Source organism: Rhizobium sp. NXC24 (assembly GCF_002944315.1).
Taxonomy (GTDB): Bacteria; Pseudomonadota; Alphaproteobacteria; order Rhizobiales; family Rhizobiaceae; genus Rhizobium.
Genome location: NZ_CP024314.1, coordinates 2,122,063 through 2,179,073, shown reverse-complemented (window position 1 = coordinate 2,179,073; position 57,011 = coordinate 2,122,063). Strand labels below are relative to the sequence as shown.

50 protein-coding genes (1 of these 50 running past the window's edge) are annotated in these 57,011 nt (G+C 59.6%); 18 read left to right on the top strand and 32 right to left on the bottom strand.

Annotated elements, in window-relative coordinates; translation table 11 throughout:
- Both NXC24_RS34005 and NXC24_RS34000 read right to left on the bottom strand, forming a co-directional pair.
- Nucleotides 1–844: the 5' portion of an ABC transporter permease gene (locus NXC24_RS34005; RefSeq protein ID WP_104827638.1), read on the bottom strand. The gene continues 287 nt to the left of window position 1, outside the view; the window shows 844 of its 1,131 coding nt (coding positions 1–844); the start codon lies at nucleotides 842–844; its stop codon lies beyond the left edge, outside the window.
- A 20-nt stretch (nucleotides 845–864) separates the two neighbouring features.
- Nucleotides 865–1,992, bottom strand: a complete 1,128-nt coding sequence (locus NXC24_RS34000; protein ID WP_104827637.1) for a BMP family ABC transporter substrate-binding protein — start codon at nucleotides 1,990–1,992, stop codon at nucleotides 865–867.
- 310 nt (nucleotides 1,993–2,302) lie between these two features.
- On the opposite strand from NXC24_RS34000, the gene NXC24_RS33995 reads away from it, so the two are divergent.
- Complete coding sequence (locus tag NXC24_RS33995) at nucleotides 2,303–3,010, top strand: GntR family transcriptional regulator (RefSeq protein WP_104827636.1); 708 nt, start codon at nucleotides 2,303–2,305, stop codon at nucleotides 3,008–3,010.
- A 7-nt stretch (nucleotides 3,011–3,017) separates the two neighbouring features.
- Here the strand turns inward: NXC24_RS33995 and NXC24_RS33990 are convergent, their stop codons facing one another.
- Both NXC24_RS33990 and NXC24_RS33985 read right to left on the bottom strand, forming a co-directional pair.
- A complete protein-coding gene (locus NXC24_RS33990) occupies nucleotides 3,018–3,647 on the bottom strand; it encodes a hypothetical protein (RefSeq protein WP_104827635.1) in 630 nt (209 codons plus the stop codon).
- Between the two features lie 436 nt (nucleotides 3,648–4,083).
- The gene (locus NXC24_RS33985) at nucleotides 4,084–6,042 is read right to left on the bottom strand and encodes a mechanosensitive ion channel family protein (RefSeq protein ID WP_245464129.1); all 1,959 of its coding nucleotides are present in this window, start codon (nucleotides 6,040–6,042) and stop codon (nucleotides 4,084–4,086) included.
- A 187-nt stretch (nucleotides 6,043–6,229) separates the two neighbouring features.
- Between NXC24_RS33985 and NXC24_RS33980 the strand changes: the two genes are divergently transcribed.
- Complete coding sequence (locus tag NXC24_RS33980; protein WP_104827634.1) at nucleotides 6,230–6,529, top strand: hypothetical protein; 300 nt, start codon at nucleotides 6,230–6,232, stop codon at nucleotides 6,527–6,529.
- A 127-nt stretch (nucleotides 6,530–6,656) separates the two neighbouring features.
- Complete coding sequence (locus NXC24_RS33975; protein ID WP_104827633.1) at nucleotides 6,657–8,399, top strand: hypothetical protein; 1,743 nt, start codon at nucleotides 6,657–6,659, stop codon at nucleotides 8,397–8,399.
- A gap of 249 nt (nucleotides 8,400–8,648) precedes the next feature.
- Here NXC24_RS33975 and NXC24_RS33965 read toward each other — a convergent pair whose 3' ends face one another.
- The 11 genes from NXC24_RS33965 to NXC24_RS33920 form a co-directional block, all read right to left on the bottom strand.
- Nucleotides 8,649–9,659: an HAD family hydrolase gene (locus NXC24_RS33965; RefSeq protein ID WP_104827631.1), complete on the bottom strand. Its 1,011-nt coding sequence runs from the start codon at nucleotides 9,657–9,659 to the stop codon at nucleotides 8,649–8,651.
- A 13-nt stretch (nucleotides 9,660–9,672) separates the two neighbouring features.
- Nucleotides 9,673–10,638: a formylglycine-generating enzyme family protein gene (locus NXC24_RS33960; RefSeq protein ID WP_104827630.1), complete on the bottom strand. Its 966-nt coding sequence runs from the start codon at nucleotides 10,636–10,638 to the stop codon at nucleotides 9,673–9,675.
- An 84-nt stretch (nucleotides 10,639–10,722) separates the two neighbouring features.
- Entirely contained in the window at nucleotides 10,723–12,060 is a 1,338-nt protein-coding gene (locus tag NXC24_RS33955) for a BatD family protein (RefSeq protein WP_104827629.1), read from the bottom strand.
- On the bottom strand, nucleotides 12,057–13,613 hold the full coding sequence (locus NXC24_RS33950; protein WP_104827628.1) for a VWA domain-containing protein: 1,557 nt from the start codon (nucleotides 13,611–13,613) through the stop codon (nucleotides 12,057–12,059). The genes NXC24_RS33955 and NXC24_RS33950 overlap by 4 nt, the downstream gene beginning before the upstream one ends.
- Entirely contained in the window at nucleotides 13,610–14,599 is a 990-nt protein-coding gene (locus NXC24_RS33945) for a VWA domain-containing protein (protein WP_104827627.1), read from the bottom strand. Before NXC24_RS33945 ends, NXC24_RS33950 begins: the two co-directional genes overlap by 4 nt.
- Complete coding sequence (locus NXC24_RS33940; RefSeq protein ID WP_104827626.1) at nucleotides 14,586–15,101, bottom strand: DUF4381 domain-containing protein; 516 nt, start codon at nucleotides 15,099–15,101, stop codon at nucleotides 14,586–14,588. The genes NXC24_RS33945 and NXC24_RS33940 overlap by 14 nt, the downstream gene beginning before the upstream one ends.
- A 2-nt stretch (nucleotides 15,102–15,103) precedes the next feature.
- Nucleotides 15,104–16,054 (bottom strand): DUF58 domain-containing protein, encoded by a 951-nt coding sequence (locus NXC24_RS33935; RefSeq protein WP_104827625.1) that lies wholly within the window; start codon nucleotides 16,052–16,054, stop codon nucleotides 15,104–15,106.
- A 9-nt stretch (nucleotides 16,055–16,063) separates the two neighbouring features.
- Entirely contained in the window at nucleotides 16,064–17,041 is a 978-nt protein-coding gene (locus NXC24_RS33930) for a MoxR family ATPase (protein WP_104827988.1), read from the bottom strand.
- Between the two features lie 67 nt (nucleotides 17,042–17,108).
- Nucleotides 17,109–18,743, bottom strand: coding sequence for an arylsulfatase (locus NXC24_RS33925; RefSeq protein WP_104827624.1), 1,635 nt, complete (start codon nucleotides 18,741–18,743; stop codon nucleotides 17,109–17,111).
- A 187-nt stretch (nucleotides 18,744–18,930) separates the two neighbouring features.
- A complete protein-coding gene (locus NXC24_RS36230) occupies nucleotides 18,931–19,062 on the bottom strand; it encodes a hypothetical protein (RefSeq protein WP_260304416.1) in 132 nt (43 codons plus the stop codon).
- Nucleotides 19,063–19,088: 26 nt separating this feature from the next.
- Nucleotides 19,089–19,598, bottom strand: a complete 510-nt coding sequence (locus NXC24_RS33920; RefSeq protein ID WP_104827987.1) for a polyketide cyclase — start codon at nucleotides 19,596–19,598, stop codon at nucleotides 19,089–19,091.
- Nucleotides 19,599–19,714: 116 nt separating this feature from the next.
- On the opposite strand from NXC24_RS33920, the gene NXC24_RS33915 reads away from it, so the two are divergent.
- Nucleotides 19,715–20,614: a LysR family transcriptional regulator gene (locus NXC24_RS33915; protein WP_104827986.1), complete on the top strand. Its 900-nt coding sequence runs from the start codon at nucleotides 19,715–19,717 to the stop codon at nucleotides 20,612–20,614.
- 20 nt (nucleotides 20,615–20,634) lie between these two features.
- Here NXC24_RS33915 and NXC24_RS33910 read toward each other — a convergent pair whose 3' ends face one another.
- From NXC24_RS33910 to NXC24_RS33885, 6 genes are all read right to left on the bottom strand, one after another.
- Nucleotides 20,635–22,287: a GMC family oxidoreductase gene (locus tag NXC24_RS33910; RefSeq protein ID WP_104827623.1), complete on the bottom strand. Its 1,653-nt coding sequence runs from the start codon at nucleotides 22,285–22,287 to the stop codon at nucleotides 20,635–20,637.
- A 30-nt stretch (nucleotides 22,288–22,317) separates the two neighbouring features.
- Nucleotides 22,318–23,400, bottom strand: a complete 1,083-nt coding sequence (locus tag NXC24_RS33905) for an ATP-binding cassette domain-containing protein (protein ID WP_104827622.1) — start codon at nucleotides 23,398–23,400, stop codon at nucleotides 22,318–22,320.
- Between the two features lie 4 nt (nucleotides 23,401–23,404).
- A complete protein-coding gene (locus NXC24_RS33900; RefSeq protein ID WP_104827621.1) occupies nucleotides 23,405–24,289 on the bottom strand; it encodes a carbohydrate ABC transporter permease in 885 nt (294 codons plus the stop codon).
- On the bottom strand, nucleotides 24,289–25,176 hold the full coding sequence (locus tag NXC24_RS33895) for a sugar ABC transporter permease (RefSeq protein ID WP_104827620.1): 888 nt from the start codon (nucleotides 25,174–25,176) through the stop codon (nucleotides 24,289–24,291). The genes NXC24_RS33900 and NXC24_RS33895 overlap by 1 nt, the downstream gene beginning before the upstream one ends.
- 82 nt (nucleotides 25,177–25,258) lie before the next feature.
- Nucleotides 25,259–26,494: an ABC transporter substrate-binding protein gene (locus NXC24_RS33890; protein ID WP_104827619.1), complete on the bottom strand. Its 1,236-nt coding sequence runs from the start codon at nucleotides 26,492–26,494 to the stop codon at nucleotides 25,259–25,261.
- Between the two features lie 59 nt (nucleotides 26,495–26,553).
- Nucleotides 26,554–27,507 carry a sugar phosphate isomerase/epimerase gene (locus tag NXC24_RS33885; protein ID WP_104827618.1) on the bottom strand — a complete coding sequence of 318 codons (954 nt, stop codon included), beginning with the start codon at nucleotides 27,505–27,507 and terminating at the stop codon, nucleotides 26,554–26,556.
- 219 nt (nucleotides 27,508–27,726) lie between these two features.
- On the opposite strand from NXC24_RS33885, the gene NXC24_RS33880 reads away from it, so the two are divergent.
- Nucleotides 27,727–28,809 (top strand): LacI family DNA-binding transcriptional regulator, encoded by a 1,083-nt coding sequence (locus NXC24_RS33880; RefSeq protein ID WP_104827617.1) that lies wholly within the window; start codon nucleotides 27,727–27,729, stop codon nucleotides 28,807–28,809.
- 79 nt (nucleotides 28,810–28,888) lie between these two features.
- Here NXC24_RS33880 and NXC24_RS33875 read toward each other — a convergent pair whose 3' ends face one another.
- From NXC24_RS33875 to NXC24_RS33855, 5 genes are all read right to left on the bottom strand, one after another.
- Nucleotides 28,889–29,632 carry an aspartate/glutamate racemase family protein gene (locus tag NXC24_RS33875; protein ID WP_104827616.1) on the bottom strand — a complete coding sequence of 248 codons (744 nt, stop codon included), beginning with the start codon at nucleotides 29,630–29,632 and terminating at the stop codon, nucleotides 28,889–28,891.
- A 4-nt stretch (nucleotides 29,633–29,636) separates the two neighbouring features.
- On the bottom strand, nucleotides 29,637–30,458 hold the full coding sequence (locus NXC24_RS33870) for an ABC transporter permease (RefSeq protein WP_104827615.1): 822 nt from the start codon (nucleotides 30,456–30,458) through the stop codon (nucleotides 29,637–29,639).
- Between the two features lies 1 nt (nucleotide 30,459).
- On the bottom strand, nucleotides 30,460–31,371 hold the full coding sequence (locus NXC24_RS33865) for an ABC transporter permease (RefSeq protein ID WP_104827614.1): 912 nt from the start codon (nucleotides 31,369–31,371) through the stop codon (nucleotides 30,460–30,462).
- Between the two features lie 69 nt (nucleotides 31,372–31,440).
- Entirely contained in the window at nucleotides 31,441–32,739 is a 1,299-nt protein-coding gene (locus NXC24_RS33860) for a PotD/PotF family extracellular solute-binding protein (protein ID WP_104827613.1), read from the bottom strand.
- Nucleotides 32,740–32,768: 29 nt separating this feature from the next.
- Nucleotides 32,769–33,857 (bottom strand): ABC transporter ATP-binding protein, encoded by a 1,089-nt coding sequence (locus NXC24_RS33855; RefSeq protein WP_104827612.1) that lies wholly within the window; start codon nucleotides 33,855–33,857, stop codon nucleotides 32,769–32,771.
- A 263-nt stretch (nucleotides 33,858–34,120) separates the two neighbouring features.
- On the opposite strand from NXC24_RS33855, the gene NXC24_RS33850 reads away from it, so the two are divergent.
- The 9 genes from NXC24_RS33850 (at nucleotide 34,121) to NXC24_RS33810 (ending at nucleotide 43,409) form a co-directional block, all read left to right on the top strand.
- Nucleotides 34,121–34,834, top strand: a complete 714-nt coding sequence (locus NXC24_RS33850) for a GntR family transcriptional regulator (RefSeq protein ID WP_104827611.1) — start codon at nucleotides 34,121–34,123, stop codon at nucleotides 34,832–34,834.
- Between the two features lie 290 nt (nucleotides 34,835–35,124).
- Nucleotides 35,125–35,700, top strand: coding sequence for an FMN reductase (gene msuE / locus NXC24_RS33845; protein WP_104827610.1), 576 nt, complete (start codon nucleotides 35,125–35,127; stop codon nucleotides 35,698–35,700).
- Nucleotides 35,701–35,732: 32 nt separating this feature from the next.
- Complete coding sequence (sfnG, locus tag NXC24_RS33840) at nucleotides 35,733–36,842, top strand: dimethylsulfone monooxygenase SfnG (RefSeq protein WP_104827609.1); 1,110 nt, start codon at nucleotides 35,733–35,735, stop codon at nucleotides 36,840–36,842.
- Nucleotides 36,843–36,962: 120 nt separating this feature from the next.
- Nucleotides 36,963–37,874, top strand: a complete 912-nt coding sequence (locus tag NXC24_RS33835) for an ABC transporter ATP-binding protein (protein WP_104827608.1) — start codon at nucleotides 36,963–36,965, stop codon at nucleotides 37,872–37,874.
- On the top strand, nucleotides 37,874–38,770 hold the full coding sequence (locus tag NXC24_RS33830; protein ID WP_104827607.1) for a branched-chain amino acid ABC transporter permease: 897 nt from the start codon (nucleotides 37,874–37,876) through the stop codon (nucleotides 38,768–38,770). Before NXC24_RS33835 ends, NXC24_RS33830 begins: the two co-directional genes overlap by 1 nt.
- 1 nt (nucleotide 38,771) lies before the next feature.
- Complete coding sequence (locus NXC24_RS33825; RefSeq protein WP_104827606.1) at nucleotides 38,772–39,815, top strand: branched-chain amino acid ABC transporter permease; 1,044 nt, start codon at nucleotides 38,772–38,774, stop codon at nucleotides 39,813–39,815.
- 95 nt (nucleotides 39,816–39,910) lie between these two features.
- On the top strand, nucleotides 39,911–41,245 hold the full coding sequence (locus tag NXC24_RS33820; RefSeq protein WP_104827605.1) for an ABC transporter substrate-binding protein: 1,335 nt from the start codon (nucleotides 39,911–39,913) through the stop codon (nucleotides 41,243–41,245).
- Nucleotides 41,246–41,334: 89 nt separating this feature from the next.
- Entirely contained in the window at nucleotides 41,335–42,129 is a 795-nt protein-coding gene (locus tag NXC24_RS33815) for an ABC transporter ATP-binding protein (protein WP_104827604.1), read from the top strand.
- Nucleotides 42,130–42,161: 32 nt separating this feature from the next.
- Nucleotides 42,162–43,409, top strand: a complete 1,248-nt coding sequence (locus NXC24_RS33810; protein WP_104827603.1) for an SfnB family sulfur acquisition oxidoreductase — start codon at nucleotides 42,162–42,164, stop codon at nucleotides 43,407–43,409.
- Nucleotides 43,410–43,565: 156 nt separating this feature from the next.
- Here NXC24_RS33810 and NXC24_RS33805 read toward each other — a convergent pair whose 3' ends face one another.
- From NXC24_RS33805 to NXC24_RS33790, 4 genes are read right to left on the bottom strand one after another with little or no spacing between them, the layout of a single operon-like run.
- Nucleotides 43,566–45,938, bottom strand: coding sequence for a hypothetical protein (locus NXC24_RS33805; RefSeq protein ID WP_104827602.1), 2,373 nt, complete (start codon nucleotides 45,936–45,938; stop codon nucleotides 43,566–43,568).
- A 12-nt stretch (nucleotides 45,939–45,950) separates the two neighbouring features.
- Nucleotides 45,951–46,721, bottom strand: a complete 771-nt coding sequence (locus NXC24_RS33800) for an ABC transporter permease (RefSeq protein ID WP_104827601.1) — start codon at nucleotides 46,719–46,721, stop codon at nucleotides 45,951–45,953.
- Nucleotides 46,722–46,731: 10 nt separating this feature from the next.
- Complete coding sequence (locus NXC24_RS33795; protein ID WP_104827600.1) at nucleotides 46,732–47,727, bottom strand: ABC transporter substrate-binding protein; 996 nt, start codon at nucleotides 47,725–47,727, stop codon at nucleotides 46,732–46,734.
- A gap of 13 nt (nucleotides 47,728–47,740) precedes the next feature.
- Nucleotides 47,741–48,496 carry an ABC transporter ATP-binding protein gene (locus tag NXC24_RS33790; protein WP_104827985.1) on the bottom strand — a complete coding sequence of 252 codons (756 nt, stop codon included), beginning with the start codon at nucleotides 48,494–48,496 and terminating at the stop codon, nucleotides 47,741–47,743.
- 216 nt (nucleotides 48,497–48,712) lie between these two features.
- Between NXC24_RS33790 and NXC24_RS33785 the strand changes: the two genes are divergently transcribed.
- Nucleotides 48,713–49,432 (top strand): GntR family transcriptional regulator, encoded by a 720-nt coding sequence (locus NXC24_RS33785; RefSeq protein WP_104827599.1) that lies wholly within the window; start codon nucleotides 48,713–48,715, stop codon nucleotides 49,430–49,432.
- Between the two features lie 304 nt (nucleotides 49,433–49,736).
- Here NXC24_RS33785 and NXC24_RS33780 read toward each other — a convergent pair whose 3' ends face one another.
- On the bottom strand, nucleotides 49,737–50,516 hold the full coding sequence (locus NXC24_RS33780; RefSeq protein WP_104827598.1) for an alpha/beta hydrolase: 780 nt from the start codon (nucleotides 50,514–50,516) through the stop codon (nucleotides 49,737–49,739).
- Nucleotides 50,517–50,651: 135 nt separating this feature from the next.
- Here NXC24_RS33780 and NXC24_RS33775 point away from each other — a divergent pair, with 135 nt between their 5' ends.
- The 3 genes from NXC24_RS33775 (at nucleotide 50,652) to NXC24_RS33765 (ending at nucleotide 54,676) form a co-directional block, all read left to right on the top strand.
- On the top strand, nucleotides 50,652–51,539 hold the full coding sequence (locus NXC24_RS33775; RefSeq protein ID WP_104827984.1) for a LysR family transcriptional regulator: 888 nt from the start codon (nucleotides 50,652–50,654) through the stop codon (nucleotides 51,537–51,539).
- Nucleotides 51,540–52,013: 474 nt separating this feature from the next.
- Entirely contained in the window at nucleotides 52,014–52,316 is a 303-nt protein-coding gene (locus tag NXC24_RS33770) for an alkylphosphonate utilization protein (RefSeq protein WP_104827597.1), read from the top strand.
- A 992-nt stretch (nucleotides 52,317–53,308) separates the two neighbouring features.
- A complete protein-coding gene (locus NXC24_RS33765; protein ID WP_104827596.1) occupies nucleotides 53,309–54,676 on the top strand; it encodes an acetyl-CoA hydrolase/transferase C-terminal domain-containing protein in 1,368 nt (455 codons plus the stop codon).
- 162 nt (nucleotides 54,677–54,838) lie between these two features.
- Here the strand turns inward: NXC24_RS33765 and NXC24_RS33760 are convergent, their stop codons facing one another.
- Nucleotides 54,839–56,869, bottom strand: coding sequence for a methyl-accepting chemotaxis protein (locus NXC24_RS33760; RefSeq protein WP_104827595.1), 2,031 nt, complete (start codon nucleotides 56,867–56,869; stop codon nucleotides 54,839–54,841).
- Nucleotides 56,870–57,011: the final 142 nt, after the last annotated feature.

Sequence of the window (57,011 nt, the reverse complement as noted above, 5' to 3'; positions counted from 1 at the left end):
CCTCGATCATGCCGGCAAGCCCGGCGAAACTGCCGGCGATCGCCGTGAAGCCGGCAATCAGCCGGCCGACCGGCAGGCCCTGGATCTGCGCGGCGCGGACATTGCCACCGGCGATGCGGGCCGCAAAGCCGTAGCTCGTCACCTCGATCAATACCCATGAAACGATGCAGGCGACGACGCCAATGACGAGACCCCAATGCACGTCCATGCCCGGGATATGGCCAAGCATGTAGTCTTGCGGCAACGGCTTGGTCGAGGGCTTGTTGAGGCTTGCAGGATCACGCAGCGGCCCTTCGACGAATTGGTTCATCAGGGCGATGGCGATATAGGAAAGCAGCAGCGACGAGATGGTCTCATTGACGCCGCGGTAATGGCGCAGGAAGCCGGCGAGGCCGATCCAGACGCCGCCAACCAGCATGGCAGCGATCGCCATGAGAATGAAGGTCAGGAAGACCGGTGCCGAGCCGACGAGTGGCAGAGCCATCGCCGCGGCGGCTACGCCACCCAGCACGACCGCGCCCTCTCCGCCGATGATGACGAGGCCGAGACGGGCAGGTAGGGCAACGCAGAGTGCCGTCAGGAGAAGGGGTGCGGCACGGCTGAGGCTGTTCTGCACGGAAAACCAACTGCCGAAGCCGCCGGTGTACATGAGTTGGAAGAGCATTGCGGGCGATTTGCCGATCGCCAGGATGAAGAGGGAGAAGAGCGCAAGACCGATCACGATAGCCGCAAGGCCGATGACAATCGGCTCGGCCCGCCGCGCGATCCATTCAAGGGTTGGGCGCAACGAAGCCGGTTTTTCGGAAGCGACTGATATTGCGGGATCGTTGGCCTGGACAGTCATGGCGCTTCTCCCTTTGCGGTTTACGCTGTGGACCCGACGACGCCTTCCACCAGGTAATTCATGCTTTCGAGCTCGATCGCGTCTTCGGCGTAGCTCTTGTCGGCGGTCACGACTATGTTGCCCTTGTTGTCCTTCAGCGGCCCCTTGAAGACCGAGAACCCACCCTTCATCATCTCAGCATGCGTGGCCTCGAAGGCCTTGCGGCCCGCCTCGGAAACGCCTGGGCCGAGTGCGCTCATCTTTACGAAGCCGTCCTTCAGGCCGCCGCGTACGAAGTTGCCGAGCTTTTCGCCTGCCTGCGCCTTCTTGACGAAATTGCTGTAGACGTTGCCCCAGGCCCATTCGGCACCGGTGAGATATTTTTCAGGAGCAAGCGGGCTCTGGTTGGCGTGGTAGCCGCAAATGAAGGCGCCGCGGCCACTGGCCGTCTCGACCACCACTTTGGGGCTGTCGACGTGGCAAGTGATGACGTCGGCGCCCTGATCGATCAGTGCGTTGGTCGCTTCGGCCTCCTTGACCGCGAGCGACCATTCTCCGGTGAAGATCACCTGGCAGGTGATGGTGGGATCCACGGACCGAGCCCCAAGCAGGAAGGCATTGATGTTTTGCAGGACCTGCGGGATCGGCTTGGCGGCAACGAAGCCGATTTTCTTGCTCTTCGTTGCATGGCCAGCTGCGATGCCGTTCAGATACTGACCTTGGAAGATATAGCCGAAATAGGAACCCGTATTGGCCGGATGCTTGCCCTCCTGCCAGAGGCCGCCGCAGTGGCGGAACTGGACATCGGGGTATTTGGCGGCCATGGCCAGCATGTGGGGGTCGAAATAGCCGAAGGAGGTTGGGAAAAGCAGGGTCGCGCCATCGAGATTGATCATCGATTCCATCGTCTTCTGGACGTCGACCGTCTCGGGCACGTTCTCTTCTTCGACAACTGTGATGCCCGGCAGCGCTTTGACGGCGGCTGCGCCCTCGGCATGCGACTGGTTATAGCCATAGTCATCCTTCGGGCCGACATAGATGAAGCCGACGGTGAGGGCTGTCTGCGCAAGGGCCTGGGAGGAGAAAAAGCCGGGTGCTGTGCCGACGAAGAGGGTGGTGGTGGAAGCCTGAAGGAAACGGCGGCGGTTCATGGAAAGGAGTCTGGTCATCGGAATGCTCCCCGTGCGGCGGTTTTGCCGGTTCAACTGATTGCAGAAAAGTGTATGCAATGCCCGTGCCAGATTTTATTGCGTTGATTTTACATAAAAATTTCCGGGGTTGTTTAGGGAAGATGTTAAAGTGTATGCAATTTTAATCTCAATCAGGCCAAAGATTGTGCATAGCCTATAAAATAGCCGTATAATCATATGAGCAATAGCGATTGAGTGCACGCTGGCTTGGATTCGCGCGATATATTATTCAATATAAACAATATAATATTGCCAGTGTTTGACTTTGATCAGCCGGCGCTACATGTGTATGCAACACGCAACAAAACAGAATCGATCCTTGAAACAGGTCAGGCGCAGAGAGATCATCCGGGCAGGAACGACCGTCGAACAGATGGTGCGGGCAATAGCCGACATGATCGTGACCGGGCAGATGCTACCGGGCGAGAAGCTTGACGAAATTTCGCTGGCCGCCCGTTTCGAAGTATCGCGCACGCCGGTGCGCGAGGCGCTGCGCGAACTCGGGGCAATGGGGCTTGTCGAACGCGAGCCGAACCGCAGCGCCCTCGTTACCAATGTGACCGAGACCTATCTGCATTCTATGTTCGAGGCGATGGCGGAGCTTGAGGCAATCTGCGCGCGGCTTGCGGCCGAGCGAATGACAGTCGAAGAACGGCGCATGCTGGAAATCGAGCATCACGCTTCCGCACGCCTTGTGCATCTGGGTGCGGAGGAAGACTATGCCGCCCATAATACCGAGTTTCATACTCGGCTTTATCGCGGCGCGCACAACGAACACATCTACGAACTGGTCACGCAAAGCCGAGCGCGGCTTGCGCCGTTCCGTCGCGCGCAGTTTCGGTTACCCGGCCGGTTGGCGAAATCCTATGACGAGCACGACGTAATCGTAACGGCGATCATGCGAGCGGATGGCGCCGGCGCTGCGCAGGCCGCATATTCCCATGTGGAAATTGTCAGCGACGTTAGCGCGGTCTTTGCCAAAGCAAGTGAAAGCTAGCTATGCGCTAGTGGCATCCTGATTTGTCCTTTTCACATCCAATCCGGTTCATCGTCACGAATACGGGCGGATAGCTGTAGTCATGCTTTTTCTTGTCTGTCGCGGCATCGACTAAGGCGACTGCCACCATTGTTACAAGACCGTTGTTGCTTGCTGCCGCCATGCGGTCATGGGATGTTTCATCGAAAGGCTGAGCGCTTGCATAACCGGTCCTGTAGCCCGGGGCTTGGCAGTGGACGGAAACCGGGCGTGAGGCGTAGCCGTAGTCAGGCACTCTAATTTCTGCGGGAGTCTTCACAGAGGCACGATACCCCTCGCTGTCCAACGCGCAGTCGATGCCTTCCAATTCGGTTCTGGTGGAAAATTGTGCGTCCTTCTTCCGGACATCCTCGTAGGTTCGCACCGTAACAATCTTCTGGCCTTTGAGCGCCGGGATGTCTTGACCGGCAGCGCGCTGTGGTGACAGCACATCGCCGTACTGTACGCCTTTCGCGGTCGGTGTGGCCACAACGCTCATCGCGATAGGCTTTGCAGTTTGGCACCCTGCCAATGCCGCAACAGTGACTACGGAAATGGCGCAAGAACGGATTTTTGTTTTCATCATATAGCCTAAAAATTGGAGGAGGCGGTGGTTCAAGTGACGCGCCTCGCTGGCAAATGGATAAGACTCATATCGTGGCTGACGGCTTCGCTTGTGCCATGCATGGCGGCTATCAACCTCTGATTATCCCGATAAATCAAAAGCACTACCAACCAATAAACAGAATGTGGTGCATTTTGCGCAAAGCAGCGCATTGCGCTCGAGCCGACCTCCGGGCTCGATGTTTGCGGGTTCCGAGAAGGCGGAATGAGGCTATTGATTGGTGCGTAACCACCTAAAAAGCCTGGAAAATTCCAGTTCGCTGTAGTCGCCCGGAGCCCAGGAGCAACAGGATCAGGGTTCCCCAACACAGGACTGCCCAAGACGAGGGCGCCACGTCGTTTTGTGAGTCTCAATCCAGTCATCAGCGTATCGAAAAGACCGCCACGCATGATCCGTAGCCACAGCTCTTCCTAATACGATGACATGGCCGTTACTTCGGGGCCTCGGTGGCCTGCTGCTTGAGCTGGACCGACCGGAGCGCCGCCACCGCTGCGCTGCCCTCGGCTTTTTCTTCGCCGCCGACCTGCACGGTCGGCTGGGCGAACTCGATCCCGTTCGATCGGAACGCATCGCGGATCATCGTATAGGCCCGACGGCGCACGGCGGACTGATGGCCGGGCACGGTACTGAATGCGAAGCTGAGCTCGATCCCGAATTCGCCGATCTGCTCGACGCCTTTCATCTTCACCGGCTCTATGATGAATGGGGCAAGCTCAGGATCTTCTTTCATCTCTGCGCCAATGGCTTTTACCAGCTTTTTCACCATGGCGATGTCGGTGTCGAATGCAACACGCAGCATGAACTTGTCGATCACCCAGTCCCGGCTCATGTTCTGCACCGCACCTAGCGCCCCGAAGGGCACGGTAAAGATCGGCCCGCGGTGATGGCGCAGGCGTACCGAACGAAGGCTGAAGGATTCGACAGTGCCCTTGTAACTGCCGCTCTGGATGTATTCGCCGACGCGGAATGCGTCGTCGAGCATGTAGAAGATGCCGCTGATGACATCCTTCACAAGCGTCTGCGAGCCGAAGCCGAGGGCGACGCCGAAGATACCCGCGCCTGCAATGAGGGGGCCGATCTGAACTCCCAGTTCGGCGAGCACGGTCAGTGCCGTCGCGGCGAGCACGAAGACGGCCAGCGCATTGCGGAAGATCGGAAGCAGCGTGGCGATGCGGTGCTCGCTCGCGGCTTCGCCGCCATGCGCGGAAGGATCGGCGGAGAAAGTCTGCAGCTTGCTGTCGATGAAGGCTTTGGCGATATGCCAAACGAGATCGGCAACGAGAAGAACGACGGCGCTCTTCAGCAGGCCGTACGTAATGGCGCTCAAGGTGGGATCCTGATGCGCCAGCGAATCTGGATTGAGGTGCCACACCATTGCAAGCCATGCGACCGCGATCGCGATGACGACGGCCCGGCTACCCCTGGCAGCGATAACGGCCTTGAGATCTTTCCGGTTGTCTCCCATTGCACGCTCGACGGCGCGCCCGACGAGGCGAAGCAGGGGCGGCAGGATCATGGCAAAGATCCCGAGCCAGGCAAGACCCTTGAAGTTCAGCAGCCAAAGCAGCCAGACGGCAAAGAGGCAGAGCGATAGCGCAAGTTTTCGCGAACGCGACGATGAATTGCGGGTCCAGACGGCTTCCAGGGCGAGCGCGAACAGGAAGATCGAGAAGCAGAAGGAAATCGCCTGGTTGACAGGTGGCGGGACGCCGAGTGGAGGCCCAAGGGTTGCGGTCGCTATTGCAAAGAAAAGCAGGCCTGCGAACGCCTTGATTCGCCGACGCAGGCCTATGTCCGGGGTTGCAAGCGCCACTGCCGCCGAGAGGCAACGATAGGCCACGAAAGCGATGAGATAGGTCAACAGCACGATGCGCACGAGAGGCGGCCAGTCGACCACGAAGAAAACGATCGCCATGGCTGCGGTAAAAACGGCAATCGGCAGGAATTCCGCGGCGACCGGAGACGACGAGGCGCGATGCGACCATTGTCGCCGGAATACGGCTTCGACCGCCGCGCCGAGCAGTACGAGCCCTCCCAGCAGCACGACGATCGGAGCATATCCGTGGTCGATTGCATCGGCCCGCCCTCGGCGCATGGCCGCGGCGATTTCACCGGGAATCGTCGGTATGGCGGCGATAATGCCACCGTACCGCGAGCGCGCTCGCTTGTCCCAGTCGGCAAGCGCAGAAGCATCCTGCTCCGCAGCCGGCCCGGCTGCGGAGCCGGCCTTGCGGCTGTCAAGCCAGGCTTTGACGTCGGGATCTTGCAGCAAGCGGACGAGTTCATCGACCTTGGCATCCGAGGTTTGCTGCTGGGCATGCGCCATGGGTGCGAGGAGAAGCAGGCCGAGAATGAAGACCGTGGCGACGGCAAGATATGCAGGCTTCATGGAATGCTCCTCTGTCGGTCCTCAAATGGAGCATACAAGTTCCCTACAGGGGAGTACGTTACGGTAAACTCGGCGTAACAACTATCGTGCAGGGCATTTACGGTCCTTGTTACGGTAACGTACTTCCTGAAAGTGGGCGCCGGATCATACTCCTGAAAAAGGTGCCGGCGGGAGTCTGAATGGTCTGATGGACAAGGGGAGCGGCAACGAAAGAGCCCCGGTAGGTACACGGGAACGCGGCATGTGGCGGTTGATGTTGAAGCTGCCGTCAATTCGCGGCCGCCTTCAGATTCTTGCCACGAAGCCCTCTTCGCTTGGAAATCTGTTCGAAGCCTATGACGACGCGTGCTCCACGCTGGACCGGCTTCGTAGCGAATCCACCGGCGACCGCTCGCCCATGATCGAAGAGTACACGGGCATCTGCGCGGAAATTGAATCCGAAGTCATACAATATTGTCTCGAACGCGGTTCGAGCGTGCCGAAATAACCCGCGAACTCGCGTCAAAATCAATCACGTTGTGGTTTTGTTAGAGACTTGTATTGCAACCGTTTGTTTTCTGAGCGATAAATTCGTCTGTTCTACTTTAGCTGGACCAATGTGTGCGGGGGCCGCCATGGACGCTGAAGAACACGACACGAGGGCTTGCGAAGTTTCCGAAGCAGACGCCAGAGCCGAGCTCGACAGGCTGCTCTCCGACCCAAGGTTTCATGCGACGGATCGGGCGAAGGCAATTCTCGGATATATTGCCGAGCAGGGATTAAGCGGGCGTGCGGAAGGGGTCAAAGCCTATTCCATAGCAATCGATGTGCTTGGACGCACCAGCAGTTTCGATGCCTCCCTCGATCCTATCGTCCGTATCGAGGTTAGCCGGCTTCGTACTGCGCTCAGCCAGTATTACGAAGCATACGGCTCGCCGCGCGGAATCATGATCGACCTGCCAAAGGGGCGCTATGTCACGATTTTTTCCGCATCATCCTTGCCGGAATATGAGATCGGCGGTGAAGCGGCAGAGGCCGAAACAGCGAGGAGGGAGCTGGAGGAATACATCGGCCCCCTCCAAACTTCGCGTTCGAAACGTTCTCCGGTTGCAGGGTGGCAGGCATGGGCAGCGATTGCGGCAGTCCTTGGCATGGGGACGGCGCTCATGTGGGGAATGTCTGAGATTGCTCCGGCAATCACTGTCCGCCCGGCGGTCTCGGTCGAGATGGTGGCTGCCGACGCCGCATGGAGCGGAGAGGCAAACGCGACGCGTGAGATGCTGCTGACCGCCCTGACCCAGTTTCGGACGCTGACTGTCACCGAGGCTTTGCCCCCGGACAGACTGCAGTTTGCGGCCCACCGTTCTTCCGACGCAAACACCTATCGGATCGAGATGAAGTATTATGGCGATGGGAACGATAGAAGCATCTGGTGGCAGATAGCGAACCTCGCGACCGGCGAAGTGCTTCGGTCCGGGGTCGAAAGGGAGGATACGGCAGGCAAGAGCCCCGCGGCCGTTAGCATGAATCTCGCGGCGTCTCTAGCCCGAAGGTTTGCCTCGAGCGATAGCGTGATCAATAACGCGGAGACCTATGGAAGCGCTGCAGGTTCGCTTGGAAACGCTTGCGTGCTCCGCGCAGAGCGCGCGCTCGAGGACCGAGACTCAGCGGTGATTGCGAGATCGATGAACTGTCTGGAGCGGACAATAGCGAAAAGTCCGGACGATGCAGACGCCGGCGCAACGCTCGCAAGGGCGCTGCTGACAGGAGAAGAGGGTGTGATCGACCAGGCGACGCTCGCCAGATCCTATAAACTCGCAAGCCGCTCCGTATCGCTTGCGCCGCGTTCCGACCGGGCGCAAGTCGCCCTGATGATGACGCAGTTTGCCGCGGGCTGGAACACGGCAGCAATAGACACAGGCAACAGGGCCATGTCCCTCAATCCGAACAATCCGGATGTTGGCGCAACGCTCGCCACGGTTCTTTTTGCCTCCGGCTATTTCGACGCAGGCGTCTCGCTGGCACGGGATGCCGGGCGCAATGTCGACGCCGTGCCAGGCGATGCGGTTATCGTTCTCGCTCTCGACGCCTATCGCAGGTCCGACTGGTCCGAGGCCTCGTTGCTGGCCGAGCAGGTGCATCGCGGCGACTATGTGCTGAAGGTGCTGAGGATCGCCGCACTGGCTCAGCTCGGATCGAGCCAGGCTGCCCCGCGGCTCGCAGCCATGCAGAATCAGGATCCGGATTTCATTCGCCTGTTTCATCAAAGAATGGAGCAGAGACATTATCACCCGTCCATTACTGCAAAGCTCAAGGACGGCCTGACGAAGGCCGGTGCGGACTTCAAAGCCGCCGACCGGCTTGCCAGCGCATCCTAGAGGCGGGGATGTCGGAGAAGGCCGCCTGTCGGCAGTGGCTCTTGCCGCTCCGGTGGCTTCTCACGCCGCCGACCTGGCGCCAGCCATGGCTCCGCGATTGCCGGTTACAGAGCGCTTGGCGTCAACTACAGCAATGGCAGCCTCACCGAGGATATCGTGGAGCACGGCCCGATGGTGGGTGCGGTATTCCACTTCTGACCGGGGGAGGGCAGGCAGGCCCGGCCCCCGGCTTGCCGCCATCAGCCCTGACTATTCGAAAGCGAAGATCTTCTTCCAGTCATTCTTCATGTCAACGACCAGCCAGTTGCGGCGTCCGGCTTCGTCGAGCGCCTTGTCCAGCTTCCCAAACGCGGACTGGCGGTCGTAGGCATATTCGCGATCGCCGTCCGTATGGTGGATCAGCATCGCAAAGCCCGGGCTCTTCGCCGCGGTCGTCCACCGCATCATCTCGTAATCGCCGTCGGAATTGCCTGCAACGAAGATCGGCTTGCGCCCGATGAACTTGTTGATACCGGCAGGCTTGCCAGGGCCATCGTCGATGAAGTCGATTTCCGGTAGACGGTTCAGGACAGGTACGTCGTCGACGATCGCAAATTCGGTGGTGATTGTGCTTCCCACCACCTGTTCCGGCGGGATGCCATAGGCCTTTTCCGTAATCGGCCGCATGAACTCCACGCCGCCGCCGGAGACGATGTAGGTCTTGAAGCCGTTGGCGCGCAGATAGTCGAGCAGTTCGCGCATCGGCAGATACGTCATCTCCGTATACGGCTTGCCCGTCTTCGGATGTTTTGCCGTTGCGAACCAGTCCGTGACGATCGAGGCGAACTGGTCAGTCGTCATTCCGGCATGCGTTGCCATGCCGAGTTCGACGATGCCCTTCTCGCCGCTCTTTGCGATCCCTTTCAGATCGCCGGCAAGGATGGATTTGAACGGTTCCTTCTCCTTCCATTCCGGGTGTTGCGGCGCCAATGTCTTCACCCGGTCCAGCATGAAGCCGAGTTGGACGTAATAGGGCTGTTCGGACCAGAGCGTGCCGTCATTGTCGAAGACTGCGATGCGATCTTCAGGCGCGACGTAGCCTTCGCCGCCATCCGTCACCGTTGCCTTGACAAAGGCCATGATGTGGCTCTTCGCGGCCGTGTCGTTCCATGACGGCAGCGGCTCCTGCGAGAAGGCGGGACTGACGAAGCCCGCCGCCAGCGTAAACACGGCAACAATCAGCGAGGCGAGGATCGTTTCGGTGTTCCGGATCGGTCTCATCGGATATCTCCTGTCACGCGGTCGTTCTTTTCACGCAGCGGAAGCCGACATGGCTTGTGGACGTATCCTCCGGCTCGGCATGGCGGGCGGCCGGGCGATAACGACGGCAATAGTTCGGGGCGCAGAGATGCGAGCCGCCCTTCAGCACCCTCCGCGGGATGCGGATTTGTGGTTGCATGGGGTCGTAGCTCGCATCTGCCGGTCCGCCGTGGGGATTGCTCGGGATGCAGCAGGATTTGGCGGCAGGTTCGGTGTGCCGTGCTGACCAATAATCGGAGGTCCACTCCCACACATTGCCGATCATGTCGTAAAGGCCGTAGCCGTTCGGTGGGAAAGAGCGCACGGGCGAGGTCCGTTCTTTTCCCGCAGGCTTGGTGCTGAGCGTCGGAAATGTTCCCTGCCACGTATTGGCCATCGGGCGACCGTCGGGCATGAGTTCATCCCCCCAGGCGAATTCGGCGTCGTCCAGGCCACCGCGGGCGGCAAGTTCCCACTCCGCCTCGGTCGGCAAATTGAGGCCCGCCCAGTCCGCATAGGCCTTGGCATCGCACCAGGCGATATGGACAACAGGATGGTCCAGCTTTCCACGCAGGTCACTCAGTCCGCCGAGCGGACGGCGCCAGTTCGCGCCGAACTTGAATTTCCACCACTGCGTTATGTCCGGGCCAGCAACATTCTTCGGCTGGAAGAAGACGAGCGATCCTGCCTTCAGCATTTCGGGGCGTGCGCCCGGATAGTCTTTGGGATCGGGAGCCTTCTCGGCGAAAGTCACGTAGCCGGTGGCGTCGACGAATGCCACGAACTTCCGGTTCGTCACCGGCGTTTCCTCGATCCAGAAGCCGTCGACCCTTACCGGATGGGTAGGGGCCTCCTCCGGATAGTGGTTGTCCGATCCCATCGTGAAGGTCCTGCCGGGGATCCAGACCATGCCCTCGGGGCCGCCGTCCGCTGTCCGCTCGTTTTCGAATGCCAAAGCCATCCTTGCCTCCGAAATTGAAAGAACAGCTTTGCCTTCGATGCGGCTGTTCGGAAGTACGTTACGGTAAATGCCCGGCGGCAAATGTTACCACCGGCGTAAATTTACGGAAGTGGGCGAAGCCGCGCCTGGATTGAGCGGTGGCAGGGCACCGCCCCGCAAGCTGCCTGGAGCAGGTTTTGCGATGTGCGACCTGCGAACAGCATCCGCCAACGCCTGCCGGTCGAATGGAGCGCCATCGGTTCCGGAACCGAAGAGGGCTTTTTCTATGGCCTCTATCTGCGATCCCAAGTCGGGATCGGACGAGGCGGTCATCCATGTCGAAATCGAGGAATAGCCGACCACTCGTGTCCAGCGCATCAAAGCCTGATAGACGGCACTCTCTTCATCACCGGCGATTGAGTTCATCAGCCGCTTGAATTCCACGTGTTCCGAGTTTGGGCGCGGGCGACGCCAGGCTCGCATTCCGTTTGAAAACCGTGGCAGGAAGCGCCGACCCGCCCATAGGACGGCAACGCAAAGAGCGCAGCCCGAGGCCAGCGCTGCGGCCGTCAGGGTTCGGGAACGGCTCGGCGCCGTCTCCTGCCGAAGCTCGGGCGCGATGATGTCGGACGATGCCGGAGCATCGATGACGGTGACGGCCACAGTCGGTAACGTGGCGGTCCTGGCCTGATGCGCGTCGACATCGAACCATGGATAGGAAATCGCGGGGATGCGGAAGGTGCCGGCCTTGTCCGCCGTGTAGACGATGGTCTCTATACGCCTGCTTCCCGTCGTATTTCCGCTCACGATGTTATCCGCGATCTGCGGTGGCTTTTGATATTGCCTGAGACCGGCAGCCTCGCCGATGACGACCTGCGGTATCATCATGGCCTGTGTATCCTCGCCGAAGACGGTCACGGTCCGCACGACCGCATCGCCGACCTTGAGCTGTGAGGGATTCCGGTCGAAGGACTGGGTGAGCGCGATCTGGCGGGCGGCGAAGACCGGTGTCCGTTGTCCGGATGCCGAACCGATGACATTGAAGCCGATGGATGGAAGTTGCACCGTTCCCTTGACCCGTCTCCCGTCTTCCGAATAGCCGAGCTCGATCGGCACCGACGGCAGGGTGAACGTTCCCGATACCTCCGGAACGACGGCATAGGTCCTGCGAATTCCGGAATATTGAACGCCATCGATGGTCTGCAGCAGATTTTGCGGGCGCTCGTTCGCGAGCGTGACGACGGCGTTGGGAAGGTCGAACAGCGGGAACTGAGGAGGCGAGGTAAAGAAATCCGGAACGAAGACGTCGACGATGACGTGCACCTGCTGGCCAGGCACGATCTGACCGTCGTCATCGACGCTTGCACGGGCGAAAGGTTCCGCCGCCAAGCAGGAAGTGGCGGCCAACAGAGAGAGGGCAAGGCCCATGGCTGCCGATCTCATGGCGTCTTCTCCCGCGTTTCGAGGGAGAACTTCCGTGCCATGAGATCCGCCGGGCTCACCTGGATATTCTTCATCCACATCTCCGACGTTTGTTCGGCGATGTCGATCCTTCCTTGCTTGCCCTGTTTGCCCTTGTCGTCGAATTGCACCTGATCGGGTTTCTCGTTCGGTTCCCCTTGCTCGTCCTGTTCCTTCTCCTGTTTCGCCTTTAGCAGCGCTTCGGCGATTGCGAGATTCGCCTGCGCGTCCGGCCAGCCCTTTCGCCCATCCAGCGCCCTCTTGTAAGCAGCGACCGCCTCGTCGAACCTTTCCAGGTGAAGCAGCGCGTTTCCCTGATCATACCAGCTCTCCGCAGTGTCGACGGCGGCGAAGGCGTCGACGGCTTCCGCGTATTTGCCGGCGCGATAGAGCGCGGCGCCCTCCCACATCGGATCGAGAAAATGCGCCGATGCCGCTGCATAATCGCTGTGCTCGTAGGCAAGCCGACCCTGCTGGTCTGATGTCAACCACATGTCCGCAAGGCTGCCGGCATCGACCTCGGTGGGCATCACCATTCTCGCAGCAAGAACGATGCCGGCAAGGCGTACGACCCAGCCGCGCCGGAACGACGCCGCGTAGAGAATGACGAGGGGGATGACCGCCCACCATCCCATATCGCGCCAGCGATCGCCTTCCTTAGCCTGCTTCTGTTCGAAATTCGTCCGGATGCGCTGCATTATCCAGCGCACGTCCGTGTCGTCGTCGGTGATCGTCGCGACCTCCGTGCCCGTCTGCGTATGCAGGCGCTTCAGACCCTCGATATCGAGCTTGGCGAAGATGCGTCCGCCGCCCGCATCCGTCTCGAAGCCACCGTCCGGTGTCTTGACGGGACCGCCTGCTGCCGTGCCGACGCCGAGTACGACAATGCTGCTGCCCGCTCCGCGCTTGAAAGCTTCAAATGCTCTCTCCTCGATACCGTCTGTCATGAACAGGATCGTGCCGGTCGTCTCCTCCTTCGAGAGGAGCTCTTCGGCAAGCTGGAGCGGCCTGGTCGAATCCTTGCCGGGGACGGGCATGATGCGCGTCGCCAGGGCATCCGTGTAGGTTTCGGTGAGAGAGGCGTCCTCTGTGAAAGGAAGGACGAGATGCGCCGTTCCCGCATAAGCGACGACAGCCGTCCTCGCACCTTGCCGCTCCGCGATGACATCCCTGATTTTCAGCTTGGTGCGCTCAAGCCGCGAAGGCGTAACGTCGATCGCATTCATCGTCACCGACAGATCGACGGCGATGACGAGTGGCGCCGTATTTTCGACGAACGGTGGAACCTCCCGCTCCCAGGTTGGTCCTGATGTCGCGATCGCTGCCGCCGCCATCGCGGCGGCAAGGAGCCAGGAAGGTCGGAACCGGGAGCCGCCGCTTCCCCTGACGACGAGGCTGTCGAGCAGGTGCGGCGCGATGATCCCTTTCCATCGGTTGCGGGCATCGCCGGAGCGGGAGGACAGCCAGAGCAACGCGACCGGAAGCGCAAGCGCCAGCAGCCACCATGGACGCAGGAAATGGAAGTCCTCTATCATGCCGCCACCTCTCTATGCAGGAGGCTGCGGATGCCGCACAGTCCGTAATAGACCACGATGAGCGCGATCGATGCACCAAGAGGCCAATAGAAGAGTTCTATGCGCGGTTGCCAGGAGAGCGTCTTCTGGTTCACCGGCGTGATCCGATCGAGCACGTCGTAGATGGCGGCGAGCGCAGTTTGATCTTCGCCAAAGAAGTAGCGCCCACCGGTGCCTGTGGCGATCTTTCGAAGCATTTCCGTATCGAGCTTGTCCTCGCCGGTCGCCGCCGGATCACCGATTCCGACGGTATGAACAACGATCCCCTTGGTCTTGGCGATTCCGGCAGCCTTGGCAGGCGGCATCTTGCTGGCGGTGTCGTTGCCGTCGGTCAGCAGTATCAATTCCTTCTCCGGAACGGTCGTCTTTTCGAACATCTTGATCGCCAGCCCTATTGCGTCGCCGAGCGACGTGCGGGGACCTGCGATGCCAGGCACGATCTCGGCGATCATCTTCTGCAAGGTGGCATGGTCCATGGTAAAGGGGACCAGCGGATATGGCGCATCGCCGAAGGCGACGAGGCCGATCCTGTCGCCGGGTCGCTTCGATACGAAATCGGAGACGACCTTCTTAACGGCATCGACGCGTGCCTCAGTGCTTCCGTCCGCGGCGTGGAAATCCTTCGTATCCATCGACTGCGATAGGTCGAGTGCGAGCATGATGTCTCGCTGCGGCTCGACCTTCTCGATCGGCGGCTCGACGAATTGCGGACGCGCGAGGGCGAGCAGCATCAGGCACCAAGCGAGCGTCTCGACGATCAACTGTAGCCAAGTCCGGCGCGGGATGACCGAACCTTCCGTCGGACGGATGCCGGCGGCGTCTGCAACCTGCTCGAAGAAGGGGATGCGAACGGCCTCCGACGTTTGCCGATGCGCTGGAAGAAGCCACCAGACGAACAGCGGCACGGGAAGAAGAAACAGCAGCCATGGATGGTCAAGCTGATACATGATGGTGTCCGATCCAGCTTCGTGCGGCCGGGACCGCTTGGTCGACGACATCCGGCGGCGGCTCTGCATTGCCGTGGTATTCAAGATCGTCGAGCAGTCTTTCCAGGGCGGTACTCGCTTTCTCGTCGCCATGTTCGCTCAGGAAGCGAACCCAGGCCGCGCCGGCGATCTCTGCCACGGCCGGCCGGCCCCAGCCGGCCAGCATGACGCGCTTCAGAAGGGCGGCGAGTTCGCGCAGCCCGTCTCCTCGCGCGACCGGATCGCGGATTTTCTCTTCAATCTCGGCGAGTTGGGCGAGCGCCTCGCGTCGATAGGCGTTTGCGCGATAGGCCTTCAGCCAGCGCAGAAAGACGACCAAGAGAACGACAAGGAGAATTGCCGCCAATACGGCCCATCCCCAGGTCTGCGGCATCCACGAGACCGGCGGTGGCACGGCGATGTCCCTGAGGGATCGCAGGGCGATCTCGGTCATCGGATCGGTCGTCGGAGTGGCTGGTCCCATGGTCATCGCCTCCGTTGCCGCCAGGCGGATTGCTCCAGCAGGCGGCGGAGCTGCGGCGCGGTTTCTTCCGCGGTTGAAATCGGCAGCATTGGAAGGCCAAGCTCTCGTTGCCAGGACCGTAGTTCCCGGCCGCGCTCACGTGCGAAGCGATCGATCGCTTGCCGGACGTCGCCTTGTCTGAGCATCAGTTCTGCCTGAAGACTGCCCCCGCTGATCACGATGTTGCCCGATTGCGGCAACTGCAGAAGGAAGGGATCGTAAACGAGGAGGCAGATCACGTCGTTATGTGCCGAGAGGCGCAGCAGCGTGTTGCGTGTCGCCGCCGTATGACCATCGAAGTCGCTGATGAAGACGACGAGATGATCATGATGAGCGATGTTCGCGACGCGGGCAGCAACGGCGTCGAGCGCGGCGAGACCGGGCGTTCCGGCATAGGCAGCGCTCAACCCTGTATTCTGGCGGGCAATCCTGTCGGCAAGGCCCATGACGGCTTCCCGGCTGCGGTGCGGCCTGAGCTCGACAATCTCGCTGTCGTTGAACACGAAGCCGCCGACCCGGTCGCCGGAGCCGAGAATCCGCCAGGCGCAGAGCATGGCCGCCTCCGCTGCGGTCACCGATTTCATCGACCGTCGGCTGCCGAAGAACATGTTGATGCGCTGGTCGACGACGATCAGCGCTGGCCGTTCCTTCTCTTCCGTGTAGACGCGGACTGCCGGCCTGCTGGTGCGTGCCGTGACCCGCCAGTCGATTGTGCGGATGTCGTCCCCCGGCAGATAGTCGCGCAGTTCCTCAAAACTCAGGCCCCGGCCACGCATCGACGAGCGCATCCGGCCGGAAAGTTGACGATGGCTCCGCGCCTTTTGGACGAAGGTCAGGTCGCGAGCCTGGCGCTCGAGAGCGACGAGCTGCTCGGTGCTGACATGGACGCCTGTGCTGCCTTCGTTGCGAGCCATGGCCGTTCCTCATGAAACCGCCACGAGTTCGACGATGCGGTCGATGACCTGATCTGGCGCGGTGTTGGAGGCATGAGCCTCGTAGGAGAGGATCAGGCGATGGCGGAAAACGTCGCTGACAACAGCCTTGACGTCGTCGGGGATGACATAGTCGCGACCCCTCAGCCAGGCATAGGAGCGGGAAACTTTGTCGAGACCGATGACGCCGCGCGGGCTGACACCGACCTGCAGCAATTTGGCGAGGTCCTTGTCATATCTGTCGGGGTATCGCGTGGCGAAGACCAAAGCGACGATGTATTTCTCTATGGGATCGGAGACGGCAACCGCTCCTATCTCCTTGCGTGCCTCGAATATTGCTTGCGGATCAAGCCTTTGCTGCGGCGTGGCCTTGCCCTCTCCATGTGCTTCTTTTTCCTCATCGCGATTGAGCCGCATGATTGCTCCTTCGGATGTTTCGTTGGGATAGCCGACCTCCACATGCATCAGGAAGCGGTCGAGCTGCGCTTCGGGGAGGGGATAGGTACCCTCCTGCTCGATCGGATTCTGCGTCGCCATCACCATGAAAAGCGCGGGCAGAGGATAGCTCTTGCCCCCGACGGTTACCTGCCGCTCCTCCATCGCTTCCAGCAAGGCCGACTGCACCTTTGCGGGCGCGCGATTAATCTCGTCGGCGAGGATCAGGCTGGCGAAAATCGGTCCCTGCTGAAACTTGAACTCGCCCCTGCCGCCCTCGCTGAAATAGATCTCCGAGCCGGTGATATCGGCCGGCAGCAGGTCCGGTGTGAACTGGATGCGCGAGAGCTCGGCGTCGAGATTCCTCGCCAGGCTCTTGATGGCGCGCGTCTTCGCCAACCCCGGCAGGCCCTCGACCAGAAGATGGCCATTGGCGAGCAGCCCAAGGAGAAGCCGCTCGACCATCGCCTCCTGGCCGATGATCGAACGGCCAATCCGTGCGCTCAGCGCGATAATGTCGTCACGTGCGGTCATGCTCGTCCCGTCCATATTGGAAGCGGGCGAGGCCTTCAGGCCACGCCCGTCGATGGGGTTCGCCGAACTACTTGGCTGTCGCCGGACTTTGTTCCAGCGATTTCATCAGTGCGTCGATCATCTGGTCCACGCTGAAGCTGGCCGGCCGCTGGCTGGGCGGATACTCGCGGAAAGTTTGCAGGAATGGAGCCACCCGCCAGACGCCATACTGCACGAGATAGGCGTTCTTTGCGTACCAGTCATAATACTGGTCGGAAACGATATCCGCCCGCTCATAAGGGTCCATTCGAAGATTGAAGGTCTTCGGAGCGCGAAGGCATGTGAACGGATTGGCCCAAACCTGAAAACCGCCCGGCTGACGCTGTTCGCAGAAGACGAGCTTCCAGTCGCCGAAGCGATAGGCGACAAGCTGGCCGTCGTCATCGAAGTAGAAGAATTCGGTACGGGCCGATTTCGGCTGTTGCCCTGTCAGATATGGAAGCTGATTATAGCCGTCGAGATGGACCTTGAACTGGTTGCCGCTAATCGCCGTTCCCTTGAGAAGGCGGTCCTTGATGTCGGGGTCGCCGGCAGCCGCGAGCAACGTCGGGAACCAGTCAAGTCCGGATACCATCTCATTGGATGTTTCACCCGCCTTTACATGGCCGGGCCAACGGATGATCGCGGGTACCCGGAAAGCGCCTTCCCAGTTTGTATCCTTTTCACTTCGGAACGGCGTCGTTGCGGCATCCGGCCATGACCATTGGTTCGGGCCGTTGTCGGTCGTGTATAGCACGATCGTATTGTCGGCGATGTTGAGATCGTCCAGTGCTTTCAGCAGTTTGCCGACGTCGCCGTCGTGCTCGATCATACCGTCGGCATAGTCGTTGCCGGGCATGCCGCTTTGGCCCTGCATGGATTGCCGGACGTGGGTGAAAGCATGCATTCGGGTCGTGTTCATCCAGGTGAAGAAGGGCTTACCCTCCTTTGCCTTCCTTTGCATGAAATCGATGGCGGCGGCCGTCGTTTCGTCATCGACCGTCTCCATGCGTTTCCGGTTCAAAGCGCCAGTGTCTTCGATCTTGCCGTCCGATGACGCCTTGAGAACGCCGCGCGGAGAGTTCGTGCGGACGAATTCCTGGTCATCTTTCGGATAGTAGGGCCGTTCCGGCTCCTCCTCGGCATTGAGATGGTAAAGATTGCCATAGAACTCGTCGAACCCGTGGTTGGTCGGTAGGAATTCGTCCCGATCGCCGAGATGGTTCTTGCCGAACTGGCCCGTTGCATAGCCGAGCGGCTTCAGGGCTTGTGCGATCGTGATATCGCGGGGCTGGAGGCCGACCGTTGCGCCCGGGATACCAACCTTGCAAAGGCCGGTGCGCAGGCAGACCTGACCGGTGATGAAGGTCGAGCGCCCTGCCGTGCAACTGTTTTCGGCGTAGTAGTCCGTAAACATCGTCCCTTCCTTGGCGAGGCGGTCGATGTTCGGCGTCCGGTAGCCCATGACGCCAAAGGAATAGGCGCTGATGTTCGTCTGGCCGATATCGTCGCCGAAGATGACGAGAATGTTGGGCTTCGAGCCGGCATTGTCCGTCGCCGGCGTTGTTGCAGACGGTGCAGCCTGCTGTGCATGGACCGGGAATGACGCAAGCGAAATTGCGCCGAGCGTTATAGCGAGAGCCGCGGTGGCACCGAGGAGGCGTCGAGAGAAGGCCGTGTTCATCACGTCCTCCTCGCCATGTCGTGGTCGTTCAACATTACGGTCTCCTTTGGTCGGGCAGTGTCTGGCGCTGCCGAAACTGGATGTCGTATTCGACCACGCCACACTTCTCCCGATAAGGTTCCCGTGGAAGTACGTTACGGTAAACGCGGACGTTGCGGACGTAACAGAAGACGTAAATCGGGATGGGCTACTGGGTCAGCGGCTGCGACTTTGGATTGGTCTTGAGCGCATCGTCGACGTCGGCCGCCTGTTGCTCGGCGGCCGTCAGCGATGACGATGAATCGATCCGCGCCATCGAGCGGGGGGTGGATCTTGGCATTCGCTTCTTATAGGCGCGTCTTGCCACTATCTCGTGGCCGTGCGAGCGGCAGCAATCAAACCATCCAGCCAGTCTTGGTGGCCGTTGATCATGGGGTTGGGCTTGGTCTTTGCCAGATCTTCGGCAGGCTTGCCCTTTTGTGTCTCCTGGGTGAGAACGCGAACCCGCCCGCCCGGCAGTTCCTCGATCAGCCATGCGTGATGAACGTCAAGACGGGTCTCGCCTTCACCAGCCCAGCCATGCCAGGCGACACGACCCGGCTTTCCTTTCGTTGGAGGCACGTATTCGACGACCTCAGCTTCGACGGGAAATCCAAAGGTCTCAAAATAAAAGCGCACGCCTTCTTCCAGTTCCGGCCCTTTGCTGTCGTAGAAGCGGACATTCGCGGAATTGGGATAGTAGCTTGGCCAGAGCGTGGCTTGACTGAGCTGTGGCCAGACATCAGCAACCTGAAGATCGGCGGCGATGACCTCGTTGGAGGAGAAGTTTTCGGTGAAGCCTGGAAGGTAGCCTTCCGGCCATTGAATTGCATTCATCATTCGGAAATTCCTCATACTGCAGCCTGCTGGAGGTCGTGCTCGTTTCGTATTGCTCCGTAATGCCAAATATGCAGACATAAGGGAAATTGGCATTCATGATGATGGATATAAGAATGCGAGATATCAGATCCCTGGACCTCAATCTCCTCAAGGCGCTTGACGCCCTATTGGACGAACGCAGTGTTACTCGCGCCGCCGAACGGCTCGGCCTTACTCAGCCTGCGGTCAGCGGTATGCTCACGAGAATGCGAGTGAGCTTCGATGATCCGCTCTTTGTCCGAACCCAGCGCGGGGTTGTGCCGACGCTGAGAGCGATGGAACTCGCTGGGCCGGTTAAACAAGTCCTGGGCGACGTAGAAGCATTGCTTCAGCCGCCGACATTCGATCCTGCTACGGCGGAGTTCACAATGTCTATCGCGGCGACAGACTACGCGCTGCATGCTGTTGTCCTCCCTTTCCTGCCGAAGCTAAGGGCAGTCTCCTCAGGTGTACGCGTGGCCGTGCGGCCCTTGGAGCACGATAGGGCACAGATGCAGTTCGAGCGTGGCGATCTCGATCTGGCGCTCGTGACGCCGGAAACTGCGCCGCCGGACCTGCATGCGCGCCATCTCTTCGACGAGACCTACGTGTGCGCCATGCGCGAGGGACATCCAGACGCTTGTGGGCCGATCGATCTCGACCGGTTTTGCGCACTGGACCACGCGCTCGTATCTTATTCCGGCGAGCGCTTCTGGGGCGTCACCGACGACGCTTTGGCCTCCCTTGGCCGCCGACGGCGGGTCGCGCTTTCCGTAACCAGCTTCCTTATCCTTGCCGAAATCTTACGCAGTACTGACCTGATCGCCGTTGTTCCTCGACGTCTTGTTGAAGGCGTCGAGGGCATTTTGGTGAAGGAGTCGCCAGTCAGCATTCCTGGATTCTCGAAGATCGCGGTTTGGCATGAACGAACGCATAGCGATCCGCGCCATCGGTGGATCCGCTCGATGATATTCGAGACGCTTGCGGTCACCTGACCCGATCTGACGTACGGGGCTCACGTATCATTTGCTGAGTGTCGGCTGACAAGATTCCGGCAGGCGCGGACCGTCAACGCCATGACGGTAAGTGTCGTGCCCGCGATGCCACTGCCGGGAAAGGCACTGGCGTCGGTGACGATGACATTAGGAACATCCCAAAGCTGGTTGTAAGGGTTCAGCACCGAACTCCCCCGGTCGCTCCCCATCCGCGCTCCGCCGGTTTCATGGATTGCCGCTCCCATGCACATAGTCTTGCGGAACCATTTTCGGAACATGAAGCGGCTGAACGGATCGGCGTCGGGGAAGGCGCCGCGTCCCATTTCCATGAGGCCGGTGGGGGAGCCGATGAACTCGAGATCGCCGCCGACGCTTCGCACCATGTCGATGAGCACCTCTTCCTGCTGGCGGAGAAGCGCGTGCTCTTCTTGGCCCATGAGGCAGCGGATATGGGGAACGGGGATCCCCCAGGCATCTTTGCGTCGCGCGTTGAGGGTAATGCGATTGTCCGCGTAGGGCAGCATGCGACCAAAGCCAAAGAATGCCAGCCGCGACGGCTTGTCATCGGGCGTCGGCGTCCGGCCGATGCTGCCCTGGTAGTCGAAATCGCCGCGACCGGCATCGCCGGTTCCAAAGCGCGGCACGAAGATGCCGCCCGAGGGATTGTAGAAAGGATCGGTCGGGGCGGAATCGTCGGTCGCCCATCCTTTTGCCTTGCCGAAGGAGCCGAAGGCAAGGCATGGCAACTGATCCATGAAATAACGCCCGAGCGCACCAGAGCTGTTGCCCAGTCCCTCTGGGTGCCTGGCGGATGCCGAATTCAAAAGCAGCCGCACGCTTTCGATCGGCGAAGCCGACAGCACCACAAGGGTGGCATACGCGGTCTCGACCTTGCCGGTGACGCGATCGATGAACTCGGCGCCGGTTGCCCGGGTGCCTTGCTCATCCGTCGCGATGCGGCGGACGATCGCATCGTGGCGGATGGTCAGCCGCCCGGTCGCGAGCGCCTCCCTCAAGGGCTTTGGCGTACGTTCTGCATCCGGCGCGATATAGCGCCAGGACACGACATGCCGCTGCGGCCAGCGACCTTCCACTTCGCTCTTGAAGATTTGTTCGGCGGGTGTGAGTTTTGCCAGACGCGCATAAATGCCGTCCGGCAGGGTCTCTACACCATCAGGATTGCCGTAGAGCCCAAGGCCGGCTTCAACCTCCTCGTAATAAGGCACGAGATCGTCATAGCTGACCGGCCAGTCCACGCCTTTACCTGTTCGCGACTGGATCTTGAAGTCGTCATCCGTCCAGCGCAGCAGCACGCGACCGAAACTGTGCAGGCGACCGCCGCCCTGCCTGCCGCGGATCCAGAGGAACGGCGCATCCTTTGGCGTGGTGTAAGGGTTCTTTCGGTCATTGACGAAGAAATGGCTGAAACGCTCGGTGAAGAAGGCGGCGCGCGCCTGGATGGGCTGGCCCTTTATCGTCGCGCGTGCGCGCTCCCATATGTTGATGCTGCTGGCCGGCAGTTTCTTGCGAGTCGGATCAAAATCCTTCTGGCTTACTGCGGGACCAGCTTCGAGCAAAAGCACTGAAAGCCCCTGAGCGGTCAATTCTTTGGCGGCGAAGGAGCCGGCGGCGCCGGAACCGATCACCAGCGCGTCGTAGACAGTCTGAGACATGGGTAGCTTCCGTATGACATGAAAGTGGCTTTAGAGGCGGGCGCCATCGGCGTCGAAGAGGGAGGCTTTGGCGACATCGAGCCCTGGGTTGATCGTCGTGCCCGGCTGGAGTGCGGCATCCCCCATGATGCGGTAGGAGAGGCTTTGTCCCGCCCAGTCGAACCACAGCACGGTGTCAGCTCCCATTGGCTCGACGACCGAGACGATGCCGGGAATGGTGGGCCAACCGCTTGCAGCGCCATCCGGCGCGATGTGTTCCGGCCGGATGCCGAGCGTAGCAGGACCTGGCGTGACGGGTGCCAGAAATGGATAATCGGTCAGGTCGATGGTCAGGCCGTTGCTTTCAAAGACCGGGGTCTCTGCCTTGATGGCGATCTCGCCCTTGATGAAGTTCATCGCCGGTGCGCCGATGAAACCGGCAACGAAAAGGTTTGCGGGGCGATGGTAGATCTCGGATGGGCTGGCAAGCTGCTGGATTACACCGTCCTTCATGATGGCGATGCGGTCGGCCAGGGTCAGCGCTTCGACCTGGTCATGCGTCACATAGATCATCGTGTTGCCCAGGCTCTGATGCAGCTTTTTGATCTCGACGCGCAATTCGTTGCGTAGCTTGGCATCGAGATTGGAAAGCGGCTCGTCGAATAGGAAGACGTTGACCTCGCGCACCAGGGCGCGGCCGATTGCGACGCGCTGGCGCTGGCCGCCAGACAGTTCCGAAGGGCGGCGATCGAGCAGTGTGTCGAGATGGAGAAGCGAAGCGGTTCGGGCAATGCGCGCCTCGATCTCGGCCTTGGGAAGGCCCGCCACGCGCAAGCCGAAGGACAGGTTCTTGCGCACCGACATGCGCGGGTAGAGGGCATAGGATTGGAACACCATGCCGATGCCGCGGTCCTTCGGTTCGGCCCAGGTGACGTTCTTGTCCGATATCCAGATCTCGCCATCGCTGATGTCCTGAAGACCCGCGATGGAGTTGAGCAGGGTCGACTTTCCGCAGCCGGACGGCCCCAGCAGGACGAGAAATTCGCGTGGCGCAATATCGATCGACAGCTTCTCGATGACGGTATGGTCGCCATAGGCAATCTTGAGGTCTTTTACGGATACGGCAGGCTGCATGGCGTTATCCCTTGACGGCGCCGGCGGCGACACCACGCAGGAACCAGCGGCCGGAGAAGAAATAGATGGCGAGTGGAACGACGGCTGTCAGGATAGTGGCCGCCATGTTCACGTTGTAGGCGCGCTCGCCCATTGTGGTGTTGACGATGTTGTTGAGCTGCACGGTCATCGGCAGGTTGTCCCTCCCGGCAAAGACCAGGCCGATCAGGAAGTCGTTCCAGATCCCGGTGAACTGGAAGATGGAGGCGACGACGACCATCGGTACCGACATGGGCAGCATGATCTCGACGAAGATCCGCCAGAAGCCGGCGCCGTCGACGCGTGCGGCCTTGCAGAGCTCTTCGGGGATGGCGACGAAATAATTGCGGAACAGCAGCGTCACCAGCGGCAGGCCGAAAATGACATGAACCAGGACGACACCTGCCACCGAGTTATAAAGGCTCAGATTGGCGAGCAGGCGCACCAGCGGATAAAGGAAGATCTGATAGGGGATGAGGCCGCCGGCCATCAGAAGTCCGAAGAGCAGGCCCGATCCCCTCGGTCGCCAGAAGGACAGGGCATAACCGTTGATCGCACCGATGAAGACGGAAATCGCCACGGCCGGTACGGTGATCTTCACCGAATTCCAGAACCCGATGCGCACGCCAAGGCATTGCGTGCCCATGCAGGCTCCAGACCACGCTGTCTTCCATGCATCGAAAGTGACCGGGCTGGGCCAGGCGAAGATACGGCCCTGACGGATTTCCTCCATCGTTTTCAAGGAGGTGACGAGCATCGTGTAGAGCGGCAACAGGAAAAACAGCGCCGAAAGGATCAGGAAGGCATAGAGCCCGATCTGGCCGGCTGTCAGTCGCGAAGGTTTTGGGCCGCGGGCGTGAAGGGCTGCCATCAACGCGCTCCCCTTCTTCTGGCGCGCATGGCAAGCGCATAGCGAAACGGTGCAACGGCGATGATGACGGAGAGCACCAGGACCGTGGCTCCCGCGCTCGCCAGTCCGAGGTTCTGGCGTTCGAACAGATTGTCCATAATGAATTTTGCAGGCACTTCCGTCGAATAGCCGGGTCCGCCGCCGGTCTGCGCCACGATCAGATCATAGGTCTTGATCACGCCCATGGAGAGCAGCATGCCCGATGCCGCAAGCGCCGGCCCAAGTTGCGGCAGGATAATGGAGAGATAGATGCGCCAGATCGGTATTCCGTCGATCTGGGCGGCTTTCCATTGCTCTTCGCCGATGCCGCGCATGCCGGAGAGCGCGATGACCATGACAAGGCCAGCCCCCTGCCAGACGCCAGCGAAGACGACGGTATAGATCGCCATGTCGCGATTGACGATCCAGTCGAAGACGAAGCCTTGCCAGCCAAACGCCCGGACGGTGGCCTGAATGCCGAGGGTCGGGTTCAGCATCCACTGCCAGATGAGGCCCGTGACCACGAAGGACATGGCATAGGGATAGAGGAATATGGTGCGGAACATGCTTTCGAAGCGGACCTTGCGGTCAAGGGCGGCTGCCAGCACGAAGCCGAGGGCGAGGCAGCCTGCGACATAGAGCGCGCCGAAGATCAGCACATTTTCCAATGAGGCGAGCCAGCGCGAATTCTTAAACAGCCTGGTATATTGGGCAAAGCCGACATAGTTGGACGACGGGAAGATCGTCGAATCCGTGAAGGACAGCCGCACCGACCAGACCATGGTGCCGATATAGACGAAAATCGCGGCGAGCCATGTCGGCAGGAGCGCACAGGTCGCAGCAAGGGAACGTCTGCGCTTGGCTTGCATCGGCAAACTCTCTCAACAAATTCTCGCAAAAGGAATAGGCAGAGCCGACCGGCGTCCCTGCCGGTCGGCGCCTGACGAGGCCCTATTCGAAGATCGCGAAGAATTTCTCGGCGCCGGAGGCGCTATCTTCCGAAGGGTTGGTCCAGAACTCGTCTACAAAGTCGTTGAGTGCGCCGGCTTGCTGCGGGGAGAGGATCAGAGCCTGGTCCGGCACGATCTTGCCCGCGCTCATCAATTCCAGTCCTTTCTGCGCGCATATATCGAGCTTCGACTTATCGACGTCGGTGCGCATCGGCACGGAACCCTTCTTGAGCGAGAATTCGACCTGGATGGCAGGATCCATGGCGACCTCCGCGAGCAGTGTCTGACCCTTCTGTGAAGCCGCATCGGCGATCTTCGGGAATGAGAAGGAATCGGCGACATAGACCATCCCCGGCGATTGCGGGGCGAGCATGCAGCCATAGTCCTTGCCGAGCGCTTTGCCGGCGGCAACGAATTCGCCCTTGGCCCAATCGCCCATGAACTGCACGCCGGCCTTTCCGGTGATGACCATGGCAGTTGCGTCATTCCAGTTGCGCCCTGCGGCACCTTCATCGACATAGGCACGCAGCTTGCCGAGAATATCGAGCGTCTTTTTCACGCCTTCCGTCGATGCCTCGCCCTTGTCCTTGCCGACATAGATCTTCAGGAAGCCGTCGATGCCGACCTGTGTCAGCAGGATCATGTTGAAGACCTTGGATTCCTGCCAGGATTGGCCGCCCCAGGCGACCGGCTGTACGCCGGCGGCCTTGAGCTTGTCGAGAGCCGCGAAGAATTCGTCCCAGCTCTTGGGCTCTTCGCTCACGCCGGCCTTGGCGAAGGTCTCCTTGGAATAAAATACCCAGCTTTCGCCATGGGCGCCGGTGGGCGCAAGATAGACCTGGCCGTTGTATGAAATGAGGTCGGCGATCGATTTCGGCAGGACATCCGCCCATTTTCCGGCTTTCGCGATGCCATCGATGGGGCTCAGAAGGCCCTGACTGACGAAGTCCGCATTGGCGAGACCGAGCACGGTCTGCTTGGCGGCCGGCGGATCGCCAGCGACCAAGCGGTTCTGAAACGCTGCATCGGCCGCGCCGAAACCGGCAATGGACGAATCCTTCCAGATCCCGCCGCGTTTTTCAAACTCCTGTTTAATGACGTCCAGAGCTGCCGCTTCTCCGCCGGAGGTCCAGGAGGTCATCACCTCGGCTTTCGGCTTGTCTTCGGCACGGGCCGAGGAAATGGCTGCCGAGAGCACGGCGGCTCCCACCAGTAGGAGCTTCATTGTATTTTTCATCGTTCCACCTCTTCAAGAAAGCCCTCTTGGCGGGGCTTTTGGTTTTCGGGTCATGAAAATCAGCGATAGGTCGGCAAAAGCGCCTGCCGCACGAGCTTGAGCCCATTTGCGATGTCGGCGACCGGATCCGGTGCGGCATCGAGCTCGAGAATGGCCCAGCCCTCATAGCCGCGGTCTCGCAACAGCCTGATCCAGCCCGGCCAATCGACGCGGCCGAGTCCGAAGCCGCAGAAATAGGGGTGATGGCGATCATGGATGTGCTCGTCGATCGGGGTATCGGCCGGCATAGGTCCGAGTGCATCCTTCCAGTGGGCGATGATCATGCGCTCGTGATGACGCTCGACGACCTGCAGCGGGTCCGAGCCGGCGACGATGATATGGGCTGTGTCCGGGCACATATGCACGTAAGCCGGGTCTGTCAGCAGCATCAGCAGATCGACATCGCGGGAAGCAGCGAAGATCGAGTGCGCCTCGGTGTGAAGGGCCAGCCGCACGCCCTTCGCATAAAGAACTGCGCCAAGGCGATTGAGGAAATCGGCAATCTTGCGCGCCTGCTCGAAATCGAAGAACCGCACCGGCTGGGCGCCGAGCGTCTGACGCAGCGGCGCGCCGATGACCATGATATCGCTGCCGCAGGCTTTGAGGAATTCAGCGTATTTCTCCGCCTTTTCGATGATGGCAGCCTGTGCGTTCGCCTCCGTAAAATCGCCCGCCGCTTCCAGCTCTGCGAAAAAGCCGCTCGCCAGTGTCAGTCCGCGCCTGGAAAGCTCGGCGGCGAAAGCCTCCACCGAGCCGTAGGTCTTCGTCGCGTCCTGCCAGTTGAACGGCGAAAAGGTCAACTCCACGCCGCTAACGCCGGAAGCCTGCACGGCATCAAGGATCTTGTCCCAAAAAACGCGGGGTTCGCTTCGGGAGAGTGCAATGATGCTGTCGTAATCCTTCACGCCCCAGAAACCGGGGTGGAAAAAGGTGACGAGATCGACGCCAAAGCGAAGCCGTTCGGTTGAGGTCATGACGCTATCTGTTCTCCGGGCATGGGGGATCGGTTGTGGAGTTGAGGTCCACAACGAATAATCCATAATGATTTCAATGCGCTGTCATTGGCAATCGTTTGCCATGCCCAGATAGTAGACAAGTCGTTTTTTTATGCAAGCGGTTTTTGGCAATCGTTTGCTATATGGCTGCGATTACCGTAGCATCCGGCGCAGCAGGCATCGGGAAGGAAGAAAAAATTGAAAAAAAACAAAGATATGCCGGTGGAGGAGCAATCAGGGCCTTTAATGGCGGATGTCGCGCGGCTGGCTGGAGTGGCAATTTCCACGGTCAGCCGCGCACTTGCCAATCCCGGGCGCGTCAACGAGAAGACTCGCGTCAAGATCGATGCGGCCGCCAAGCAACTGGGCTACACGCCGAATGCTATGGCCCGCGGCCTCAGGGTCGGCAAATCCAGCACCATCATGATCATCCTTCCCGGATCACTCTATTACGGTGTTTCCCAAGTCATTCCCCAAGTTCTGCAAAGCATCAACAAGGCCTTGCTGCAGAATGGCTACAATCTGATGATCGCCAATCTGGGCCGCGATGCGGAATCGGAAAGGCATATTCTCAACCTGGCCTTCGGCGGCACCATTCGCGGCGCCATCATCCTGTCGTCGAAACTGCCTGAGGTCGATGGACGCTCCTTAGCCAATGCGGGCTTGCCGATCGTCTCCATGTTGCTCGACATGAGCGACGCCGGGGTGCCGAGTGTCGTGACGAATGATCGTGAGGCGGTACGGGACGTGACAACCGAGCTGATCAGACTGGGCCATAAACGGTTTCTCTATATCGCCGGTCCGGAGGGCAATTATCACGACGTTGAACGTTATGGCGGCGTGATCGAAGCCTTGCGCGATGCCGAGCTTTCTGAGGAGGCGGTGTCGCGATCCGGCGGTAACCTCGACTACCAGGAAGGCTTCAAGATCGGCATTCAGGCGGCGGCCGACTTCGCGCGGCTGACGGACAAGCCGACAGCGGTGATTGCGACAAGCGATGACATGGCGATTTCTTTCATCAGTCGCATACAGCACACGGGGTTGCGAATTCCCGAGGATCTGTCGGTGGTTTCTTTCGATGGCGCACCGGTATGCGAGTTTTGCTTTCCGCCGCTCTCGACGATCGAACAGCCATTCGAGGAGATGGGACAGGTTGCCGTGGCGCGCCTGCTTGATGCCATCGGACAGGAAAAGAAGGAGCGGGACAGGCGTGTTGTCATCCGCAGCAGGCTGATCCCGCGCGAGAGTATGGCTCCGCCAAAGAGCTGCATCGGAAAATAACGCATTGCGCTTTGTTGGTGAGAAACTGCCGCTCTACTTTACTGATTGAGCGAGCAGGGCATGATCTTCGTGCCGGCCTTCAGACAGCTAGTTTCCTTGGCGCGAAATCGCTCATCGCGCCGCTAAAGGGCTTCGGCAGCGGCGAGGCATAGGAGCCGCGTTTGCTGGTGGAGAGGCCGAGCGACACCAGTGCTTCCGCCTGTTTCACCGCCGCCGCGACGCCGTCGATCACCGGGACGCCGTAGATCGCCTGCAACTCGTGCGCAAGATCAGTCATGCCGGCGCAGCCGAGCACGATCGCCTCCGCCCCGTCTTCTTCCAGCGCTCGTTCGATTTCCGCTCGCAACTTGCCGATCGCCCCGGATGCGGCATGTTCGAGTTCCAGCACGGCGATATCGGAAGCACGCACCTTCGCCCGACCGCCCATGCCGTAGCGTTGAACGAGATTGTCGATCAGGACACGTGAACGCTCCAGCGTTGTCACGACCGTGAAGCGCTGGGCGAGAAAGCCAGCGGTCGCGACGGCGGACTCGCAAAGCCCCAGAACGGGGACATCGCAAAACGACCGGGCGGCCTCGAGGCCGGTATCATCGAAACAGGCGATGATTGCCGCATCATAGCCTATCGTCAGTCGTTCCTTGAGTTCGCTCAACAGGCCGGGAACGGCGAGCGCGCCGTCATAATATCCCTCGATAGAAGCTGGTCCCATCCGTGACGTGGCGGCAATGATGTCCGTTCCAGACGCAGCGACGGCGCGGGCGGCAATCGCAGCCTTTTCGGTCATCGACGCGCTGGTATTCGGATTGATGAGCAATAAACGCATGATCTCAGCTTTTCTTGGCCTGCCGGCGGCCGAGCATGGCCATGATGCCGAGCGCCACGAGAATGATGGTGAAGGAAAAGAGGGTGGTCACAGTTCCCAACGCATAAAGCACGGGCGTGGTGACGTTGGTGGTCATGCCGTAGATTTCGAGCGGCAGCGTGTTGTAGGTGCCGGATGTCATCAGGCTGCGCGCGAACTCGTCATAGGACAGCGTAAAGCCGAATAGGCCGACGCCGATCAGGCTCGGGGTGATCATCGGCAGCACGACATGGCGGAAGGTCTGCCATGAGGTCGCCCCGAGATCGCGCGCAGCCTCCTCGTAAGCCGGTGAAAAGCGGTTGAAGACGGCGAACATGATCAGCACGCCGAAGGGCAGCGTCCAGGTCAGATGCGCGCCGAAGCCCGAGGAATACCAGGCCGGAGCAAGACCGCCCTGCTGGAAAACGACGCCGATGCCGAGCGAGATGATGATCGACGGAACCACCAGGCTGGCGACCGTCGCGTAGAACAGCAATGATGATCCACGAAAGCGGCGGCGGAAGGCCAGGCCTGCCAGCAGCGACACGACGACGGTGACGATCATCACCATCAGCCCGAGCATGAGGGATCGGCGGAACGAGGCGCCGAAATCGCCGACCGCCTGCTTCTCGAACAGATTCGCAAACCAATGCAGAGAGACACCGTTCAGCGGAAAGGTCAGGCCGCCATCCGGTCCCTGGAAGGAAAGGATAAGGATCGCCGAGAGGGGGCCATAGAGAAACAGCACGAAGACAAGGAAAAAGATCGCCAGGACATAGAATTCCAGGCTGCGCTTTTCGCGGTTCATCTCAAAGCTCCTTGCGGATATCGACGACGCGCAGGATGGCGGAGACCATCAGCAGGACGAGGACCAGCAGTACGACGGCATTCGCTGCCGCGGCTGGGTATTGCAGAAGCGACATCTGGTTTTTCATCATCAGCGCGATAGAGGCGCTCTGGCCGCCGGACATGACCTGCACGGTCGAAAAATCGGCCATGACCAACGTTACGACGAAGATCGTGCCGATCGCCATGCCGGGCTTGGCAAGGGGGATCACCACGTTCCAGAGGATTTGCCAGCCGCTGGCGCCGGCATCGCGCGCCGCTTCGAACAGCGAGCGGTCGATGCGCATCAGCGTGTTGAAGATCGGCGTCACCATGAACAGCGTATAGAGATGCACCATGGCGAGCACGACGGCGAAATCGGAATAGAGCAGCCATTCGATCGGCTTCGGTATGAGGCCCATCTGGATCAGGGTCGAATTAACGAGGCCATTGCGTCCGAGCACCGGGATCCAGGAGATCATGCGAATGATGTTCGATGTCATGAAAGGCACTGTGCAGACGAGGAAAAGCACCATCTGCGTCGATGTGCGGCGGATGTGGAAGGCGAGGAAATAGGCAACCCAGAAGCCGATCACCAGCGTCAATACCCAGACGATGGCGGTGAATTTCAGCGTATTGAGATAGGTCTTCCAGGTGACCCAAGAACCGAGCGTATCGGTGTAATTCGTGGTCAGGAAGGCGGGATAAAGACCGGCGAAATCATAGTCCCAGAAGCTGACGACACCGATCATCGCGATCGGCAGCAGGAAGAAGAAACCCAGGATCAGAAAGAGCGGCGCTGCCTGCAGATAGGAGACGAGCCATAGCGGCACGCCGAAATGGCCACCTGCTTTCCGTGGTGCCTGATCTGTTTCTGAGGAGGCGATCGTCGCCATGTCCCGGTCTCTCCGTTAGCGGCTTCCTCCCCCCGCTTGCGGGGAGAGGATTTGATTTGGGGGTGGTGCTTAGGCGGCGATAAACTCGTTCCAGCGGCGGACCATGTAGCGGTCTTCGTCCATCACCGAGTTCCAGCAGGCGACCGCGCCCATGCGGGCTTCGAACGAGCCGCCGTCGCGAACGGCGCCGGCCTTCTCCATGACCTTGCCTTCCGGAGACAGGATATCGCCCTGCGCCGGCTTGCCTTCGATCCAGTAGCCCCATTCGTCGGCCGACATGAATTGCTTGGCCGTTTCCATGCAGGCCGAGTAGTAGCCCTGGCGATTGAGGTAGCCGCCGACCCAGCCGGAGGTGTACCAGTTGATGTATTCGTAAGCGGCGTCGAGCTGCGCGCCTTTCAGATGCGAGGCGAGGCCAAGGCCGCCGCCCCAGGCGCGATAGCCTTCCTTGAGCGGCTGGAAGGTGCAGGCGATCCCCTTGGAGCGCACAGCAGCAACGGCCGGCGACCACATCGACTGGATGACGACTTCGCCCGACGCCATCAGGTTGACGCTTTCGTCGAATGACTTCCAGAAGGCGCGGAACTGGCCGTCACCCTTGGTCTTGATCAGGAAGTCGATCGTCTTGTCGATCTCCGCCTTCGTCATGTTGCCCTTGTCGGCATATTTGATCTTGCCGGCGGCTTCCATGATCATCGCGGCATCCATGATACCGATCGACGGGATATTGAGGATCGCGGTCTTGCCCTTGAAAGCGGGATCGAGAATGTCGGCCCAGCTTGTGATCGGACGACCGGTCAGGTCCGGACGGATGCCGAGCGTGTCGGCGTTGTAGATGGTCGGAACCATCGTCATCCACTGCGTCGGCTCCTTGGCGAATTTCTTGGAGCCTTGCGCTTCGACGAAGCCGACCGTGTGTGGCGCCGTGCCCTGGGCGATGACGCTGTCCGACTTCAGCTTGCCGTTGATGAACAGCGGCACGATCTTGTCGTAATATTTGAGCTTCTTGACGTCCATCGGCTGCAGAACGCCGGTTGGGAAGACCTTCTTGGCGATCCAGTATTCGATGTCGGCAATGTCATAGCTGTCAGGTTGGGTGACGGCGCGCTGGGCGGCGGCGTCGGAGTCGGTTGCCGTCATTTCCAGTGTGATGCCGAGATCGGCCTTGCACTTTTCGGCAATGGCATTGATGTTCGAAACGCCGGTGCCGAACTGGCGAAGCGTGATGTTCGATTGCGCCCAGATGGTCGGAAAGCCGGTGATGAGGCCGGAGCCGGCGATCGCGCCGGCGGCGGCAGCGCCGGTCTTCAAAAGCGAGCGGCGGGAAATTCCTTTGGCCGCCTTAGTGGTCTTCGTTTCAGTCGTCATGTCAGTTCCCCTGTTGTGATGCTTGGAATTCATGCGGAAACCCGGCCAAGGAGGACGACGTCCTCCGGAGCCCAGCTCAGAGACACCGCATCGCCGACCGATACGGGTTTGGCGAAGTAATCGCCGTCGCTCGCGATGACCGTGAAGTCGTCGCTGCCCGCGCCGTTGACGGTGATTTTCACCGACGCGCCGCGATATTCGATGTTGGAGACGATGCCGTTGAAGCCGAGGGTTTTTTCGGAAGCCACTTGCAGGCGCACGCGGTCTGTGCGGATGCCGATATCGATGGCCTCGCCCACGTCCCTACCGGTTCCTGACACAGAAAAACTCTGCCCCTCGGGCACTGTCATCGTCAGCACGCCGTTTTCGCTGGATGCCACCCGGCCGGAAAGCACGTTATGGTCTCCCATGAAGCGGGCGACGAAGGCTGTCGCAGGACGCTCGAAGACTTGACGGGGCGTGGCCGCCTGCTCGATCCGGCCATCGTTCATGATGACGATGATATCGGCGAGCGCCATGGCCTCCTCCTGGCTGTGCGTCACATGCACGAAGGTAATCCCGAGCGTCTTCTGCAGCTTCTTTAACTCGGCGCGCATGCGGATCTTCAGGAACGGATCGAGCGCCGAGAGCGGCTCATCGAGCAGCAGGGCTTCCGGATCGGTAATCAGCGCGCGGGCGAGGGCCACGCGTTGCTGCTGCCCGCCGGAAAGCTGCGCCGGACGCCGTGTGGCATAGGCCTCCATCTGCATCAGCTTCAGCATCTCAAGCGCCTTGGCCCGACGCTCGTCCTTGTCCACGCCCTTCATCTTCAGGCTGAAGGCGACATTGTCGATGAGATCGAGATGCGGAAAGAGCGCATAGGACTGGAACATCATGGCCGTGCCGCGCTTGGCTGGCGGGAAGTCGGTGACGACGGTGTTTCCGAGGCGGATATCGCCCGACGAAATGCTTTCGTGCCCGGCGATCATGCGAAGGGTCGACGTCTTGCCGCAGCCCGATGGACCGAGAAAACAGCAATAAGAACCGGCAGGAATCTTCAGACTGATGGCATGCACGGCTGTCGTGCTGCCATAGATCTTCGAAACGGATACTATATCGATCTCTGCCGCTTTCGACATCATGCCTTCCTCTGTTTAAAAGAGACAATGCACGAGCCATGCCAATTTCGGTGCATTGCAGCAAACTATTGATAACAATCGAAGTTTTTGGAATTCTTAGATTGAATGGATATCATCGGTAATTCGACGAGTGCACATCAAATAGGCTTTCGTACACAAAATAATCACATGATTGTATACAATTTGGCGTCGTAACTGCACTCAAATCTATTGGATTTTTGCGACGAACCTGGGTATGTTCAGGGAAAATCAGGTCGTATTTCATGAAGCCAACTGCGGGCGCCCTCCAAGCCGCCGACGATTCAGCCGAAACAAGCACGCAGCAGATCCGCGACGCCATTCGCGACGCGATCGTTGAAAGACGCCTTGCTCCTGGCGCGAAGCTTTCCGAGGCAGATGTCGGCAATCTCTTCAATGTCAGCCGCACGCTGGCGCGTGCCGCCTTGCAGGCGCTTTCCTATGAAGGGCTTGTCAGTGTCGAGAAAAATCGCGGCGCTTTTGTCGCCTATCCGTCCCCGGAGGAGGCACGGCAGATCTTCGCCGCACGCCGGCTCGTCGAGCCAGGCATCCTGCTTGAGGCGGCAGCCAGGATATCGCCGGCGGACATCCAGCATCTGCGGCAGCTTCTATTGCTGGAAGGCAGGCTGGTCGAAGAGCACGGATCGGCCGCCCGCCGCGCGGAGATCAAGGCCTCAGGCGATTTTCATCTGGCAATCGCGGTGATATCAGGCAACGCCATCATGCAGCGCTTCATGGAGGAACTCGTCGCTCGCTCCTCGCTGGTGATCGCGCTCTACGGCCAGTCGACAGCCTCGAGCTGCGGCCATCATGAACACGGCGAAATCGTCGATGCCCTTGAGCAGAAGGATTCGGACAGGGCCTGCCGCCTTATGCTGCAGCACATCGCCCATATCGAGACCGATCTCGACATGCGTGAACGCAAGGGCTTCAATCTGAAAGAAGCATTCGACATCTGAGGGCCGTGGCGTTCAGATCGCGAGCAGGCGCTTGAGAGGTTGCCGGACCTCTTAAGACGATTGCGCTTCCAATTCCATATGTCATTCAGTTCCCTGGTCGCGCTCTGGCCTCAATTCTTCAGCACATCCGCTATCCCTGATGCTTTGGGTTTGAGAAAATTCTTCCGATAAGCCGCCACTGAAAATAGGAATTCAATCCACTTTGCTTCGAAGATTAGAACATCTTCGCCTATCAAAAATCTACTAAATATATAGGGTAAATTATCTAATTAACCGGACAGATCATCATCATGAACATCCTCGCGCTGAGTGGCAATGTCAAAAGACCATCCAGGACGGCGTCCTTGGTGAACGTCGCCGCCAATCGGCTGCGGCAGCGCGTTGGTGGCGATGTGCAGTCCATCGAGCTTGTCGACGCGGCCCCCGTGCTCTTTCGGGCGCTTAGAGCGGATCAACTCGATACCGAAGGCAAGGCGATCATCGCCGCGGTGGAAGGCGCCGATATCATAATTGTTGGATCGCCCGTCTATCGCGCGTCCTACAGCGGCGCGCTGAAGCATCTCTTTGATCTCGTCGATTATCGAGCACTCGCGGGCAAACGGGTCATTCTCGCCGCAACCGGCGGGACACTGTTGCATGGCCTGATGCTTGAGCACCAATTGCGGCCGCTCTTCGGTTTCTTCAATGCGCTGACCGTCCCGACCGCAATCTATGCGCTTGAGGCCGACTTCGCCGATCACGAACTCACGAATCCCGCCGTCCTCGAGCGCATCGATCGAGCCGTCGAAGAGGTCGCGACAATCACGCCAGCGCTCGACATCGGAGCGATCGCCGCCCCGGGAAAACACAGCGGATTGGCAGCCTAGCCCATAGAACGAAATTCAAGAGGGAGCTTTACATGACTTTTTCCAATGCCGCGAACGATCCGGTCAAATTTGCCTATTGGGTGCCGAATGTTTCGGGAGGCCTGGTGATTTCGAATATCGAACAGCGTACGAGTTGGACGATCGAATACAACAGGAAGCTTGCGCAGATCGCCGAAGCGAGCGGTTTCGAATATGCCTTGAGCCAGATCCGTTTCACGGCAGGTTATGGAGCGGAGTTTCAGCATGAGTCCGTCTCGTTTAGTCACGCCCTGCTTGAATCGACCACGACATTGAAGGTGATCGCGGCGATCCTGCCCGGTCCTTGGAATCCGGCCCTTGCCGCCAAGCAGATTGCGACCATCAATCACCTGACCAACGGGCGCGTCGCGGTCAATATCGTGAGCGGCTGGTTCCGCGGCGAATTCGCCGCCATTGGCGAGCATTGGCTCGATCATGACGAGCGCTATCGTCGCTCGGAGGAGTTCATCCGTGCACTTCGCGGCATCTGGACCGAGGACAATTTCACCTTCCGCGGCGATTTCTATCGCTTCAACAATTATTCGCTGAAGCCGAAGCCGATCGACCCGCAGCCGGAGATTTTCCAGGGCGGCTCCTCCCGTGCCGCTCGCGACATGGCGGCCCGGGTGTCTGACTGGTATTTCACCAACGGCAATACGCCGGCCGAGATCCGCAAGCAGGTTGACGACATCCAATCGAAGGCCAAGGAGAATGGCCATTCCCTGCGGATCGGGGTGAACGCCTTCGCAATCGTGCGCGAAACGGAGGAAGAAGCCAAGGCAGTGCTTGCCGAGATCATCGAGAAGGCCAATCCCGAGGCGGTCAATGCTTTCGGGCATGAAGTTAAGAACGCCGGCAAGGCGTCGCCGGAAGGCGAAGGAAACTGGGCGAAATCCTCTTTCGAAGACCTCGTTCAATATAATGATGGCTTCCGCTCGAACCTCATCGGCACGCCACGGCAGGTTGCCGAGCGGGTTGTGGCGCTGAAGCAGGCGGGTGCGGATCTGATCCTGCTGGGCTTCCTGCATTTCCAGGAGGAGGTCGAGTATTTCGGCAAGCATGTGATCCCGCTGGTTCGTGAGCTCGAAGAGGCTGCTAGTACCCAGCCAGTGGCGGCCGAATAGGCTCGCTGCAGCAAAATACCTCGTAAGTGAAACATGATGGGTGCGTGGGCCGATTGGTCCACGCCAACGGGATTGGCGTGCCATGTTCAAGCCGCGCCCGAGCCGAATGGAGGACACTGAATGCCTGCCGCGACCTATTCCCTTGACGTGCTGGATCCTGGTACGCTGCGGGGCTCCGGCGACCAGATTGCTCGCGCGTTGCCACCGGGCAAGACCGGCGGCATCCCGCAGCATGACGAAGAGACCCATGCTCTCTCTTTGCATGGCATCAGCCTGTCATTTGGTGGGGTCGCTGCCTTGGTCGATGTAGACCTTTCTGTTGAGCCGGGGGAGATCCGGGCGATTATCGGTCCAAATGGCGCAGGCAAGAGTTCGCTGATCAACATCATCAGCGGTGTCTATCGCTCGAACGAGGGCCATGTTCGTATCGGCTCCAACACCTATCGCCATGTGCCGACGGAACTGCTGGCATCGCTTGGCATTGCCCGCACGTTCCAGAACCTCGCCTTGTTCAAGGGCTTGAGTGTCACTGATAACGTCATCGCCGGTCGAGCCTATACCGTGCGCTCGACCTTTGCCGAACAGATCCTCGGGCTTGGCCGCGCGCGCCGCGAAGAGGCGGATGCACGCGAGCGGGCGGCCCGTATTCTCGAGTTCCTGCATCTGGGCCAGGTCAGTCATCGTCTCGTAGGCACGCTGCCCTACGGACTGCAAAAACGCGTCGAGCTCGCCCGCGCCCTGGTGGCGGAACCGAAGATCCTGCTTCTAGACGAGCCTATGGCGGGGATGACGGCGAGCGAAAAGAACGACATGGCCGACTTCATCCGGTCTGCCCGAGATCGGTATGACACGACGGTGATCCTCATCGAACACGATATCGGCGTGGTCATGCAGCTTTCCGACCGGATCGCGGTCCTCGATTACGGCCGCAAGATCGCCGACGGCAGTCCGGGCGAAATTCGTGCCGACAAGCGCGTCATCGACGCCTATCTCGGCGTCGTTGCGGAAAACGAGGATGGGGAGGGCATCTGATGGCAGATTTCGACTGGCCGTTTCTGATCGAAGTGCTGGTTGGCGGCTTGCTCTCGGGCGTTATGTATTCGCTCGTCGCCATCGGTTTCGTGCTGATCTACAAGACGTCGGGCGTGCTCAATTTCGCTCAAGGGGCAATGTTGCTGTTTGCCGCGCTGACCTTTGTCAGCCTTCTTGAGCGTGGCGTTCCCTTTGCCTTGGCGCTCGTCATTACATTCGCTGTCATGGTGCTGATCGGCATTGCCATCGAGCGTACCGTGCTGCGACCATTGACCAACAAGCCGCCGATTACGCTTTTCATGGCGACGCTCGGGCTCTCCTATATCATCGAGGGGGCGGCTCAACTCATCTGGGGCACGCAGGTCCACGGTCTGGAGCTCGGGATCGAGGATGTTCCCTTCGACATCGGCGGCGTGTTCATCAGCCAGTTCGATCTTTTTGCGGCGGCGGTCGCTGCCGCGATGGTGGCGGCGCTGTCCGCCTTCTTCCGCTACACCCGAATTGGGCTGGCATTCCGGGCTGTAGCGGACGATCAGTTCGCCGCGCTTGCTGTCGGGCTGAAACTGCCCTGGATTTGGGCAACGGTCTGGGCGGCTGCCGGTGTCGTAGCACTGGTGGCTGGCCTGCTATGGGGCGCGCGGCTCGGCGTGCAGTTCTCTCTGTCGCTGGTGGTGCTGAAAGCGCTGCCCGTCCTCGTTCTCGGCGGCTTTGATTCCATTTTGGGTGCGATCGTCGGCGGTCTGCTGATCGGCGCGACCGAGAAGCTCGCGGAAGTTTATATCGGCGAATATTTCGGCGGCGGCATCGAAGGCTGGATTGCCTATGTCGCAGCACTCGCCTTCCTGCTCATCCGCCCCTCCGGCCTGTTTGGGCAAAAGCTCGTGGAAAGGGTTTGATATGGCTGTCGTCACCGTCGATCTTCATCCCACATGGCTCTTCAGCCGCTGGCTGACACCGATTGCCATCCTTGCCAGCGCGTACCTCGTGGTTCCCTTTGTCGGTTCGACCTATTTGTTCGAGGCGATCCTTTTGCCGTTCCTGGCGCTCAGCCTTGCCGGCCTCGGGCTGAATCTGCTTACCGGCTATGCAGGCCAGGTCTCGCTCGGAAGCGCCGCCTTCATGGCCGTCGGTGCCTTTGCTGCTTACAATTTCAATCTGCGCGTCGATGGCCTGCCTTTGATCATCAGCATCCTGCTGGCCGGCCTTCTGGCGGCGGTGATCGGTATCGTCTTCGGCTTGCCTAGCCTCAGATTGAAGGGCTTTTATCTTGCTGTGTCGACGCTGGCTGCGCAGTTCTTCGTGCAGTGGGCTCTCACCAAATTTAGCTGGTTTTCCAACGACTCTGCCTCCGGGGTCATCGATGCGCCGCCTCTGACGCTTGCGGGCGTGGAATTTACAGGCCCGGTAGGTCGCTATCTCTTTTCACTTACGATCGTGGTGGTGCTGACCTTCCTGGCGCATCGGCTGACGACCTCTCAAACCGGCCGCAACTTCATCGCCGTTCGGGATAATGAGACAGCGGCGCGCATCATCGGTGTGCCCGTGCTGGGAACCAAGTTGCTGGCCTTTGCTATCTCCTCTTTCATCATCGCCGTTGCGGGAGCGCTTTGGGCCTTTGCCTATCTGAGGACCGTCGAGCCGGCCGGCTTTAACCTCGACCGATCGTTCCAGATCCTTTTCATCATCATCATCGGCGGCCTTGCCTCGACGCGGGGCGCCTTTCTCGGCGCCGCTCTGATCGTCGCCTTCCCGCTCGTGCTATCCCGACTGGGCTCGTTCCTGCTCGGCGATGTCTTCGATTCCGGCGTGCTCGACATGAGCCAGCGCATCGTGCTCGGCGCCTTGATCATTCTGTTTCTGATCCTCGAACCGGACGGGCTTTCCTCGCTCTGGGGCAAGATCCGAAGGCGGTTGGGCTCTGCCATCGACAGGCCGGCCTGACCAAGCTGGGCACAAGCTCCGCAAACATCAAACCCATCGCTCATTCAACCCAGTTCCGGCCATCACACCGGACAATACCCGGAGTGTATCCAAACATGACCATGCTTGCGAAATTGAAGGCCGCTGTCATTGCGGCTGGACTGGCCGTCTCGGCCGCGGTACCGGCCGCCCATGCCGATGAACAATATTTCCCGCTGCAAAGCTATCGCGTCGGGCCCTATGCGGCCGGCGGCACGGGTTTCTTCGGCGGTTTCATCGATTACCTGAACCTCATCAACACGCGGGATGGCGGCGTCAACGGCGTCAAGCTCACCTGGTCGGAAGCGGAAACGCAATACGAGGTTGAACGCGGCGTCGAGGCCTACGAGCGTCTCAAGAGCAATCCGAATATTGCCGCCTGGAACCCGCTTTCCGTCGGTATCGCCTATGCCATGATCGACCGCATCACGCAGGACAAGGTGCCGTTGATCACCATCAACCATGGTCGCACGGATTCCACTGATGGCCGCGTTTTCCCCTATGTCTTTCCGCTGTTGCTCAATCCCTATAGCGAGACCTCGGGCATCGTGAACTACATCGCCTCGAAGCTCGGCGGTCTCGACAAGCTGAAGGGCAAGAAGATCGTCGTGCTCTATCACGGCTCGCCCTACGGCAAGGAAACGATCCCGATCTATGAACTCTTGTCGCAGAAATATGGCTTCGAACTGCAGCAGATCGAAGTGCCGCATCCGGGCAACGAGCAACAGGCACAATGGCTGACGATCCGCCGCGCCAAGCCGGATTACGTCGTGCTGCGCGGCTGGGGTGTCATGAACCCGGTCGCCCTGAAAACCGCGGCCAAGACCGGCTTTCCTGCCGACCATATCATCGGCAACGTCTGGTCTAACTCGGAAGAGGACGTGATCCCGGCAGGCGACGCCGCGAAGGGATATACCGCCATCACGACCCAAGCCTCCGGCACGGAATATCCGATCGTCCAGGAGATCGTGAAGACGCTCTATGACAATGGCAAGGGCAATCTGGAAGACAAGAAGCGCATCGGCTCCGTCTACCACAATCTCGGTATCGTCAACGGTATCCTGAACGTCGAGGCGATCCGTATTGCCCAGGAAAAGTTCGGACATCGGACTCTGACGGGCGACGAGGTCCGCTGGGGCTTCGAGCACCTGCAGCTTGATCCGGCTCGAGTCGAGGCGCTCGGCGCCAAGGGCCTGTTCCATTCCATCAACGTCACCTGGGACAATCACGAAGGCAACGGCTACGTGACCTTTCAGCAGTGGGACGGCAAGAAGTGGAACGTCGTCTCCGATTGGATTGCGCCGGACTGGGCCCTGTTGAGGCCGATTATCGAGAAATCCTCGGAAGCCTACGCCAAGGAAAGAGGCATCAAGTTGCGCACGTCTGAAGACGCACAGGCCGTGACGAACTGAGCCCGGTGGCTGGGCATCGGCAGCACGGTAATGCCGCTTTCTGCCGATGCCCCGCTCGCACACGAAACCACACTGAGATTGGGTGGACCATGGCTGGAAAAGACGTTCTGCTGAGCGTGGACGGGATCAAAGCGACCTACAATGGAGCAATCACGGCGCTTCACGGTGTCAGCTTCACATTGCGCCGCGGCGAGATTCTGGCGCTGCTGGGTGCCAATGGCGCCGGCAAGACGACGACGCTCAAGGCGATTTCGAATCTGCTTCCGGCCGAGCGCGGCGAGATTACCGCTGGAGGCGTCTTATACGATGGCCGTGACGTTACAACGGCAACGCCGGCCGAATTGGTGCGCGCCGGTCTCGCGCAGGTCCTCGAGGGCCGGCATTGCTTCCGCAATTTGACCATCGAGGAAAATCTCATTTCCGGCGGTCTCGGACGGAGCAGCTCGCGCGCTGAGATCGCCGCGGATCTAGAGAGAATCTACGCAATTTTTCCCCGGCTGAAGGAGAAGCGCCGCGCATTGGCCGGCCTTGCTTCAGGCGGTGAACAGCAAATGACGGCGATCGGCCGTGCATTGATGTCACGTCCAAAGCTGCTGGTGCTCGACGAGCCGTCCATGGGGCTGGCGCCGATCGTCGTGCAGGACATTTTCCGGATGCTGCGGCGGCTGAATGTTGAAAGCGGCCTTTCCATGCTCGTTGCCGAACAGAATTCGGCGATCGCTCTGCGTTATGCCGACCGCGCGACAGTTCTCGAAAACGGCACCGCCGTTCTTTCGGGAGATGCAGCCGAGTTGCGCGGGCGCGACGACGTCAAAGCATTTTATCTCGGTCAGAAATCGACACCCGCACCCACACCCGCCGCAACAAACCTCCCACCGGCCTGATCGGCCGCCATCCTCAACAAGGAGAAACCATCATGACGCTCTCACAGGTCAACACCGAAAATGCCGTCAAGGCTGTACCGGCGGTTCCTCGACCGGCTGAGCCTGCCCATGTCATCAAGGACGATGCTGAGGCAATCGCCGTTGCACGGCGGCTTGCGACCGAATTCGTGAAGGACTCGGCCAAGCGCGACCGCGAACGCATTTGGCCCGTCGCCGAGCTGGATGCCTTTTCGCAAAGCGGCCTATGGTCCATCAATGTGCCAAAAGCCTTCGGCGGCCCGGAGGTTTCGTACGCAACGCTCGCAAAGGTCATCGAGATCATATCGGCAGCGGATTCCTCGATCGGCCAGATCGCCCAGAACCATCTGGGCGTCGTTGCTGCCATCCGGACCGTATCGGATCCCGCCCAACAGAAACTTCTGTTTGCTGAGGTGCTGAAGGGCACCCGCTTCGGCAACGCTTTTTCGGAATTCGGTTCCAAACGGGCAGTCGATTTCGAGACGCGCTTCACCGATGCCGGCGACCACGTCGTCGTCAACGGGCGCAAGTTCTACTCCTCCGGCGCACTGCTCGCGCATCTGGTGCCGATTGTCGCGCTCGATGACGAGGGGCGGGCCTGGTATGCGATTGCCGAGCGCGATGCGCCAGGGCTGACTGTCATCGATGACTGGTCCTCGTTCGGGCAGCGAACGACGCTCTCCGGTACGGTGCTTCTCGACAACGTCAAGGTGCCGAAGACCCATCTCGTGCCCGGATACAAGGGCTATGAAGTGCCGACCGCCGATGGCGCCATATTCCAGATCATCCAGGTTGCCGTCGACACGGGTATCGCACAGGCCGCCATTGACGAGACGGTCGCCTTCGTGCGCACCAAGAGCCGGGCATGGGTGGATAGCGGCCAGGATCATGCCTGGGAGGATCCCTATACAATCCAGGCCGTCGGCGACCTGACGCTGCGCCTGCATGCCGCGCAAGCGCTTCTGGAAAAAGCCGGCTATGCAATCGACCGCGCCGTGCTGAACCCCAATGCGGAGACGGTCGCCGAAGCGCAGATCGTAACGGCTGAGGCCAAGATCCTGTCGACCGAAATCGCAATTGCGGCGACCAATAAGCTGTTTGAACTGGCAGGCACCCGCTCAACGCTTGCCGAGCACAATCTCGATCGCCATTGGCGCAATGCGCGCACCCACACGCTCCATGACCCTGTGCGCTGGAAATACGCCATTCTCGGAAGGTATTTCCTGAATGGCGAAAAGCCCCCGCTGCATGCGTGGAGTTGACGATCCCAAGAGGTCTCCCGCGTCGTAGCGGTGTGGGAGACCTCAAGGCTCGTGGCAAAGCAAGCCTGAAACAAATACGGCGGCCTCTGCCAAACACATGGCGGAGGCGCTGACGAATATGCCAATATGACCTGCACCATCAACTAGGAGCATCAACTACCGAGACTTCAAGAACAACGGAGACGTCCAAATTCGAGATTGATCCCGCTGACGCGCCGTCAGGAACAGCGGGTGTTCTCGTCCCGGATCGAGTTCAAGTTTGTGCAACGAAATCTCGCCCGCGAGATCTCTTGGTAGCGGTTGGTCTGTAACCCTTTCCACGATCAGACGCAGCTCGACGCCCAGCAGATCGAGTGTGATCGAGCCCTTTGCAATCAGATTTTTCCCACTGACTTCCAGCCTTGCTTCGGGGGCATGCACATGTGGTGGTGGCTGAAGCGGGTCGCCGATCTTGCTGTAGCCGTGGAGTTTGGCGTCGATGGTAATGTGAGCGTCGCTTAGGTCCGAAAGCGTGAACTCAATTCCGTCGATATCGCCGTGCGTTGCCGTTCTAAAGCCGAGCTTGCCGAGGCCGGTGCGCCACACGCTCTGTTCAGGATGGTCAAAGCCGACCCCATACAGATCAAGGAGCGCCGCGCCAGTCACGGCGACATCGCCGCTCCAATAGGCTGCCCGATAGCGATCCTTGATGCGAGCGCCACCGAAACGGATACGGACGTTGCGTTCGCTGAGGCCGGCCTCTGCATGCAGATCGCGGCTCCACACGAGGCGATCGCCATCATAGAGTTGAACCTCTTCCCAGCCGGCATGGCCGAGCAGACGGTAGGAGAGCGGCTCGTCAGGTTCCGCGTTGAACGCCTCGCCCATGAAATGCTTTCCCTGGGACAGAACAGCGAAACTCCGCTCGCCTGTCGTGGCGAAGGTGCGCCGTGCCCTGAGTGCGCTGCCGACGCCGGCCCTGTCGAAACGGTCTGCGATGACGCCCGTCAACCCGCCGCGCGAACCGAAAGTTCCGGTTGCCGGCGCGCCGCCGCCGCATCGGCCTTGGTGCTCGTCGCTCGCGGCCGAGGCGCCGACCCTGTATCCGCGTGCGAGCGCCTCGGTGTAGAGCCAGTGAAATTGCCCCCAGGCGGAACCGATCTCGATGAGCCTTTCCAGCTCCGGATGGTTCCAATCCAGAATACAGCGCCGGCCGCCCACATGCGGGATCAGCAAATGGCCCTCCGGATCGTCCTCATAGGCGGCATGGAGCCGGTCTACTGGCCACACGCCGGGTCGGATCGTTCCGGCCGTCGTCTCATTCCATTCGAAAGAGCGGAGGGACTGTCCTTTTTCATCAAAGGGGAAGCGCGGCTTGCCATCACGAAGGAAGACGACGTTGCGGTCGCCGCCGGCTGCAGAGTTGCCGCACCATTCTGTTCCCGGATAACAGACGAAGCGGCCGGGCTCGTTGAGGCCATGGATAATTTCCACGGCCTTGTTCCAATTCGCTTCGGTGATGTTGAAGTCGTTGACGGTGTAGCCCACTACGTCAAGCCCGGCGATATCTCGTCCGTAGGTGAGATTGTAAGTCGCGTCGTTGGTTCCGACAGTGTCGTCGGAATGAACGTGCAGATCCGCGTAGAGAGGACGCAATGCGCCTTCTTCACTCTGGACATAGGCGATGGCCGCTGCGACAAAGGGTTCGCCGTCGAGCCATGCTTCCAGTTTCCACTCGCCGGCTTCGGTGAAGGAAAGCCCGGAAATCCGCGCGAATGTCCAGTCCTCCGCGGCTAGCGCGATCGGCTCTGTGCGTTGGGTCGCGTCCGGAGCGGTGATCACGAGCGTGCCCCGCAAATTGCGATCGCGGCAGGTGTTTCCCCATATGTCGTCGACGCGCACAATCGCATCGAAGGATTGGCCGAGGCCAACAAGGCGCGGCGCAATGACCTGAAGGGCGTGGGGCTGGCCGGCCAGGATTTCGAGCTTGCAGTCGCCCGGCACTTCGGCAAATTTCGAGCTGCCCAGCGGATCTATGAACAGCCGGAATCGGAAGGCCTTTTCCACGAACGTCTGCACCCGCGTGCCGGCGCCGCCCTGTCGTCGATCTCCAAGGCGGATGACGATCCTGTCGCCGGGATTGATGTAGCCATCGACGACATCGACGATAACGGCCTTCTGGAAAGGACGCTCGTGTCCCTTCTGATCGAAACGCACCTTCAGCGCCTGCACAGTTGCCGGACTCTGGCCAGGAGCCAGTGGCCCGGCGTGATATTCGGCGGAAACGTAGTTGGCGCCAGTCGGGTCCGTTGTCTGAAACAGTGCCCAATCGGAATAGAACTTGAAGGCGAGCTTCAGCCATGCCCCATCGGCAAGACCGACAGCGCCGACTTCATAGACGAGTTCCAGTTCGGTCCACTCGCCCGCGGTCAGCGTCTGTCTTTGACAGGTGAGACGGCCGAGGAAGGGGAGGGTGTCGAAATAGGCGGCAAGGCCCGTCGGGGAATGGGCGGTGGCCTCGGATGCCTTGTGCTGCAAAGTCTCTGTCATGGGAGAAGTCCGTTATTGTCCGCGCCAGCCTTCGTAGCTGCGCTCTATCCGTCGAAATACGAGGCTCTCCATGAGCCACGCTATGAGTCCGATCAGCGCGATGCCGAGAAGCACCTGCGCCGAATTGCCGACCTGCCCGCCCATCGCGACCATCCAGCCGATCCCTTGGGAGGCGCCGATCATCTCGGCGGCGACGAGCGCGCGCCATGCCTGCGCAAAGCCGATGCGCAATGCGGCGATCAGGAAGGGGAGGGAGGCAGGAAAATACACGTGGGCCAGCAGTTGAAACCGTTTGGCACCCAGAATGCGGGCTGCGCGTACCTCCCCACCGCCAATGGAAAGCACGCCCTCCTGGATCGTCAAAGCCATCGGAAAAGCCGACGCTATGAATATGACAACGGCGATCGAGAGATAGCCGAGGCCGAAGAAGATCAGGGAGAGCGGCGCCCAGGCAATCGGAGGGATCGCCATGAACAGGCCGAGCAAAGGCTGAGCGAACTCCCGGAACGGCCGCCAAAGTCCGGCGGATACCCCTATGAGCAGAGCCGCCAGGACAGCCGCGCCGAAGCCGCCGAACTCACGCAACAAGCTGGCCAGAAACTGGCGGCTGAGCTCGCCGGACTGGATCCAGCGCAATCCCTCGGCTGCCACCTCCCAGGGCTGTGGCAGCACGTAAGACGGAACCCTGCTGGCGGCGAGGCACCACACGGCAAGCAGGAAGGGAAGCGCTGCCCAGCGCCAGGACGGCTGCGGAAAACGCCGCCGCGCTGTCAATTTCTTCATCGATCGGATCTCACCGCTGAGCGGCCGCTTTCGCGGCAAAACTGTCGTCAATGATGTCATCGACGTTCAACGGCTTATTGAGAATGCCGAGGTTAACGGAGTAATCGATGAGGCGCTGGATGAAGGCGCGGTCGGACAGCTCGATTTCAGCGGACCAGCCAAGGCGTTTCCTGGCTTCCGCAACGATCGCTTCCGGCGGAACCACGCTTCCGTCCGCGGCCTTCACGGATTCCAGCTTGAAACTCCGGGCGATGATCCGGTTGGCCTCCTCGGGGTTCTCCCGGAGAAATGCGATGGCCTTGGCATTGGCCCGCAGCAATTTGACGAGGTCGTCCGGCCGCTCCTTCAACGTTTTTGCAGGTGCTGCCACGACATACCATGGATAGCCCGGCAGGGCGCCATTCACGTCGAATACGACCCGGCCAGTGCCGCGAAGCACAGACTGACTGATGAATGGCTCCCATGAAAAGGCTGCATCCACCACGCCTGTATCAAGGGCAGAGTTCATGTTGCCCACGGGCATCTGCGATAATTGGAGGTCGGTGTCCGGATTGAGGCCGGCAGTCTCCTTCAGGACGAAGCCGCGCAGCAGCACGTCCATGCCGCTTCCTCTGTTGACGCCAGCGAGTTTCTTGCCTTTGAGGTCTGAGAGCGATTGAATGGAGCCATCCGCTTTTGCGATCAAGGCTGCCTGACCATAGTTCACTTTGGCGATGATCTTCGCTTCGAGCCCGCGCGCGGCCCATTGATAGACGGGCGGGGCGCCGATATAGGCCACGTCGATTTCCCCTCCCGCCACCGCCTGCTGAATGACGGGGCCGTCGCCAAAACCCTTGAGCTCGACGTTCAATCCCTCTTCCCGAAAGTAGCCTTTCTCCTCGGCGATGAGGGCCGGCGCATTCGCCATGGCTTGGACCCAGCCGATGCGAAGCGGCGAAGGTTCCTGCGCACCAGCGGGCCAGGCAGCAGCAAGCGCGAGAAGAGCTGCAGGTAGAATGCGTTTCATCGGATGGTTCCCTTCAGGTAACGCGTTGATTGCTGATCATGACGGCGGCGATTTGTTCGGCGAGCCGTTCGCGCAGTTGCGCAAACAAAGGATTGGCTCGCGTGCCTCGCTGATCGCGAGGACGCGGCAAATCGATTGTCACTTCTGCCGTGATGCCGGTCGGAGGCAGACCGAGGACCAGGACGCGATCCGCCAGATAGATCGCTTCGTCGATGTCATGCGTGATGAACAGCACGGTCTGGCCCAAGCTCGACCAGATGCGGAGCAGTTCGTCGTTGAGGGAAGAGCGCGTCATGGCGTCGAGTGCTGCGAACGGTTCATCCATGAGCAGAAGGCGCGGCTCAAGTGCCAGCGAGCGCGCAAGCGCGACGCGCTGACGCTGGCCGCCCGACAATCGGTGAGGCGGTTCGTCCGCATGTTCTCCCAGGCCGACAAGCCGCAGAAAATGCAGGGCGACGGCCTTTTGCTCCTGTAGCGATCCCTTACGATTCATACGAAGGCCAAAGCGGACATTTTCCAGGGCGCTCAGCCAGGGGAAAAGATTGGGTGACTGGAACACATATCCGAGTGCCGGATGCTCCGGCACAACCGACGCCCCGTCTATGGTGATATGACCCGCTTGTGGGCGCAGGAAGCCGGACAACAGATTGAGCAATGTCGACTTGCCGCATCCGGAGGGACCGAGGACTGCGACAAATTCTCCCGGACGGGCTTCCAGGGAAAACCGTTCGAATATGCTGCGTCGGCTTTCGGGATAGTAGAAACCCATGCCATTCACCGAAAAAGTCGCGCCGCGTGAAAGCTGCCGTGCTGGGGAAACAAATGCCATATCGCGTTCGAATAATCCGACGTTGGAATTGCCCCAGTTTTTAATACATTATAATACAAGTTATCAACGCGGAGCCTTCCCTTGTCCGGCGGCAAAGGAGAACGGTATTCCAAAGCTGCAAGAGTCCGTGGTCTTTTTAACCTCGATGGAAAATAGATGAGCCTGATACGCAACAATCCGGTGGCAATGTATCTCCAGATCGCCGATCGCCTTCGTCGCGAGATCGCCGAAGGGGCATATGAGCCCTCGGGGCGACTGCCATCGGAATCGCAGATCATGGTGCGCTTCGACGTCAGCCGCGTCACCGTCCGCCTCGCGCTTGAGCAGCTCGATAAGGACGGGCTGATCGAGCGTAGGAAAGGCAAGGGCACGTTCGTCGCCGGCAAGCAGGTCCGCCATCAGATCGATACCCTGCGCAGCTTTCACGAGTCACTGAAAGTGCAGGGCTTCGATGCCACGATGCGGATCGTCGAACTGACCGCGATTGAAACGCCGTCGGCGTTTGTCTCGTTGTTAGGAGCAAAATGCGCGCTGTTGGAGCGCCTTCACATGGTAGATGACGAGCCCATAGCCTTAGGCCGAAGTCTCATGCCCGCCGTCATGGCCGAGCTGGATCTGGAAACGGCCGAACAACGACCGACCTATGCCCTCCTCAAAGACAAAGCGGGCGCCGATATTGGCTCCGCCGAGATAGCGATCGGCGCGCGCGCTGTCCCATCTCGAATATCGTCCTTGATCGGCGTTGCCGCAAATGCGGTCTTGCTTGTCCTCGAACGAACCTCTTATTTCGATCATGGTGCCTGCGCTGAGTGGTCGGAATTTTTCATCCGGCCAGAGCGATACAAATTTGTCCTCGGCAATCGAATGTCCGCTTAAATCGAGCACTTCAAGCTGTTTCAGCATCGCTGATCTTGGGATCACGGTTCGTGTTCCTCAAGAGCGGTCATCTATGGCTTTCGCTTGTTAGTGCAGCGGAATGATCGAAGCGGAAGCCAAATCCCTGCAAGGCTTGCATCTAAGTGGATGCTTGAACAGAAGGCTGTCAGGAGGCGCCCGGTTGGCGATGGGCAAAGTCGTCGCAACGCTGCCAAGCGTGCGTTCTGTGAGCGCAGACTGCACTGAGCTCACGAAAGGCATAGATTAACAGCGGCACGCTGATGCCAGCGCGCATCATGTGTTGCTATTTCGACAGATCGGCCGTCGCCGCCAGAATCACTTTTGCTACTTCCGCAGGCTGCGATAGTTGCGGCGTGTGTCCTGCCGGCAAGCTCACGACATGGGCCGAGATTTTCTTTGCCATCGCTTTCTGGAGATCCGGCTGAATCATGCGGTCCTGCTCGCTGACGATGTACCATGAAGGCTTCGTCTTCCAGGCAGCATCGCTTACTTTCTCCTCGAAGTTCTTGCCGCGGACAGGACCTTGCGTGGCCGCCATCAGCCGTGTTTCATCCGCCGGAAGATCCTGGGCTAGGTGCTGTGCGACCCCTTCAAGGCTGAGTGTCAGGAAACCCTCTTTATCCGCGATGATGTGGGCGAAACCCGAGGGAACCGGATAGTCCTTGGACAAATCCGCAACCGATTGACCTTCCGAGGGAGCGAACGCGGCGACATAAACCAGCGATTTGACGTGCTCGTGCTGGCCAGCCTCCGTGATGACGACGCCGCCCCAGGAATGACCCACCAGAACGACCGGACCGGTCTGCGTATCCAGCGCGCGCCGCGTGGCTGCTACATCATCTGCCAGCGACGTAAGCGGGTTCTGCACCGAAACAACCTTGAGCCCTTCTTTTTGGAGGAGTGGAATGACTTTGTTCCATGCCGATCCGTCGGCAAAAGCGCCGTGCACAAGCACAACGACAGGCTTTTCGACCTCGGACGCACTGGTGGGTGCTGCGTTTGAGGCCAGCGCAGTGCTGCCCATGACGGCGGCTACAACTGCTTTTTTCGCGAATGATGACATCAAGTGCTCCTTTGAATTGGGCCTACCGCAGGCTTTGCGGAAGGCAACCGCGATCAGATGGAAGGCACTTGTACATATGAAAATATTGGGAATAAATTTTCGAACAGGATCATGATAACAAACGATGAGTTTCAAATGGACAGACTGGCTTGCATGCAGGTTTTTGTGAAAGCCGTCGAAGCAGGTTCAATTTCGGCTGCTGCCGCTGAACTCGGTATGTCATCCCAATTGGCAGGCAAGCAACTAAGGGCGCTGGAGCAGGATTTCGGCATCAAGCTGCTGAACCGCACCACGCGTAGACAAAGCCTCACCGACAGTGGCCGCATATTCTACGATCATGCCAAGAACATCATGGCGGAGATGGAGGCAGCCGAGGCACTGATTGCTGAAACCCGCTCAATCCCGCGAGGACGACTTCGAGTCAGTGCACCGATCACTTTCGGCAGTCACGCGCTCGCGCCTGAAATACCGGAATATTTGAAGCGGCACCTGGAAGTGTCATTGGACCTTAGCCTGACCAACCGCACCGTAGACCTTGTGGAGGAGGGTTTCGATGTTGTCTTCCGGACTGGAGAGCTCCCGGACAGCCGACTGCTGACGAGAGGGCTGGCGCCTCTTCGTTTGGTTTTGTGTGCCGCACCCTCCTATCTGAAGTCGGCCGAAAAACTGACCAAGCCCGAAGAGCTGCAACAGCACGAATGCCTGGTGTTTTCGCACACATCACTTAGAACGCAATGGGCGTTCGAAGGACCGGGTGGCGTCATATCCGTCCCGATCGCTGGCAGGTTTTCGACCGACAGCGGCGAAGCGCTACGCGCCGCTGCCGTTGCCGGTATGGGGGTACTACTGCAGCCGCACGAGCTGGTGGTCGAAGAAATCCGGGACGGGCGCCTGGTGAGGCTCTTGCCAGAGTACGAACCGCCTGCCCGCCCGTTGCATGTGCTTTATGCACCTGACAGGCGGATGACGCCGAAGCTGCGAAGCTTTCTGGATTTTGCCGTTCGGAAGTTCGGTCTGCAGTAGCCGAGCGGGCAAGAGCGCTGATTGCGCTCATCCGGAATTTCGCTAACGGGTGCTGTCGTCGCGTTTCTCACCGATGCTACGAAAATCGGTCGACACGCACCATCAAGAATAGGGCCTCTATGTCGAACAGGCCCTATCCGCAGGCCAAAGGGTGTATATCACAAACGACATTATCATGTTCTAATTCAATGGTCGGACGTGCCTCCGACGATTGAAATCAAGCACTTCATGGCAACTGGCCCCTATCCCTAACCGGATAGGGGCTTTTTGTGTGGGACAAGGGCCAGGTTCCACAGGAGTTACCGAACAGGAAGCACTCCAGCGGCTGATGCAACCACCCGACCGAGTTCGAACAACGCTAGCCGATTTGATTTTATGGCGCTTGCAAGATAGAGGGCTCACACAAGTTTGGCCGCCCATGCTACGAGCGTGACGGCAACTGACACAGTTAACAAGGCAACCCGGCGGGCATACATGAGCGACCAGAACGATGAATACATCTACGACGAACTGAGCGGCGAATGGCGGCCGGCTTCGGAGATCGCCGCGGAGGCCGCGAAAGCTGCGGAGGTCCGCGACGCATCCGGCAATGTGCTGGCCGATGGGGACTCCGTGGTTCTGATCAAGGATCTCAAGGTAAAGGGCGCCGGCCAGACGCTCAAGCAAGGGACGGTCATCAGGTCGATCCGGCTCACCGACAACCCGGAAGAGATCGACTGCCGGCATGACGCGATCAAGGGGTTGGTCCTGCGCACCGAGTTCGTGCGCAAGCGGTGATCGGAGAAATTAGCGTTCAGGCATTGGCTGGTGATGCGCCGATTGCAGCTTAACCTTGGGACGTGGCTTCAAACGGCATCAATACTAGGCGCTCCCAGCAGATCGATGACTTCTTGACAGCGGCCGCGAAACTCCAGGCTCGATGACGGGAGTCCCGCATTCCCGACCAAGGTTGTTTCGGGACTCCCGGCCGTCGCATGGGAGCCCCGCTTCAGCACGTACAGTAGATCGCCGGCTGCGTGCTTAAACCAGAGCAAACCTCCTAGCTTCAGAAATGCGAGATTAATATCCACTGAGGCGTGTGCCGTTTCGGATCGCGGCTGTGCAGGCCGCCCATGGGCATGTGGCACTTGGGCTTCAATGATGCGACCGAAGCAGCACCATCGCCGGGCCTGCCAGAGCAGCGGCCGCGATCATAAGTGAAATTCCCACCTTCAGTACCTTTATCCGGCGTGTCCTGACGCCGCTCCAATCATACACCAACTTATCCCTCCGAGTGCTGGCCTGGGTAATGTGACCTAGCGGCCTCCCAACGTATGGCAAGGGGACGGAAATAGCCGTCCCCTCGAAAGGGACGCAAACGAACGAAGAGGTCCTGCCTCGTGGCAGTGAGGCAGGACCAGAGCACCGGTTATGGCTCATGCTGCGCGTACAATTTACCGGGTGGGCGTTTGGTTCGCGCGAGGTTTGGTACCACCGCCAGATGAAACCAAACTGAAGACAGGTCGCGGTATGGCTGGCTCTTCACGCGGCCGTATCCCTCTTAAGAAAGAAAACCTCATGGATCGAGCGAAATTCTTCGCTTTCATGCGCTCAACCGTATCCTCGCTGGATGTTGTGCAGGAATTGCTATGAGGGCATGATCGCTGCTTTGATAAAGCATGTTTTGCGGCAGACGATAACGCCCGCAACCGTCGTAAATGCCGGTGAGGATGTGAACATGGAAATCGATGCTGATTTATTCTGAAAAATAGCAGCGGGAGGAGGGCCCAATGACGACTATCCATCAGATGCAGTATCGCGAACGGCTGAGATCCGCAAAGGAGGCCGTCGCTCTGATCCCGTCTGGCGCGAAGGTGGCGATGCCGATAGCTGCCGGTCAGCCGCCTGCCATTCTTGCGGCATTGGCCGAGCGAGCTCGGGCGGGAGCCGTCGACAATGTGCGGCTCCACTATCTTCTTTGTACTGGCGTTGCGGGAACCAGCGTCTTCGATTTCGACCTCTGCCACCGGATCATTCCGATCAGTTACTTTCACGGAGGCGTGGAGCGTGCGCTCGACAAGAGGCGATCGGCGGAAGCATTGCCGGCTGTCGACCTGGTGCCCTGCCATTTCAGCCAGGTGCCGCGCTCTCTGGTGGAGCACGTCGGAGTAGATACCCTGATTGCAATAGTCGCGCCGATGGATGCGGATGGCAATTTCAGCCTCGGCGCAAGTACCGACTATGCGCTCACAGTATCGCGAAAGCCAGGAATTCGGCTGATCCTCGAAGTCAATGCCAAGATGCCCTATGTGCGAGGCGATTGCATGATCCCCGTATCGGCCGTCACGGCGGTGGTCGAAAATGACGTCGGTCTGCCGATCCTGCCGGCCGCTCCGAGCAATGAAGTGGACGATGCCATCGGTGCGATCGTTGCAGGCCTGGTGGAAGACGGCGATTGCCTGCAAATGGGTATCGGCGCCTTGCCGGATGCGGTGTGTTCGCGGCTTTCGCAACATCGCCACCTTGGCATCCATACGGAAATGATGACGGTGGGGCTTGCCAATCTGGTCAAGGCGGGCGTGGTCGACAATAGCCGCAAGCAGACACATGTCGGGCGGTCGATCTTCACCTTTGCGCTGGGAGATCAGTCGCTTTACGACTTCCTGCACAACAATCCGGACATTGAAGCCCATCCTGTCGACTATGTGAACAATCCTTTCGTCATTTCTCGGAACGACCGGGCTGTGTCAGTCAACGCGACGCTGCAGATCGATCTGAATGGGGCATGCAATTCGGAATTCATGAACGGCAGGCAGTTCAGTGCATCCGGCGGTCAGGTCGATTTCGTGCGTGGCGCCTATGCTTCGCGGGGAGGGCGGTCAATCATCGCCTGTCATTCCACCGCGGCGAAGGGCACGCTCTCGCGCATTGTTCCGGCACTGACCGGGCCGGTGACGACATCGCGCAACGACACGCATATCGTCGTCACGGAATATGGATGGACGAACCTCAAGGGCAAGTCCGTGGCCGAGCGAGCAAGGGCACTGATTGCGCTGGCCCACCCGGATTTCCGCGAGGAGCTGGATCGGGCAGCCCATGGGGCGGGGTTTTATGCTGATACCGTGTTGAATTCACGAACTTCAGACACCCACCGTTGAGACGAGAAGGCCGTTCTCTGCAGCACGTATGATGACGCCCGTACCGCACCTCAAAACTCTAAAGCGAGCACAACCCGAGCTATGTCGGGTCGTGTTTCGTCTGTGACTACCTACTTCTGTATCCCGCTGCGATGCCGAAACTAGGGGGCAGCCAGTCCCGCATCAAAACTCCTCCCAATCGGCCTTGCGAGCAACCGCCGTGTTGCCGGAGAAGGTATTGGCTAGCTTACGGCCGAGTGCCCGTGCCGGCGACGCAACTGGTTTCGCTGTCCCAACAACCAGACGCGGCGCCATCGCTGCTCCGAGCTTGAACTGTGCAATGAGATCGCGAAGCGTTCTGACTTGGTCTGCCAGGCCGTTGGTGGCAGCAGTCGATTCCTCCACCATTGCCGCATTCTGTTGCGTGGCCTGATCCATCTGGTTCACAGCGATGCTGACTTCGGAAAGACCCGTCGACTGCTCCCGCGCGGCAGTCGAGATGGAATACACATGCTCGTTCACCTTGACGACCTGACTTTCAATCGCTGCGAGCGCCGAGCCCGTCGCTGTGACAAGCTTTACGCCAGAGCTGACCTCCTCGCCGGAGCGATTGATGAGCGTCTTGATGTCCTTGGCGGCATTTGCCGATCGCTGTGCCAGTTCGCGGACTTCCTGAGCAACGACAGCGAAGCCCTTGCCAGCGTCCCCGGCACGGGCGGCCTCAACGCCGGCATTTAGTGCAAGCAGGTTTGTCTGGAAGGCGATCTCATCAATGACATTGGTGATTTGACCAATCTCGCCTGAGGCTTGCTCGATCCTGCCCATCGCCGCAACGGCTTCCTTGACGACGGAACTTGATTGCTCCGTGCTCTTGCGTGCTTCGTCGACCATATGGCTGGCTTCCGACGCCCGGGCGGTGGAATTCTTCACGGCAACGGTGATTTCCTCGAGTGCAGAGGATGTTTCTTCGAGCGAGGCCGCCTGTTGCTCGGTGCGCTTGGACAGGCTGTCAGATGCGGTCCGCATCTCTCCGGCGTTGCTGTTGATCGTTTCGATTGCGCGGGATACCTCGCCAAGTATGGAGCGCAAATTGATCATCGTTGCGTTGACGTTGTCCTTCAGTTCGCCAAATGCTCCCTGGAAATCTCCGCTCATCGTTTCGGTCAGATCTCCTTCTGCAAGGGCTGCAATAACCCGGCGGGTCTCGGCAATGCCACTGTCGACGGAGGCCACCAGTTCGTTGACGCCCGCCGCAAAATGGTCGAGGTCTGGATTGTCATAAGTCTTCGTGATCCGCTGCGTGAAATCGCCCGCAACAGCGGCGGACACAACTGCAGCGATACTCGTCTGCAGATCGGCGCTCTTGGCCTGCAACGCGGCTTCCTGGGCGTTCAAATCTCGAACCTTGATCCCATTCTGCTTGAACACCTGGATCGCGTGCGCCATCGCGCCGATTTCGTCGTGACGGTTGGCGTAGGGAACTCCTGCGTCGAGATTTCCCGCGGCGAGCTCGCTCATGCTGTTGGTCAAAACGTTGATTGGGCGTGCAATCGCCTTTGAACCGTACAGGGCGGAGACGATCAGTGTGACAATCGCCAGCAATCCGATTCCAAGATTGAGCAGCAGGATCAGTGTTGCACCCGCTTTCGCGTCGTCGTCAGCCTGGCTCGCCGCTTTTTTTGCCGCCTCAACACCTTCGTCGAATAGTTTCGCTGCCTGATCGGAGATGGGCAGAAGTTTTGCCTGGATCTCCGCTGTTTTGGCTTGGATGGCGGGGGAGGCATCTTGGCTCTGTAATTTCGTCTTCATGACATCGACGAGTTCGGCTGTCATGGCAAAGAAATTTTCACTCAGGGATTTGAGCGTCTGCACTCGGTCCCGATCAGTGGGTAGCTTTACCTCGGCTGACGCTTGATCGAGATAGTTGATCACCGAATGATGGCGCGCTGCCAAATAGTCCACGGCCTTAGCTAGGTCTTCCGGTGACGAGGCCAATCGGAGATCGCGAACGCCGATCTGCATTCCACGCAGCGACGCTTTCGCATCAACCAAATTGCGGGAAACAATAAGTTGATCCTTCAGAAGCGCCGAGCGTTCGCCGATCATCTGGCCACCATACAAGACGACGAGAAGCATGGTCGCGACCATGAGAATGCCGATTGCGGAAAGCACCGCTAATTTTGTGCCAATACGGGATGAAATAGCCGACAGCATTTGTAATCACTCAAATGATCTGCAAGTTACCATCATAGGACCGGCAGAAGCGAAAATTGCGCGCAGCGTCATGCAATGCGTCAACGAATATTGCGCGAATATCAGAGATTTAGGTCGCGCTCAGGCTGTCATGAAGCTGTCA

Excerpts from the sequence above, each read along its gene's own strand:
- NXC24_RS33900 (WP_104827621.1), bottom strand. The coding sequence starts at position 24,289 with ATGGCAGCCCTTCACGCCCGCGGCCCAAAACCTTCGCGACTGACAGCC.
- NXC24_RS33960 (WP_104827630.1), bottom strand. The coding sequence starts at position 10,638 with ATGGCTTTGGCATTCGAAAACGAGCGGACAGCGGACGGCGGCCCCGAG.
- NXC24_RS33820 (WP_104827605.1), top strand. The coding sequence starts at position 39,911 with ATGACCATGCTTGCGAAATTGAAGGCCGCTGTCATTGCGGCTGGACTG.
- NXC24_RS33895 (WP_104827620.1), bottom strand. The coding sequence starts at position 25,176 with ATGCAAGCCAAGCGCAGACGTTCCCTTGCTGCGACCTGTGCGCTCCTG.
- NXC24_RS33915 (WP_104827986.1), top strand. The coding sequence starts at position 19,715 with ATGCGAGATATCAGATCCCTGGACCTCAATCTCCTCAAGGCGCTTGAC.
- NXC24_RS33980 (WP_104827634.1), top strand. The coding sequence starts at position 6,230 with ATGGACAAGGGGAGCGGCAACGAAAGAGCCCCGGTAGGTACACGGGAA.
- NXC24_RS33995 (WP_104827636.1), top strand. The coding sequence starts at position 2,303 with ATGCAACACGCAACAAAACAGAATCGATCCTTGAAACAGGTCAGGCGC.
- NXC24_RS34000 (WP_104827637.1), bottom strand. The coding sequence starts at position 1,992 with ATGACCAGACTCCTTTCCATGAACCGCCGCCGTTTCCTTCAGGCTTCC.
- NXC24_RS33940 (WP_104827626.1), bottom strand. The coding sequence starts at position 15,101 with ATGGGACCAGCCACTCCGACGACCGATCCGATGACCGAGATCGCCCTG.
- NXC24_RS33800 (WP_104827601.1), bottom strand. The coding sequence starts at position 46,721 with ATGAAGAAATTGACAGCGCGGCGGCGTTTTCCGCAGCCGTCCTGGCGC.
- NXC24_RS33825 (WP_104827606.1), top strand. The coding sequence starts at position 38,772 with ATGGCTGTCGTCACCGTCGATCTTCATCCCACATGGCTCTTCAGCCGC.
- NXC24_RS33870 (WP_104827615.1), bottom strand. The coding sequence starts at position 30,458 with ATGAACCGCGAAAAGCGCAGCCTGGAATTCTATGTCCTGGCGATCTTT.
- NXC24_RS36230 (WP_260304416.1), bottom strand. The coding sequence starts at position 19,062 with ATGCCAAGATCCACCCCCCGCTCGATGGCGCGGATCGATTCATCGTCA.
- NXC24_RS33950 (WP_104827628.1), bottom strand. The coding sequence starts at position 13,613 with ATGATAGAGGACTTCCATTTCCTGCGTCCATGGTGGCTGCTGGCGCTT.
- NXC24_RS33790 (WP_104827985.1), bottom strand. The coding sequence starts at position 48,496 with ATGGGTTTCTACTATCCCGAAAGCCGACGCAGCATATTCGAACGGTTT.
- NXC24_RS33875 (WP_104827616.1), bottom strand. The coding sequence starts at position 29,632 with ATGCGTTTATTGCTCATCAATCCGAATACCAGCGCGTCGATGACCGAA.
- NXC24_RS33890 (WP_104827619.1), bottom strand. The coding sequence starts at position 26,494 with ATGAAAAATACAATGAAGCTCCTACTGGTGGGAGCCGCCGTGCTCTCG.
- NXC24_RS33975 (WP_104827633.1), top strand. The coding sequence starts at position 6,657 with ATGGACGCTGAAGAACACGACACGAGGGCTTGCGAAGTTTCCGAAGCA.
- NXC24_RS33860 (WP_104827613.1), bottom strand. The coding sequence starts at position 32,739 with ATGACGACTGAAACGAAGACCACTAAGGCGGCCAAAGGAATTTCCCGC.
- NXC24_RS33760 (WP_104827595.1), bottom strand. The coding sequence starts at position 56,869 with ATGCTGTCGGCTATTTCATCCCGTATTGGCACAAAATTAGCGGTGCTT.
- NXC24_RS33955 (WP_104827629.1), bottom strand. The coding sequence starts at position 12,060 with ATGAGATCGGCAGCCATGGGCCTTGCCCTCTCTCTGTTGGCCGCCACT.
- NXC24_RS33930 (WP_104827988.1), bottom strand. The coding sequence starts at position 17,041 with ATGACCGCACGTGACGACATTATCGCGCTGAGCGCACGGATTGGCCGT.
- NXC24_RS33810 (WP_104827603.1), top strand. The coding sequence starts at position 42,162 with ATGACGCTCTCACAGGTCAACACCGAAAATGCCGTCAAGGCTGTACCG.
- NXC24_RS33935 (WP_104827625.1), bottom strand. The coding sequence starts at position 16,054 with ATGGCTCGCAACGAAGGCAGCACAGGCGTCCATGTCAGCACCGAGCAG.
- NXC24_RS33965 (WP_104827631.1), bottom strand. The coding sequence starts at position 9,659 with ATGAGACCGATCCGGAACACCGAAACGATCCTCGCCTCGCTGATTGTT.
- NXC24_RS33795 (WP_104827600.1), bottom strand. The coding sequence starts at position 47,727 with ATGAAACGCATTCTACCTGCAGCTCTTCTCGCGCTTGCTGCTGCCTGG.
- NXC24_RS33905 (WP_104827622.1), bottom strand. The coding sequence starts at position 23,400 with ATGCAGCCTGCCGTATCCGTAAAAGACCTCAAGATTGCCTATGGCGAC.
- NXC24_RS33885 (WP_104827618.1), bottom strand. The coding sequence starts at position 27,507 with ATGACCTCAACCGAACGGCTTCGCTTTGGCGTCGATCTCGTCACCTTT.
- msuE (WP_104827610.1), top strand. The coding sequence starts at position 35,125 with ATGAACATCCTCGCGCTGAGTGGCAATGTCAAAAGACCATCCAGGACG.
- NXC24_RS33925 (WP_104827624.1), bottom strand. The coding sequence starts at position 18,743 with ATGAACACGGCCTTCTCTCGACGCCTCCTCGGTGCCACCGCGGCTCTC.
- NXC24_RS33830 (WP_104827607.1), top strand. The coding sequence starts at position 37,874 with ATGGCAGATTTCGACTGGCCGTTTCTGATCGAAGTGCTGGTTGGCGGC.
- NXC24_RS33865 (WP_104827614.1), bottom strand. The coding sequence starts at position 31,371 with ATGGCGACGATCGCCTCCTCAGAAACAGATCAGGCACCACGGAAAGCA.
- NXC24_RS33770 (WP_104827597.1), top strand. The coding sequence starts at position 52,014 with ATGAGCGACCAGAACGATGAATACATCTACGACGAACTGAGCGGCGAA.
- NXC24_RS33815 (WP_104827604.1), top strand. The coding sequence starts at position 41,335 with ATGGCTGGAAAAGACGTTCTGCTGAGCGTGGACGGGATCAAAGCGACC.
- NXC24_RS33775 (WP_104827984.1), top strand. The coding sequence starts at position 50,652 with ATGGACAGACTGGCTTGCATGCAGGTTTTTGTGAAAGCCGTCGAAGCA.
- NXC24_RS33910 (WP_104827623.1), bottom strand. The coding sequence starts at position 22,287 with ATGTCTCAGACTGTCTACGACGCGCTGGTGATCGGTTCCGGCGCCGCC.
- NXC24_RS33805 (WP_104827602.1), bottom strand. The coding sequence starts at position 45,938 with ATGACAGAGACTTTGCAGCACAAGGCATCCGAGGCCACCGCCCATTCC.
- NXC24_RS33835 (WP_104827608.1), top strand. The coding sequence starts at position 36,963 with ATGCCTGCCGCGACCTATTCCCTTGACGTGCTGGATCCTGGTACGCTG.
- NXC24_RS33780 (WP_104827598.1), bottom strand. The coding sequence starts at position 50,516 with ATGTCATCATTCGCGAAAAAAGCAGTTGTAGCCGCCGTCATGGGCAGC.
- NXC24_RS33785 (WP_104827599.1), top strand. The coding sequence starts at position 48,713 with ATGAGCCTGATACGCAACAATCCGGTGGCAATGTATCTCCAGATCGCC.
- sfnG (WP_104827609.1), top strand. The coding sequence starts at position 35,733 with ATGACTTTTTCCAATGCCGCGAACGATCCGGTCAAATTTGCCTATTGG.
- NXC24_RS33850 (WP_104827611.1), top strand. The coding sequence starts at position 34,121 with ATGAAGCCAACTGCGGGCGCCCTCCAAGCCGCCGACGATTCAGCCGAA.
- NXC24_RS33945 (WP_104827627.1), bottom strand. The coding sequence starts at position 14,599 with ATGTATCAGCTTGACCATCCATGGCTGCTGTTTCTTCTTCCCGTGCCG.
- NXC24_RS33985 (WP_245464129.1), bottom strand. The coding sequence starts at position 6,042 with ATGAAGCCTGCATATCTTGCCGTCGCCACGGTCTTCATTCTCGGCCTG.
- NXC24_RS33920 (WP_104827987.1), bottom strand. The coding sequence starts at position 19,598 with ATGAATGCAATTCAATGGCCGGAAGGCTACCTTCCAGGCTTCACCGAA.
- NXC24_RS33765 (WP_104827596.1), top strand. The coding sequence starts at position 53,309 with ATGACGACTATCCATCAGATGCAGTATCGCGAACGGCTGAGATCCGCA.
- NXC24_RS33855 (WP_104827612.1), bottom strand. The coding sequence starts at position 33,857 with ATGTCGAAAGCGGCAGAGATCGATATAGTATCCGTTTCGAAGATCTAT.